The organism is Citrobacter sp. VF227 (assembly GCF_052950715.1).
The window spans coordinates 1-57,671 of the sequence record NZ_JBRFVF010000004.1 but is presented as its reverse complement, the minus strand read 5'-3'; the positions used below and the strand labels follow the sequence as shown (position 1 = coordinate 57,671).

The following is a 57,671-nucleotide window of genomic DNA, read 5'->3' as shown; positions in this document are numbered from 1 at the left end:
AGCCCCAGATAGCTTTCGGGCGCATTGGATCCATATCGATGGTTTCGCTCCCGTAGCACCAGCATGGGGTAACGGTAATTGTCACGCCCACGTTTTGACTGCTGAATTTTTCTTCACAAGCGGCAGATTCAGCCATCCCGGCGATGCAGGTGTCGGCAACCACACATTCAATTTGTGCACCACAGGCATGCCGAAGTTTTTCCGTGATCAGCGTGGCGGTGGCTTTAGCCATATTCATGGTTTGTTCTTCGAGGGACTCACGTACACCCATACGACGTCCGTCAATAACCGGGCGAATACCAATTTTTGGTAAGCTGATTTTTTTCATCACAGATTCCTCACGTTATTCGGATAAATATTTAGTTGGCTGCCGTTTGTGAGCGGAAGCGGGCAAAAATAAAGATGATGGCGAAGCAAAGTGCTGGGACCAGTTCTGCTGTAGGGATATTGCCAGCGGCGTCGCTGACAAAACCCATTACAGGCGTCACAATGCCGCCGCCAATAATGGTCATGACAATAAAAGACGAGCCGTATTTAGTGTCCTGTCCCAGGTTTTTGATCCCCAAAGAGAAAATGGTTGGATACTGAATCGACATAAATGCGCTGCATAACGTCAGAGCCAACAGGCCGATTTGACCACCGGTGAAGGCGGAAATCAGGCACAAGACCATGGCGAGCAGGGCATAAGCGGCCAGCACTTTATGCGGCGCGAAGCGGCTGATAAGCCATGTGCCGGAGAAACGACCGATAAAAAAGCACACCATGGTGCCGGTCAGATAGTTAGCGGCGAAACCTGGGGTCATGCCAGGGATCTCTTCGATAGCGTAACGGATCAGGTAGCTCCAGCAGGCAGTTTGCGCGCCGACGTAGCAGAATTGCGCCAGCACAGCCCAACGCCAGTGACGAATACGCACCAGACGGGAAAGGGATGCGGAGAATGAACTCTGAGCGTTGTCACTGTGGTCGTCACTTTGCAGGGTCGGAAATTTTGTAAACATAATCAGCAGGGCGACCAGTAAAACGACCGCGACGATGATCATATAAGGGGTTTGTACCGATAAAACCAGGCTGTGCTTGTAGGCACTCAGTTGTTCCGGAGCCATTTTATCGAGTACGTCCTGAGATTGATGCGGCACATTAGACAAAATAAGACTTTGCCCAAAAACGACCGCAATAATGGCACCAAATGAGTTAAAAGTTTGTGCCAGATTGAGTCGGAAGTGACCGCCGCTTTCCGGGCCCAGTACCGTTACAAACGGGTTGGCTGCAGTTTCAAGGCAACCTAAACCAGCAGCGATAATAAATAAACCAATCAGGAACAGGGTGTAATTCATTACCTCGGCTGCGGGCCAGAATAATGCCGCGCCGACGGCGTATAAAAATAGTCCGGTAATAATCCCTGCTTTGTAACTTAATTTTTTCATCAGGATCCCTGCCGGGATTGGAATGATGAAATAACCAAAATAAAAAGCAGATTGAATCAGGCCAGCTTGAAAGTTAGTCAGTGTAAAAGCTTGCTGAAACTGTGGTAATAAGATGTCATTAAGATTATTAGCAACAGCCCAAAGAAAAAACAGAGAGCAGAGTAACGCGAAGGGAATGACATAATTTTTTGTCTGCCCCCGGTCTACTGCACGAAAACTTTGCGTTTGTATTGATGTGTTTCCCATAGCATCCTCATCAGTTCATAAGCATGTTCAACAGCTTAAGAGTAAGGCGGGTGATTTCACCAACCTGCTAATCCAGGTGAGTTCCGGTAATCTGCCAGCCAGAATTGGCCTTCACAAATGAACTCATGAATTCATTTTCAAATAAAAAACGGCTATTAATATGATGACGGTCACACTTATGCTCAGGGCGTGAGTTTATGTGATTATCATCACTTTAATTTCTGTAAAATAATGACCGTTTGAGAAATAAGTTATTAAAACCCACAGAGTAAATGCCCGAATTAATTAGTTGGGAAGAAAACGGGCAGCTTTAACAAATTATTCGCAAATGACCGTTTTATAATGCTTTCATTAAGAACGGACATTTTTACAATATGATATTTATCCTGCTTTTTTTTATTTTGTGTTATTAGTTGATGAAGGTCACAAAATCCAGTGCTAAAAATTCCCTTCTCTTTATTCAGCATGATGATAGTTAGCAAATAGCCGCCTAATTCAACAGAGCGCCGAGGTATTAGCAATGTTCTGTTGTCGCATTTTGACTCACTGAGAGAGGTAAGTAATGGAACGAAATACGCTGGCACGGCAGATTATCGATACCTGCCTGGAAATGACCCGTCTGGGGTTGAATCAGGGGACTGCGGGTAACGTAAGCGTGCGCTTTCAGGACGGGATGTTAATTACCCCGACGGGCATTCCATATGAAAAACTCACTGAATCCCACATTGTCTATATCAATGCTGAGGGACAGCACGAAGAAGGGAAGTTACCTTCCAGCGAGTGGCGGTTCCATATGGCAGCCTATCAAACACGTCCGGATGCTCAGGCGGTGGTTCATAACCACGCCGTACATTGCACGGCTGTTTCTATTCTCAATCGTCCAATCCCGGCAATCCATTACATGATTGCGGCGGCGGGGGGAAACTCTATTCCGTGTGCGCCTTATGCGACGTTTGGTACACGAGAGCTGTCAGAGCACGTTGCGGTAGCGTTGAAAAACCGTAAAGCGACGCTGTTGCAACATCATGGTCTGATCGCTTGTGAAGAAAATCTGGAAAAAGCTCTGTGGTTAGCCCATGAAGTGGAAGTGCTGGCGCAGCTTTATCTCAGTACGCTGGCGATCACCGATCCGGTTCCAGTGCTGGACGACGAGGCTATTGCTATTGTGCTGGAAAAATTCAAAACATATGGATTGCGTATTGAAGAATAGGAGATAAATACGATGGCGAACAGAATGATTCTGAACGAAACGGCATGGTTTGGCCGGGGAGCTGTTGGCGCATTAACCGATGAAGTTATCCGTCGCGGTTATCGCAAAGCGTTGATTGTGACAGATAAAAATCTGCTGCAGTGCGGCGTTGTCGATAAGGTGACTTCCCGAATGGATGCTGCAGGTCTGGCATGGGAAATCTATGCTGGCGTTATTCCTAATCCAACCATTGCAGTGGTGCAGGAAGGATTGGGAGTTTTTCAGCGAAGTGGCGCAGACTATCTGATTGCCATCGGCGGAGGCTCCCCGCAGGATACCTGTAAGGCGATTGGCATTATCAATAATAACCCTGAGTTTGCCGATGTACGCAGCCTTGAAGGGTTATCACCGACGCGTAGCCCGAGTGTGCCGGTTATGGCTATCCCAACCACCGCGGGAACGGCGGCAGAAGTGACCATTAACTATGTGATCACTGACGAAGAAAATCGGCGTAAGTTTGTTTGTGTTGATCCACATGACATCCCACAGGTGGCGTTCATCGATGCTGACATGATGGACGGCATGCCTGCTGCGTTGAAAGCCGCGACCGGCGTGGATGCACTGACGCATGCTATTGAAGGATACATCACGCGGGCGGCGTGGGCGTTGACCGATGCGCTGCACATCAAAGCCATTGAAATTATTGCCGGGGCATTACGCGGTTCGGTTGCAGGTGAGAGCCAGGCAGGTGAAGCAATGGCGCTGGGCCAGTACGTAGCCGGGATGGGCTTTTCAAACGTCGGTCTGGGGCTAGTGCATGGCATGGCACATCCGTTAGGTGCGTTTTATAACACGCCGCATGGCGTAGCGAATGCTATTTTGCTGCCGCACGTGATGCACTACAACGCCGAATTCACCGGAGATAAATTCCGCGATATCGCCCGGGTGATGGGGGTTAAGGTTGAAGGATTAACGTTGACAGAAGCGCGGAAAGCAGCAGTGGATGCCGTCTTTGCGCTTAACCGCGATGTAGGGATCCCCCTGCACTTACGCGACGTTGGTGTACGTAAAGAGGATATACCTGCGCTGGCGCAAGCGGCATTAGACGATGTTTGTACCGGTGGAAACCCGCGTGAAGCGAGTCTTGGTGATATCGTCGAGCTGTACCATACTGCCTGGTAATCACCTGGCGTTTATCTGGCCTACAGGGGGACGATAAGTAGGCCGGATAAGCGCAGCGCCATCCGGCAATAAGACTACCGCGCTAGCCGTAGCTGTTGTAGGTTTCCATCGATATGTAAGTCCGTTTGCAGCCGTGCGATATCACGACACAGAAACGCCATCTCGTGGTGTATCTCCAGTTTCTTGCGCCACTTCTCCGGTACCTCATCAAGATGCGCGTAAATCCCTTCCAGATGCTGAAACTGAACGAGTAGCTGGGTCGCACTTTTCGGACCAATGCCCGCGACACCGGGCACTTTTGAGCTGCTTATTCCTGCCAGTCCCCAGTAGTCCGGCAATTGTTGCGGAAGCACTCCGAACTCTTTCTCAATGAATGGGGCATCCAGCCAGCGCTTCTGGAAGTAGTCGCGAATGCGCAGCGTAGGGGAGAGCAACTGGCAATAGCCTTTATCAGTGGAGACAATCGTGGCCTGGTGCCCGGCTTGAGTCACCTTTACCGCCAGTGTGGCGGCTAAATCATCGGCCTCATTACCGCTCGACACCCAGCAGCAGACGCCACGCTGTTCAAAAGCGGCCCGTAAGGCGGGCATTTCCTGGTGCAATTCATCAGGCATCGGCGGGCGGCCGGCTTTATAGTCAGGCAATCGTTGATGACGCCAGCCGCTGTTGCGCGCTTCGTCATCAAATACCGCCACGGCGTGGGTAGGCTGACTGTGCACAATCAGCTGATCGAGCGCGTGCTGACATGTCTCCACGCAGGGTGAACCCTGTACGGCGTGAATGCGGCGGATAAGATTCAGTGCATCGACAATGAGCAGGTGGACAGCCACAGTGTTCTCCCTAACAAATCAGTCTGTAGGGTAACATTCACGGCGGGTGGAGGCGAATAGTTGGCAGCAAAACAGGAAGAGGCCTCGCAAAAGAGACCTCTTCAGGGGACTTAATCGCAGGTGACAATCTTCATTGCCAGACCGCCGCGAGAGGTTTCGCGGTATTTGGCGTTCATGTCTTTACCGGTTTCGTACATGGTCTCGATAACTTTGTCGAGGCAGACGCGCGGCTCACTGGTACGGCGCAGCGCCATACGTGCGGCGTTAACCGCTTTCACGGACGCAATCGCGTTACGCTCAATGCACGGTACCTGTACCTGGCCGGCAACCGGATCGCAGGTCAGACCCAGGTTGTGTTCCATACCGATTTCCGCCGCGATGCACACCTGCATTGGGCTACCGCCAAGCAGTTCAGCCAGACCGGCCGCTGCCATGGAGCAGGCCACGCCGACTTCACCCTGACAGCCAACTTCGGCGCCAGAGATAGAGGCGTTCATCTTGTACAGTGAACCAATGGCGCTCGCGACCAGCATGTAGCGTGCCAGCGAGTTAGCGTTCACTTCGCGGATAAACTTGTCGTAGTAAGCCAGCACGGCAGGAACAATCCCGCATGCACCGTTAGTTGGCGCAGTGACTACGCGTCCACCGGCTGCGTTTTCTTCATTTACGGCCAGTGCGAACATGTTGATCCAGTCAACTACCGCCATCGGATCAGTGGTAGTTTTATCGCTACTAACCAGCATACGACGCAGCGCCGCCGCACGACGTGGAACGCGCAGTTTGCCCGGCAATACGCCTTCGGTGGTGATGCCGCGCTCAATGCCGCTGCGCATGACTTCCCAGACGTTGGCAAAGTGTTGTTCCAGCTCTTCTTTGCTGTGCAGCGCCAGTTCGTTTTGCATCATCAGACCGGAAAGCGACAGGCCGGTTTCCTGGCAATGACGTTGTAAATCAGCCGCAGATTTATACGGATACGGCACGTTTACCGGAGAGTTATTCGGTAAACCAAAATGTTCTTCATCAACGATGAACCCACCGCCAATGGAATAGTATGTCTGGCTGTAAATGGCTTTTTCGCCTGCCAGTGCGGTAATACGCATCCCGTTTTCGTGTAGAGACAAATTGTCCGTATGGAAGTTCATGCACTTGTCGACCGGGAATTCGACCTCATGTTGGCCGTCCGCCAGTAGCAAACGTCCATGAGTATTCACATCCTGGATAAAGGCCGGGATGGCATCAATATCGACGGTATCCGGCAGATTACCCGCCAGGCCCATAATAATCGCGATGTCGGTATGGTGACCTTTCCCCGTCAGAGACAAGGAGCCATAGACATCAACCACTACGCGGGTTACGTCAGTGAGAATTCCGCGTGCAATCAGGTCATCCGTGAATTGTTTGCCTGCTTTCATCGGGCCAACAGTATGGGAGCTGGAAGGGCCAATGCCGATTTTGAAAATATCGAATACGCTAATCATGAGGCGTCCATTGTGTATCGAGGTGCGCCGCCCCAAGGAGCGGCGCAGGGGAATTAACTGAACAGAGAGTAGAAAATAGCGGAGATAGCGATCAGGCCCATAATGACAACGAAGACGTTGCTGATATGGCCGCTGTACTTACGCATTGCCGGTACTTTCTGAATGGCATACATCGGCATCAGGAACAGAATCATCGCGATGATTGGGCCACCCAGGGTCTCAATCATACCGAGGATGCTCGGGTTCAGCGTTGCCACAATCCAGGTGGTGACCAGCATGAACAGCGCAGTGATTTTGTTCAGTTTGTTGATTTCGATGGATTTGCCTTTACCACGCAGAGACTTAATCACCATACCGTTGAAACCTTCACGCGCGCCCAGGTAGTGGCCGAGGAAGGATTTGGTGATAGCGATAATCGCGATGATCGGTGCCATCCAGGCAATGATCGGTGCGTTAAAGTGGTTCGCCAGGTAAGACAGGATAGAGATGTTCTGCTCTTTCGCCGCAGCCAGATCCGCCGGGGTCAGGCTGAATACGCAGCTGAAGACGAAGAACATAACGGTCAGTACCATCATGATGTGAGCGAATGCCAGAATCTTGGAGCATTTCTTCTCAGCTTCATCACCGTATTCTTCACGTTTCGCCACGGCGAAAGAGGAGATGATCGGTGAGTGGTTGAAGGAGAACACCATTACCGGAATTGCCAGCCACAGGGTCAACAGCAGACCGTTGCCGGTGGTTGCTGCAGAGTCAAAGGACAGGGTTTCCAGAACCGCGCCGCTCCACTGAGGGATCAGGTACAGCGCCAGCAGCATCAGGGCTGCAACGAACGGGAATACCAGGATGCTCATCGCCTTCACGATCATCTGCTCGCCGAAACGCACGATGGTCATCATGCCGACAATCAGGATCAGAGACAGAATTGCGCGCGGTGGCGGCGTAATGGCCAACTGGTGGGTCAGGAAGCTTTCCACGGTATTGGTGATTGCTACGCTGTAAACCAACAGAATCGGGTAGATAGCGAAGAAATAGAGCAGAGTAATCAGTTTACCCGCGCCAACACCGAAGTGTTCTTCTACTACTTCAGTGATGTCTTCACCCGGATTTTTACCGGACAGCACAAAGCGAGTCAGGCCGCGGTGTGCAAAGAAGGTCATCGGGAAAGCAAGGATCGCCATGATGATCAGCGGAATCATACCGCCTACGCCTGCGTTGATCGGCAGGAACAATACACCCGCGCCAATCGCCGTGCCGTAAAGGCCCAGCATCCACATGGTGTCTGTCTTGCGCCATGCGCTGCGGGTCTGGCCCGTAACGATAGTGCTGGTTTGAGTGTTTTCCATCTATTTCTCCTGGAGGAAGCTTAAAAAGTCGGGTTTTGGGTCAATCCAATGAAAAAGAACCCGACTGTAAATCAAAATTCGTTGAGCGATTTTTTATGTAATTTTTCGCCGTAATAATTTGCGGGCGGAAAGATACATTTAAGTAATGAATCTATCAGTGATCGCGATCTCAAATGCAATAATCCACCTTTTATGTGGATAAATTTGGACCATTAAGCTGTTAAAAAATAGTCAAAGCGAATTTACTGGCGCGAAGGCTAACATTAACGACATATATCATGAAAGCGAAGGTGCGGGGATACGAGGGTTACGCTACAAAAGATGTTGTTTTTAGAGGAATTTAGCGATTGATAATAATTTCCTAAGATAAATCACGGTTGGATTTTGTAGGCAATCGTTTGCCTTGCGTGTCATTTTTAAAGAAAAATCACTGATATCTATATAATGTTCCGAGCTATGTGACTGGTATCACTAAAAAAAGCCGGGTGGCTGATGCGCCAGCCCCGGCTTCGGTATGGACAAAATTGTCACCGCAAAAGCGACTGCTCGCGGATGTAGGTGGTCAGGCGCTAATCTCGTAGCAAGGGATATACGCAGAGCCTGGTAACTTCATGCGATGCTGTGCGACAAAGCCCTGCAGGAGATCGTCCATGCGGCGCATCATTTCGCGGTCGCCGTGGATTTTATACGGGCCAAACTCTTCAATGGCGCGGATCCCAACTTCCTTCACGTTACCCGCCACAATCCCCGAGAATGCACGGCGCAGGTCGGCCGCCAGTACTTCAACGGGCTGATCCGGGTACAGCTTCAGGTTAGCCATGTTTTCATGGGACGGCTCGAACGGCATCTGCAAATCAGGTGCAATACGAATCGACCAGTTAAAGCTATAGGCATCACCGGTGTCGCGGCGGTTCTCTTTCACCAGCGGCATCGCTTTTTTCATCAGGCGCGCCACTTCCGCAGCGTCGTCAATGATAATGCGATAGTGGCGACGCGCTTCTTCTCCCAGCGTGTGCACAATAAATTCGTCCAGCACGCGGAAGTAGTCGGCGCTCTCTTTTGGTCCGGTCAGGATCAGCGGCAACACCTGATCTTTGTTCGCCGGGTTCATCAGGATCCCCAGCAGATACAACAGCTCTTCGGCTGTCCCTACGCCGCCCGGGAAGATGATAATACCGTGGGCGATACGTACGAATGCTTCCAGACGTTTTTCAATGTCCGGCATGATGATCAGTTCGTTAACCAGCGGGTTAGGTGGCTCAGCGGCAATGATTGACGGTTCGGTCATACCAATAAAGCGGCTGTCTTTGTATCGCTGCTGGGCGTGACCGACCGCAGCGCCTTTCATTGGCGCTTCCATCGCCCCCGGACCGCAGCCGGTGCAGATGTTCAGTTCGCGCAGGCCTAACTGGGTGCCGACGCGACGAGCGTACAGGTACTCATTTTCGTTGATTGAGTGACCGCCCCAGCAGACGACCATATTAGGCGCTTCACCAACGTGTAGCGCGCGGGCATTACGCAGGATCGAGAATACCAGGTTGGTAATATGCACCGAGCTTTCGAGATCCAGATGCTGAAAACGGCCGGCGTTATGGATTTGGCCATTGACGAACAGAATGTCGCGCAGCACGGCGAACAGGTTGGCCTGCAGCGCGCGAATAATGCGTCCATCAACAAACGCATCTTCAGGCGGGTTGATCAGTTCCAGCTTCACGCCCCGTTCGCGGCGCAGCACGTTTATGTCGAAACTTTCAAAGCGTGACAGCAGCTCTTTGCTGTTGTCGGTCAAACTGCCGGAGTTCAGAACGGCAAGCGAACAGTTACGAAACAGTTGATACAGGTCGCTGCTGGCCGTGCGTTTAAGCAATTCGACTTCCAGCTGCGACAACATGTCCATTGAGCCAAGTGGGCTAATATGTGTAATCAAGTAAACTCCTTACGGGACGAGAGACATCATCCTCTATTGATTACAATAGCCCTGGCTTATGACCTTTCACAACCTTGCGCGCGGAATTCGACACGCAAAATTGAGAAAAAAGATTACTGACGTACCAGACGACCGGTTGCCGGAGTGAAATCGGTGTTAGTGCGCCATGGGTTAATGTCCAGGCCGCCACGTCGCGTGTAGCGCGCGTAGACGCTCAGTTTCTCCGGCTGGCAGAAGCGCAGAATGTCATTGAAAATGCGTTCCACGCACTGTTCATGAAACTCATTATGGTGGCGGAAGGAGACCAGGTAACGCAGCAGCTTCTCTCTGTCGATTTTACGTCCGCGATACTGAATTTGTATGGAGCCCCAGTCTGGCTGGTGGGTGATTAAACAGTTGGACTTCAGCAGATGGCTGACCAGCGTCTCTTCCACCGCTTTTTCACCGCTTACGGCATTTTCCAGATACTCAGTGCTGAACTGGTAGTTATCGATGACGATATCCTGATTGTCGATACAGGTGCCGTTAAAGTGGGCTATCGGCTGCCCTTCCATTTCGTCAAGGCGGAACAGCGCCACGCTGACATGGCCCTGAGCACAGGCGCGCAGGTCGTTTTCCAGCGTCTGGCGTACCGCTTCCCAGGAGTCAAAACGGGTCTGGTTAAAACTGTTCAGGTAAAGCTTAAAGCTTTTCGATTCAATCAGGTTGACGCTGGTGTAATCCAGTTCTACATGACCGACCGCGACCTGTGGTAAACCGTTGGCATTCAACCATGACAACTCATACAGCGTCCAGATATCGGCACCGTGAAAAGGCAGATTGTCAGCTTTTAAATCCAACGGATCGCGATTCAGGCTGCGTGGCACGCCCTGAAGCAGGCTGGCATCGTAATTATCCCGGTAATCTGTTGATTTACCGAGAGTCAGGCCGTCAAGCGCCTGATGATTTTCATAAGAGGACATGTTTCACCGTCATAAACCAGATACACTATGCGACAAGTGTATCCTGGCTTTTGTGAAGAGAGAAATCAGTGGACGAATTGACAGCGCAGGCGTTAACAGCCTTTACGACGCGTTATTGCGACGCGTGGCATGAGAAAAATGACAGCTGGCCGCTCAGCGAAGAGCTGTATGGCGTACCCTCTCCGTGTATCATTTCTTCCACAGGCGATGCGGTTTTCTGGCAACCACAGCCTTTTGTTGGCGAAGAAAACGTCAGTGCGGTTGAACGCGCTTTTGATATTGTGATACAACCTGCCATTCACGCTTTTTATACCACTCAGTTTGCCGGGGACATGCACGCACAATTTGCGGATGAGAAACTTACTCTTCTGCAAACCTGGTCTGAAGATGACTTCAGACGCGTACAGGAAAACCTGATCGGCCACTTGGTTACGCAAAAACGCCTTAAGCTCTCTCCTACGCTTTTTATTGCCACACAGGACAATGAGCTTGACGTCATTTCGGTGTGCAATCTGTCCGGTGAAGTGTGCAAAGAAACGCTGGGAACCCGTAAACGGACGGTACTTGCGGCCTCACTTGCGGAATTCCTCACTCAACTTAAGCCAGTTCTGTAATCCAGTTTACTCTGAACCTTGTGAGAGATCTCTTACAAACCCTGTAGGACATTGTCAGATAATGAGTGAAGACTTAACGAATGGGTAAAAATTTAATTCCTTATTATTCATGTTGTTAATGTTTTATTTTCCGCTTTCATACGAAAATAATCTTAAGGGTATGTCTATAAGCGTCTTGTAAGATAAGGCGAAACAGGCGATTCTATACCTGTCGACAAGGAGTCGTACAACGAAGAGAACATCAGGATGATGGCTTTTCGGCAGGACACACCAGGACGGTGTTGCAAGGACAGGCTTCAGGACGAAGCAAAGAGGAAAACGCTGGATGCGTTAAAGGACACCTCCAGGATGGAGAATGAGAGCCGGTCAGGATGTTCGGCGGGTCAGGATGGCCAGGACACTTCAGGATGAAGTTTTCATATCGGGGTGATGTGAGCAGGATGCAAAAGTTCAGGATGAACGCGGTCGCAAGACCACAGGAAAAGTTGTCACGGATGAGCAGGGAGCACTAAAAGTAGCTGGAATGCTGCGAAACGAACCGGGAGCACTGTTTTTACAGTGCTCCCTTTTTTTATTTCCCTTCACTAGTGCTATTCTTCGCGCCAGATTTTTTCATCATTGAGGTTAATTTCATGACGACTCATGACCGTGTGCGCCAGCAGTTACACACGCTTGAAGCGCTACTGCGTGAACATCATCACTGGCGGATGGATGAGCCCGCAGAGCATCTGTTTACCAGCACGCAGCCTTTTTGTATGGATACCATGGAGCCGGTTGAGTGGCTGCAATGGGTATTGATTCCGCGCATGCATATGCTGCTCGATAACGCGCAGCCGCTTCCGCAGGCTTTTGCTGTCGCACCGTATTACGAAATGGCGTTGGCTGCCGATCACCCACAACGCGAAATTCTCCTGGCGGCATTGCAGGAGCTGGATGCGCTGTTTACCAGTGATAACGCCTGATGCTGGAGATTCTCTATCAGGACGAATGGCTGGTTGCAGTCAATAAACCATCTGGCTGGTTGGTTCACCGCAGTTGGCTCGACCGGGATGAAAAAGTGGTGGTGATGCAAACGGTGCGCGACCAGATTGGTCAGCACGTTTTTACCGCCCATCGACTCGACAGACCAACCTCCGGCGTACTTCTGATGGGGCTATCCAGCGAAGCCGGACGGTTGCTGTCCCAGCAGTTTGAAGAGCATAAAATTCACAAGCGCTATCATGCGATTGTGCGTGGCTGGTTGATGGATGAGGCCGTGCTGGATTACCCGTTGGTAGAAGAGCTGGATAAGATCGCCGATAAGTTTGCCCGTGATGATAAAGGCCCGCAGCCTGCCGTCACTCATTATCGCGGCCTGGCAACGGTAGAAATGCCGGTGGCGACCGGACGTTATCCGACCACCCGTTATGGACTGGTGGAGCTGGATCCTAAAACCGGTCGAAAACACCAGCTCAGACGCCATCTGGCGCACTTGCGCCATCCGATTATTGGCGACAGCAAGCACGGTGATTTACGGCAAAACCGCAGCGCCGCGGAGCATTTCGGTTGTCAGCGATTAATGCTGCATGCCAGCCAGCTTGCGCTGACCCATCCTTTCACCGGCGAACCGCTGGTTATTCGCGCCGGGCTGGATGACGTCTGGATGCAGGCATTGTCACAATTTGGCTGGCGTGGACTTCTCCCTGAGAATGAAAGGGTTGAGTTCGTCGAGCGGTCAGGTCAGGATGAGCAGATAGATTCTTAAGTCCCAGGAGATTACGGTTATGGCGGAAATTGGAATTTTTGTCGGCACGATGTACGGAAACGCACTGCTGGTTGCTGAAGAGGCCGAGGCAATTTTGACGGCACAGGGTCATAAAGCCACGGTGTTTGAAGATCCGGAGCTCAGCGACTGGCAGGTATATCAGGATAAATATGTGCTGGTGGTGACCTCAACGACCGGGCAGGGCGATCTGCCCGATAGCATCGTGCCGCTGTTTCAGGGGATCAAAGATAATCTCGGTTTCCAGCCAAATCTGCATTACGGAGTCATTGCGCTGGGCGACAGCAGCTACGTTAATTTCTGCAATGGTGGCAAACAGTTTGATGCGCTGTTACAGGAGCAAAGCGCACAGCGCGTGGGTGAAATGTTGCTGATTGACGCCAGCGAACATCCTGAACCAGAAAGCGAATCCAACCCCTGGGTAGAAAACTGGGGAACCTTGCTCAAATAATCTCTCGCCCGTACGGGCATACAACCCCCATTTGAACCGTAGGCCGGGTCAGGCGAAGCCGCCACCCGGCAATAAAACCCCAATTACGTGAACTAACTTCCACTGCTTTGGGCTTATGCCCCAAACAAATTCTTACTGCCTCTCTAATGTTGTGTTCATGCACGGTGAGGGTAAGAGCCACTCCTTCATATACTTTTCCCGTCAGTTCCCGGAAAGGCAGCGAGTCAGAATAAAACGGCCCTGAGCTGTACCAAAACTGCCACACACTAACCTCTCATTCTGATCACCCTACAGGTGCTGTACAGAATGAACTGGCGACAGCCAAGATTCAGGAGTGCAACAATGAGTTCATTAAGTCAGGCGGCGAGCAGCGCGGAAAAACGCACTAACGCTCGCTACTGGATAGTGGTGATGTTGTTTATCGTCACATCCTTTAACTACGGCGATCGCGCCACTTTATCTATTGCCGGTTCGGAGATGGCCAAAGACATTGGCCTGGATGCCGTCGGGATGGGGTACGTCTTCTCCGCATTCTCATGGGCCTATGTTATCGGTCAGATCCCTGGCGGCTGGTTGCTCGACCGCTTCGGTTCAAAACGTGTTTATTTCTGGTCCATCTTTATCTGGTCCATGTTTACCCTGCTGCAGGGCTTCGTCGATATCTTTAGCGGCTTCGGCATTATCGTTGCGCTGTTTACGTTGCGATTCCTTGTCGGTTTAGCTGAAGCACCTTCCTTCCCTGGCAATAGTCGGATAGTTGCGGCATGGTTCCCGGCACAGGAGAGGGGCACGGCAGTCGCAATCTTTAACTCTGCGCAGTACTTTGCCACCGTTATTTTTGCGCCAATCATGGGGTGGCTGACCCACGAAGTGGGCTGGTCGCATGTGTTCTTCTTTATGGGCGGCCTCGGGATTGTTATCAGCTTTATCTGGCTGAAGGTGATTCATGAACCAAACCAGCACCCGGGCGTAAACCAAAAAGAGCTGGAGTACATTGCTGAAGGCGGGGCGCTGATCAACATGGATCAGGCGGCCGCCAAAGCTAAAGTGCCGTTCAGCGTGAAGTGGGGGCAAATCAAACAGCTGCTGGGCTCACGGATGATGATCGGTATTTACATCGGGCAATACTGCATTAACGCGCTGACCTACTTCTTTATCACCTGGTTCCCGGTTTATCTGGTGCAGGCTCGCGGTATGTCGATTTTGAAAGCCGGTTTTGTCGCTTCGGTTCCGGCCATTTGCGGATTTGCAGGCGGCGTGCTCGGGGGCATTATTTCCGACTGGCTGATGCGTCGTACCGGTTCGCTGAATATCGCCCGTAAAACGCCAATCGTACTCGGCATGCTGCTGTCGATGGTGATGGTGTTCTGTAACTACGTCAACGTGGAGTGGATGATCATCGGCTTTATGGCGCTGGCCTTCTTCGGCAAAGGTATCGGTGCCCTGGGCTGGGCGGTGATGGCTGATACTGCACCTAAAGAGATCAGCGGTCTGAGCGGCGGTTTGTTCAACATGTTTGGCAACATCTCCGGCATCGTCACGCCAATTGCTATCGGCTACATCGTAGGGACCACCGGCTCGTTTAACGGCGCGTTGATTTACGTCGGGGTGCATGCGCTGATTGCGGTGGTGAGCTATCTGGTGCTGGTGGGTGATATTAAACGTATCGAACTGAAACCTGTCGCAGGACAATGATGATGACAACACAATCAAGCCCCGTTATTACCGATATGAAGGTCATCCCGGTGGCCGGTCATGACAGCATGCTGCTAAATATTGGCGGTGCGCACAATGCATATTTCACCCGCAATATTGTGGTTCTTACCGATAACGCCGGCAATACCGGCGTCGGTGAAGCGCCGGGCGGCGAAGTGATTTATCAGACGCTGGTTGACGCTATTCCGATGGTTTTGGGTCAGGAAGTCGCGCGCCTGAATAAGGTGGTTCAGCAGGTGCACAAAGGTAATCAGGCCGCTGATTTTGACACCTTTGGCAAAGGCGCCTGGACGTTTGAGCTACGGGTAAACGCGGTGGCAGCGCTGGAAGCGGCGCTGCTCGACCTGTTGGGCAAGGCGCTCAACGTACCGGTCTGTGAACTTTTAGGGCCGGGCAAGCAGCGCGATGCGGTCACCGTGCTCGGCTATCTGTTCTATGTGGGCGATCGCACAAAGACCGATTTACCGTATCTGGAAAGCACGCCGGGAAACCATGAGTGGTATCACCTGCGTCACCAGCACGCAATGAATAGCGAAGCCGTGGTACGTCTGGCCCAGGCTTCTCAGGATCGCTACGGTTTTAAAGACTTCAAACTCAAAGGCGGTGTACTGCCTGGCGAGCAGGAAATCGACACCGCTCGTGCGCTGAAAAAATGCTTCCCGGATGCGCGTATTACGGTTGATCCCAACGGTGCCTGGTTGCTGGATGAGGCCATCTCCCTGTGTAAAGGCCTGAACGATGTGCTGACCTACGCCGAAGATCCGTGCGGCGCTGAACAGGGCTTTTCCGGGCGCGAAGTGATGGCCGAGTTCCGCCGTGCAACTGGTTTACCGGTAGCAACGAACATGATAGCCACCAACTGGCGTGAGATGGGCCATGCGGTGATGCTGAACTCAGTCGATATTCCGCTGGCCGATCCGCACTTCTGGACCCTTTCCGGCGCGGTACGCGTGGCACAGTTATGCGATGACTGGGGACTGACCTGGGGCTGCCACTCTAACAATCATTTTGATATTTCGCTGGCGATGTTCACCCACGTTGGCGCCGCTGCGCCGGGCACCCCGACGGCTATCGATACCCACTGGATCTGGCAGGAGGGCGATTGCCGTCTGACCAAAAATCCGCTGGAGATTAAGAACGGGAAAATTGCTGTTCCTGACGCGCCTGGACTGGGCGTAGAGCTGGACTGGGATCAGGTTAACAAGGCTCATGAAGCCTACAAGAGACTGCCCGGCGGCGCGCGTAATGACGCGGGTCCAATGCAGTATCTGATCCCCGGATGGACTTTTGACCGTAAACGTCCCGTTTTCGGCCGCCACTAATTTTGAATAAGGACTTAATGATGAGCGCACAATTTACTACCCCAGTCGTGACCGCGATGCAGGTGATCCCGGTTGCGGGTCATGACAGTATGCTGATGAACCTGAGCGGCGCACATGCTCCATTCTTCACGCGTAATATTGTGATTATCAAAGATAACTCCGGCCACACCGGCGTGGGTGAAATTCCCGGCGGAGAAAAAATCCGCAAAACGCTGGAAGATGCGATCCCGCTGGTGGTAGGCAAAACGTTAGGTGAATACAAAAACGTGCTGAATGCGGTACGCAATACTTTTGCCGATCGTGATGCGGGCGGTCGCGGTTTGCAGACCTTTGATTTACGTACCACTATTCATGTGGTTACCGGGATCGAAGCGGCCATGTTGGATCTGCTGGGTCAGCATTTGGGTGTTAACGTCGCCTCTCTGCTGGGTGACGGACAACAGCGTAGCGAAGTTGAAATGCTGGGTTATCTGTTCTTTGTCGGCAACCGTAAAGCGACGCCGCTGCCGTACCAGAGTCAGCCGGATGAGAAGTGCGACTGGTATCGCCTGCGTCATGAAGAGGCGATGACTCCGGATGCGGTAGTGCGCTTGGCGGAAGCTGCGTATGAGAAGTATGGTTTCAACGACTTTAAACTGAAAGGCGGCGTGCTGGCCGGGGAAGAGGAAGCGGAATCTATCGTTGCGCTGGCGAAGCGTTTCCCGCAGGCCCGCGTGACGCTGGATCCAAACGGCGCGTGGTCGCTAAATGAAGCGATTAAAATTGGTAAGTACCTGAAAGGATCGCTGGCGTATGCGGAAGATCCTTGTGGCGCCGAGCAGGGCTTCTCCGGTCGTGAAGTCATGGCGGAATTCCGTCGTGCCACTGGCCTGCCGACCGCCACCAATATGATCGCCACCGACTGGCGTCAGATGGGGCATACCCTGTCATTGCAGTCAGTGGACATCCCGCTGGCGGACCCGCATTTCTGGACGATGCAGGGTTCTGTCCGCGTGGCGCAGATGTGCCATGAATTCGGGTTAACCTGGGGCTCGCACTCTAACAACCACTTTGATATTTCACTGGCGATGTTTACGCATGTTGCGGCGGCGGCTCCGGGCAAAATTACCGCGATCGATACCCACTGGATCTGGCAGGAAGGTAACCAACGCCTGACCAAAGAGCCGTTTGAGATTAAAGGCGGCATGGTGCAGGTACCGGCAAAACCGGGTCTGGGTGTGGAGCTGGATATGGATCAGGTGATGAAAGCCCACGAGCTGTATCAGCAACATGGGCTGGGGGCGCGTGATGATGCGATGGGCATGCAGTATCTGATCCCTAACTGGACGTTTGATAATAAGCGTCCGTGCATGGTACGCTAAGTGAGCTGGGACCGCTCCCAATCGGTGGGCGGTTTTTCTCCTGGTGTATGCTTAACACAGTCAACATGCGTAAGGATGCTTTATGAAAATAGTAATCGCACCGGATTCCTATAAGGAAAGTTTGAGTGCGCTTGAAGTGGCAACGGCTATTGAGATGGGATTTCGTGAGATCTGGCCTGACGCGGATTACGTGAAGCTCCCGGTCGCCGACGGCGGTGAGGGAACGGTCGAAGCGATGGTTGCCGCAACACAAGGTCACCTTGTGCATGTTGATGTTACCGGCCCTTTGGGCAACACGATTCGGGCATTTTACGGTTTATCTGGTGATGAGCGTTCGGCGTTTATCGAAATGGCTGCCGCCAGTGGGCTGGAGCAAGTTCCCGTGGGGTTACGCGATCCGCTGAAAACCACTTCCTGGGGAACCGGGGAGTTAATCCGTCATGCGCTGGACGCTGGCGTTGAGCATATCATTATCGGGATTGGCGGCAGCGCCACCAATGATGGCGGCGCGGGGATGGTACAAGCGCTGGGAGCAAAATTGCTGAATGCGCAAGATAACGATATTGGCCATGGCGGTGCTGGCCTCGAATCGCTCTCGCGGATTGATATATCTCAGTTAGACCAGCGCCTTGCCGCGTGTCGTATTGAAGTGGCTTGCGATGTCACCAACCCGTTGACCGGTGAAGAGGGCGCTTCTGCGGTTTTTGGCCCGCAAAAGGGGGCGACGCCGGAGATGATTACCCGCCTCGATCGGGCGCTTTCGCACTATGCGCAGCTGATCGCTCGCGATCTGGACGTCAACGTGCTGGATCTGGCCGGCGGTGGTGCTGCTGGTGGTATGGGGGCGGCGCTGTATGCCTTCTGTGGCGCACAGCTACGCTGCGGTATTGAGATAGTGACGGATGCGTTACATCTTGACGCCTGCGTTGCGGATGCGGACTTAGTGGTTACTGGTGAAGGACGCATCGACAGCCAGACCATTCACGGTAAGGTTCCGGTTGGCGTGGCAAAAGTTGCAAAGCGTTATAACAAACCGGTGATTGGTATTGCTGGTAGCCTGACGGCCGATGTCGGTGTTGTGCATGAGCATGGGCTGGATGCAGTTTTCAGCGTTATCTATACCATTTGTACGCTGGATGAGGCGTTGAAGAACGCGAGTGAGAATGTCCGAATGACAGCGCGAAACGTGGCTGCGACGCTCAAAGCAGGGCAGCAATTACGTTGAATTTTCAGGCCGGATGCGGTGCTCATTCCGCATCCGGCGATTTTTACCCTAATAAGCGCTTTGCTTCACGGGCAACGTTATCCATTTCATCCAGAAGCTCTAAAAACTCAGGTTCCAGCTCTTCTTCTTTGGTCCCGCTACGTAATTGCTGCTCAATAAGCTGACACAGGTTTTTCATGCGGGGAACGCCGCTATAACCGCAGCTACCGTGCAGCTTATGGATCATATCCACCAGCCCTTCAGGGTTTTCACCGACCAGCTGTTCTTCAATTTTATTACGTACCTCGGGCAGAAAATCGAGCAGCATTTGCAGCATATCCCGCGCCAGATCGTTTTTACCTGCGGCTTGTCTTAATGCCAACTGCCAGTCGAGCGTGGTATTCGGATTGACGATCGGCTCAACGGGGTCAACGGCGAGCGCCCTAAGCGCTGCGCTTGCGCCGGGTTTATAGCGTAACAGCAGATTATGTAGCTTATCTTCCTCGATAGGCTTAGCCAGGTAATCGTTCATCCCGGCGCTGAGCAACTTCTCTTTCTGCCCGGCCATAGCATGCGCGGTGACCGCAATGACCGGCGTCTGTTGTTGATGAGGAAGCTGGTGGATCAGCTCGCAGGCGCGAATACCGTCCATGTCTGGCATCTGAATATCCATCAGGATCAGATCAAACTGCATCTGTTTGGCGCGATCCACTGCCTGGTGCCCGCTGTCGCAGAGCACAACTTGCTGCACTTTATCCTCCAGCAGTGCGCCAATAAGCTTGAGGTTCGCCGGGTTGTCGTCCACTGCCATGACGGTCATCGCGATTTTGCTCTCGTCTGACAACAGCGGATCTATGTTGTGGTTCAGTTGACAATACTCTGTCAATGCAGGCAGTAAACGGGTTGAGGTGAGCGGTTTCAACAGGCACGCCGCCGCGCCGCCCTGTTTCAATTTCTCGGCGTTAATTTGCGCATGGCAAGGCAAGGCCAGTAACAAAAAGTCGGTCATCGCCGCTGCGCTTGCCAGGCGCTCATGCTGCATGGTGAGCGGTTCGCGTAACGTGACCGGTACGCCAAGCAACAGAATATCGTAGTGATCCTTCGGCAGCCCAGAGAATGAAGGGCTGTAAATCACCTCCAGCGGCGTTTCACTCAAGATATCTAATGTGCATTGTGCTGCAGTGGCGTTAGGTTCGACGTAAGCCAGTCGCTTACCGGCCAGACAAAGCGTGGTTGAGCGATCAATGAGAACGTTAGGGTTGAGATCGAGGCTGATATGGAACCAGAACGTGGATCCCCGGTTCGGCTGACTGTGGAAGGAGATATCTCCGCCCATTTCATTGACCAGTTTTTGCGTAATGACCAGGCCCAGTCCGGTACCGCCGTGGCGGCGGGAAATACTGGCATCCGCCTGGCGGAAGGCCTGGAACAGGCGTGACTGATCGCGCTCGGGGATACCAATTCCGGTATCGCGGATTTGCACTTCAATTTGTACTTTTGTATTACTGAGCGCGCGTTTCTCGACCAATATATCGATATTACCGCCTTCGGTAAATTTGATGGCATTGCCGACCAGATTAGTGATCACCTGCTGTAAGCGCAGCGGATCGCCGATGACGTTGTCCGGTACGTCATTCTTAATATTCAGCGTCAGCTCAAGCCCTTTATCGTGGGATGAGTGCGCTAACAGCGTGACGACGTCATCGAGTGTGCTGCGCAGCGGGAATGGGATACTTTCCAGAATCAGCTTGCCCGCCTCAAGTTTGGAGAAGTCGAGCACATCATTGATGATGGCCAGCAGATTGTTGGCCGAGCGTTCAATCGTATTCAGGTGATCGCGCTGCGTGGAGTTGAGCTCGGTTTTTAGTGTCAGACGGGTGAAACCAATCACGCCATTGAGCGGGGTTCGCAGCTCGTGCGACATGTTAGCCAGAAACTCAGACTTAATACGCGCCGCTTCCTGGGCCCGCTTTTTAGCCAGATCCAGTTCGACGTTCTGGATTTCCATCTGTTCCAACGTTTCGCGCAGATCAGAGGTGGCCTGATCGATGTTGTGCTGCATCTCTTCATGGTAGGCCGCAAGTGACATCGCCATCGAGTTAATACCATTTTTGAGCATATCCAGCTCGCCCAGCATGAAACCCTCCACGCGGCTATCGAGCTGTCCTCGTCGTATTCGGTCAACGGTATTCACCATATTGCGAATCGGGCCGGTCACGTCGCGCATCAGGCGCCAGCCAAAAATTAACGCAATCCCGATACAAAACAGCATCATTACGCTGGAGATAAAAATCTCTTTATACTGCTGCAATCTTACTGACTTAAGGTCTAACTCCAGCGCCACGTATCCCAACATATTTTTGTCATTTTTCGCGTCGCTTAAGGCAGATTCATCCGGCGAATACCTTTCCGAGATAATCGGGGTGCGCAGGATCATGATATCTCCGAGTCGCGTGACGCTCAGCTTACGGGGAAACGGTGACCCGGTAGCCAGCTGCATTTCAGACGGATCGAGATGAAAATTGGATGTGACAAACAGTCGGTTATTTTCGTCATAGACAGAAATTGCCCGCACGATATCGGAATGGCGACGATGCAGTACGCTGATCAGTTGGCCGATGGATTCCCTGTTTTGCAGGTTCATGCCATATTCGCTTGAGACCGCGAGTGGCTCAATGATGCTGGCGCCAGCATCTTCCAGTTGACGCTGCAAGTCGTTATAGCGATGCACAACAAAAAAGATACTGAGCAGCAAACCAATCAGGACGGTCGGGGCCAGGATCAGAATCATCATGCGTGCACGCAGGCTGTAGTTGGTCATGGAGTTCCGTTATGGGACAATTAGGGTCACACTGTTAAAAAGAGACATATCTCGTCGATGGCGCAATTCTACTCTGCAAAACGACGCGTGACGACGCGTCAGATCATAACCGTTACCGTCAATGACCTCGATCCTTTTGGTCAGGGTGTTGCTCGCCATAACGGAAAGGCGTTGTTTATACCGGAATTGCTACCTCAGGAAAGCGCCGAGGTGGTGATTACCGAAGATAAAAAACAGTTCGCCCGCGCGCAAGTAAAACGACGTTTGAACAACAGCCCTGAGCGTGAAGTGCCTCGTTGCCCGCATTTTGGCGTGTGCGGTGGCTGCCAGCAACAGCATGCCAGCATCTCGTTACAGCAGCGTAGTAAAAGCGCGGCGTTGTCGCATTTAATGAAATGTGAAGTGTCGGATGTTATAGCTGATACGCCGTGGGGCTATCGTCGCCGTGCACGTTTGAGCCTGAGCTATCGGCCAAAAGAGCAAAAATTGCAGATGGGTTTTCGCAAATCCGGCTCTAACGACATTATCGATGTCAAACAATGCCCTGTTTTGGTGCCCCAGCTTGAGGCGCTATTGCCCCACATCAGGGCGTGCCTGGAAAGTCTACAAGGGTTACGCCATCTTGGGCATGTCGAACTGGTGCAGGCAGGGAGCGGAACCCTGATGATTTTGCGCCACACGGCGCCATTAAGTGCTGTGGATAAAGAAAAACTGGAATGCTTTTCGCATTCTCAGGGGCTGTCTTTGTTTCTGGCCCCGCAAAGCGAGATACTGGAATCAATATCAGAAGAATCGCCCTGGTATGATTCAAATGGACTACGGTTAACCTTCAGCCCGCGTGATTTTATTCAGGTCAATGAAGGGGTAAACCAGCAAATGGTGGCCCGAGCGTTGGAATGGCTCGATGTTCAACCAGGAGAGCGTGTGCTCGATCTGTTCTGCGGAATGGGCAATTTTACTCTGCCGCTGGCGACCCGAGCTGCAAGCGTGGTCGGCGTGGAAGGGGTACCGGCGCTGGTGGAAAAAGGCCGGGAAAATGCGCTGAATAACGGATTACACAATGTGACATTCTTTCATGAAAACCTTGAGGAAGATGTTACCCGGCAGCCTTGGGCTAAAAACGGATTCGACAAAGTTTTGCTCGATCCTGCGCGTGCGGGTGCTGCTGGTGTGATGCAACATATTATAAAATTAGAACCTATACGCGTTGTTTATGTATCCTGTAACCCGGCAACGCTGGCTCGTGACAGCGATGCTTTGCTCAATGCGGGATATGCCATCCGGCGGCTGGCGATGCTCGATATGTTCCCGCACACAGGACACCTGGAATCAATGGTCCTGTTTGAGCGTTTGTAATGAACTTAATACCCATTGGATTTCGGGTTGTAATGCTGTGTGAAAAACAATGGGTTCGGCTTGTCGACTTCGACAGGCCATGCCCCTTAAGGAGAGGACGATGGTTGCGGTAAGAAGTGCACATTTAAATAAAGCTGGTGAGTTTGATCCAAAGAAATGGATCGCGAGTCTGGGGATCTCCAGCCAGCAGTCGTGTGAACGCTTAGCCGAAACCTGGGCGTACTGCCTGCAGCAAACACAGGGGCATCCGGATGCAGAGCTGCTGCTGTGGCGTGGCGTGGAGATGGTAGAAATCCTCTCTATGTTGAGCATGGATATCGACACGTTGCGCGCAGCAATGCTTTTCCCTCTGGCTGATGCCAACGTCGTCAGTGAAGACATCCTGCGCGAGAGCGTGGGCAAATCCATTGTTCATCTTATCCACGGCGTGCGTGACATGGCGGCGATACGCCAGCTTAAAGCCACGCATACCGATTCAGTCTCTTCCGAGCAGGTCGATAACGTCCGCCGCATGCTGCTGGCTATGGTGGATGATTTCCGCTGTGTGGTCATCAAGCTGGCGGAGCGCATTGCTCATCTGCGTGAAGTGAAAGACGCACCGGAAGATGAACGCGTTCTGGCAGCAAAAGAGTGCACCAATATCTATGCCCCGCTGGCTAACCGGTTGGGTATTGGGCAGTTAAAATGGGAGCTGGAAGATTACTGCTTCCGTTATCTGCACCCGGCTGAATACAAACGTATTGCCAAGCTGCTGCATGAACGTCGTATCGATCGCGAACACTACATTGATGAATTCGTCGGTCATTTGCGCTCAGAGATGAAAACGGAAGGCGTCAAAGCCGAAGTTTACGGACGTCCGAAGCACATCTACAGCATCTGGCGCAAAATGCAGAAAAAACAGTTAGCCTTTGATGAACTGTTCGATGTGCGCGCGGTGCGTATCGTGGCGGAGCGTTTACAGGATTGCTACGCCGCGCTCGGAATAGTACATACTCACTATCGCCATCTGCCGGATGAGTTCGATGACTACGTCGCGAACCCGAAACCCAACGGCTACCAGTCAATCCATACGGTTGTGCTGGGGCCGGGCGGGAAAACCATTGAAATTCAGATCCGCACCAAACAGATGCACGAAGATGCCGAACTGGGCGTTGCTGCGCACTGGAAATACAAAGAGGGCACAGCCTCAGGCGCGGCACGCTCCGGTCATGAAGATCGTATCGCATGGCTGCGTAAACTGATCGCCTGGCAGGAAGAGATGGCTGATTCCGGCGAAATGCTGGATGAAGTCCGTAGCCAGGTCTTTGATGACCGGGTTTACGTCTTTACGCCGAAAGGCGACGTTGTAGATCTGCCTGCAGGCTCCACGCCGCTCGATTTTGCTTATCACATCCACAGCGATGTGGGCCATCGTTGCATTGGCGCGAAAATTGGCGGGCGCATCGTACCGTTTACTTACCAACTGCAGATGGGCGATCAAATTGAAATTATCACCCAGAAACAGCCAAACCCAAGCCGCGACTGGTTGAATCCTAACCTCGGCTACGTGACCACCAGTCGTGGGCGTTCGAAGATCCACGCCTGGTTCCGTAAACAGGATCGCGATAAAAATATCCTGGCGGGTCGCCAGATCCTCGACGATGAGCTGGCGCATTTAGGTATTAGCCTGAAAGAAGCGGAAAAGCACCTGCTGCCGCGCTACAGCTTCAATGAACTGGATGAGCTTCTGGCGGCGATTGGTGGAGGCGACATCCGCCTTAACCAGATGGTGAACTTCCTGCAGGCGCAGTTTAATAAGCCAAGCGCTGCAGAGCAGGATGCCGCCGCGCTGAAACAGCTTCAGCAGAAAACGCAAGCGCCGCAGAGCCGCCGTAAAGACGATGGTCGCGTGGTGGTTGAAGGGGTGGGTAATCTGATGCACCACATCGCTCGCTGTTGCCAGCCGATTCCAGGTGATGAAATTGTCGGGTTTATCACTCAAGGACGTGGTATTTCGGTCCACCGGGCGGATTGCGAACAGCTGAATGAACTGCGCTCGCATGCGCCGGAACGTATTGTTGACGCGGTTTGGGGCGAAAGCTACTCGGCAGGATATTCGCTGGTGGTTCGCGTCCAGGCTAACGATCGCAGCGGCTTGTTGCGTGATATCACCACTATTCTTGCCAACGAGAAGGTGAACGTGCTGGGCGTTGCCAGCCGGAGTGACACCAAACAACAGCTTGCCACCATCGATATGACCATCGAAATCTACAACCTGCAGGTGCTCGGACGCGTGCTCGGCAAGCTTAACCAGGTGCCGGATGTGATCGACGCACGCCGTCTGCACGGTAATTAATACGAACGTAGGCCGGATGGCGGCATAAATGCCTTATCCGGCCTACAGTTACTCAAATCTCCAGGATTGTCACATGAACCAAATCGATCGGCTGCTCGGTATAATGCAGCGCCTGCGTGATCCGGAAAACGGCTGTCCGTGGGACAAAGAGCAGACATTCGCCACTATTGCCCCTTACACTCTCGAAGAAACCTATGAAGTGCTGGACGCGATTGCGCGTGAAGACTTCGATGACCTGCGTGGAGAACTGGGTGACCTGCTGTTTCAGGTGGTATTTTATGCCCAGATGGCGCAGGAAGAAGGGCGCTTCAACTTTGATGATATCTGTGCAGCGATAAGCGATAAGCTTGAACGTCGCCACCCGCATGTTTTTGCTGATGTTTCTGCCAGTAACAGCACCGAGGTGCTAACCCGTTGGGAGCAAATCAAAACCGAAGAGCGCGCTGAGAAGGCACAGCATTCCGCACTCGACGATATTCCCCGTAGTTTACCGGCGTTAATGCGTGCACAAAAAATCCAGAAACGCTGCTCAAATGTTGGCTTCGACTGGAAAACATTAGGACCGGTTGTCGACAAGGTTTACGAAGAGATCGATGAAGTCATGTTTGAGGCGAGGCAGGCTGTTGTCGACCAGGCTAAACTGGAGGAGGAAATGGGCGATCTGCTGTTTGCCACGGTCAATATGGCGCGCCATTTAGGCACTAAAGCAGAGACCGCATTGCAAAAAGCGAACGAGAAATTTGAGCGACGTTTTCGTGAGGTTGAACGAATTGTGGCGGCTCGGGGTCTGGAAATGACTGGTGTTGATCTGGAAACTATGGAAGAAGTCTGGCAACAGGTAAAACGGCAGGAAATTGATCTCTAAGGGATTTCGTCGGTCAAGGGCGATTTGTGTGATTTTTTAAATAACAAGCGCTTGATTTACGTCAAAAACATTTACCCCAAAGGGGCTATTTTCTCACTCCCGATGTTAATGTGAGCCTGGTGAAGAGGAGGAATAATGAAAGTTTGTGGCGCTCGTCATGTTCGGGTATACTACTTTCCCGTCTTGGTAATTCCATCGTTTCACCCTAACTTCTCAGGTCCAGCATGACAACGAACTATATTTTTGTGACCGGCGGGGTCGTATCCTCTCTGGGAAAAGGCATTGCCGCAGCCTCCCTGGCAGCCATTCTTGAAGCCCGTGGCCTCAATGTGACCATGATGAAACTGGATCCGTACATCAACGTTGATCCAGGTACTATGAGCCCAATCCAACACGGGGAAGTGTTCGTTACCGAAGACGGCGCTGAAACCGACCTGGACCTGGGTCACTACGAGCGTTTCATTCGTACTAAAATGAGTCGCCGCAACAACTTCACCACGGGTCGTATTTACTCCGACGTTCTGCGTAAAGAACGCCGTGGCGACTACCTGGGCGCTACCGTTCAGGTTATCCCGCACATCACGAATGCCATTAAAGAACGCGTTCTGGAAGGCGGTGAAGGTCATGATGTTGTTCTGGTTGAAATCGGCGGAACCGTTGGGGATATCGAATCTCTGCCGTTCCTTGAAGCGATTCGCCAGATGGCCGTAGAAATTGGCCGCGAGCACACGCTGTTTATGCATCTGACGCTGGTTCCGTACATGGCGGCGGCAGGTGAAGTCAAAACTAAACCGACTCAGCACTCGGTAAAAGAGTTGCTTTCTATCGGTATTCAGCCAGATATCCTGATTTGTCGCTCCGATCGCGCAGTTCCGGCTAATGAACGTGCAAAAATTGCATTATTCTGTAACGTTCCGGAAAAAGCGGTGATTTCTCTGAAAGATGTCGATTCCATCTATAAAATTCCGGGCCTGTTGAAATCCCAGGGCCTTGACGATTATATTTGTAAACGATTCAGCTTGAACTGTCCGGAAGCTAATCTGTCAGAATGGGAACAGGTTATCTACGAAGAAGCGAATCCGGCAGGCGAAGTGACTATCGGTATGGTCGGCAAGTACATTGAACTGCCGGATGCCTATAAGTCAGTTATCGAGGCACTGAAGCACGGTGGTCTGAAGAATCGTGTCACCGTCAACATCAAGCTGATCGATTCGCAAGATGTCGAAACGCGCGGCGTTGAGATCCTGAAAGGTCTTGATGCAATCCTGATCCCAGGCGGCTTCGGCTACCGTGGTGTTGAAGGTAAAATCGCGACAGCGCGCTTTGCGCGTGAGAACAATATTCCTTATCTGGGCATTTGCCTGGGTATGCAGGTTGCGTTGATTGAGTTTGCACGTAACGTAGTGGGTATGGACAACGCCAACTCCACGGAATTTGTGCCAGACTGTAAGTATCCGGTGGTAGCTCTGATTACCGAATGGCGCGATGAAGACGGTAACGTCGAAGTCCGTACCGAGAAGAGCGATCTGGGCGGCACAATGCGCCTTGGCGCGCAGCAGTGTCAGTTGAGCGACGATAGCTTGGTTCGTCAACTGTACGGCGCGCCGACAATTGTTGAACGCCATCGCCACCGCTACGAAGTCAACAATATGCTGTTGAAACAGATTGAAGCTGCGGGTCTGCGTATTGCAGGCCGTTCCGGTGATGATCAGTTGGTCGAGATCATTGAGGTACCGAATCATCCGTGGTTCGTGGCCTGTCAGTTCCACCCGGAATTTACTTCCACGCCACGTGATGGACACCCGCTGTTTGCCGGCTTTGTGAAAGCCGCCAGTGAACATCAGAAGCGTCAGGCGAAGTAAGAAGTAAATAAGTTAGAACGGCAATGCACCCTTCAGGGTGCATTGTTTGTCTGGAGTTTTAGTTTAACTTGTACTGAGGAAAATCTAATGTCCAAAATCGTTAAAATCATCGGTCGTGAAATCATCGACTCCCGTGGTAACCCGACTGTTGAAGCCGAAGTACACCTGGAAGGTGGTTTCGTTGGTATGGCAGCAGCTCCGTCAGGTGCTTCTACTGGTTCCCGCGAAGCACTGGAACTGCGCGATGGCGACAAATCCCGTTTCATGGGTAAAGGCGTACTGAAAGCTGTTGCAGCTGTGAATGGCCCGATTGCTCAGGCTCTGCTGGGTAAAGATGCTAAAGATCAGGCTGGCATCGACAAGATCATGATCGATCTGGACGGTACTGAAAACAAATCCAACTTCGGTGCAAACGCCATCCTGGCTGTTTCTCTGGCTGCTGCTAAAGCTGCTGCCGCCGCTAAAGGCCTGCCGCTGTATGCTCACATCGCTGAACTGAACGGCACTCCGGGCAAATACTCCATGCCGGTTCCGATGATGAACATCATCAACGGTGGTGAGCACGCTGACAACAACGTCGACATCCAGGAATTCATGATTCAGCCTGTTGGCGCTAAAACCCTGAAAGAAGCTGTACGTATGGGTTCTGAAGTGTTCCACAACCTGGCTAAAGTTCTGAAAGCCAAAGGTATGAACACTGCAGTGGGTGACGAAGGCGGCTATGCGCCGAACCTGGGTTCCAACGCTGAAGCTCTGTCCGTAATCGCTGAAGCGGTTAAAGCAGCTGGCTACGAGCTGGGCAAAGACATTACTCTGGCGATGGACTGTGCAGCGTCTGAATTCTACAAAGACGGTAAATACGTTCTGGCTGGCGAAGGCAACAAAGCATTCACCTCTGAAGAATTCACTCACTTCCTGGAAGAACTGACCAAACAGTACCCGATCGTGTCCATCGAAGATGGTCTGGACGAGTCTGACTGGGATGGTTTTGCATACCAGACTAAAGTACTGGGCGACAAAATCCAGCTGGTTGGTGACGACCTGTTCGTAACCAACACCAAGATCCTGAAAGAAGGCATCGAAAAAGGCATCGTTAACTCCATTCTGATCAAATTCAACCAGATCGGTTCCCTGACCGAAACTCTGGCTGCGATCAAAATGGCGAAAGACGCTGGCTATACCGCTGTCATCTCTCACCGTTCTGGCGAAACTGAAGACGCTACCATCGCTGACCTGGCTGTTGGTACCGCTGCAGGCCAGATCAAAACCGGTTCTATGAGCCGTTCTGACCGCGTTGCTAAGTACAACCAGCTGATTCGTATCGAAGAAGCTCTGGGTGAACAAGCACCGTACAACGGTCGTAAAGAGATCAAAGGTCAGGCTTAATCCTGTTCTTTAGCTCTTAACGTAAAAACCCGCTGCGGCGGGTTTTTTTATGTCTTTAAAGCAGTAGCGGTAAGGTCGCGCTGGCGGTTTGCTGGCTCACATCACTGTACTTTTCATCCAGCGCAATCAGCGATGTGGTGAGCAGTTCTACCAACAGCATTACTCCCACTTTGGCGTTTAGCGCGCCAGCACTCAATGGACCTTCTGGTTTGGCTGCGACCAGTTGAATATCGCTCAGCGAGGCCAGCGGACTGCGTGGCGTATTACTCAGTGCCAGCACGCGCACGCCTTGCTTACGCGCCAGTTTTACGACGTGCAGCAGATCGCGGGTAGAGCCAGAACTGGATATCGCTACCACGAGCGTGTTTTTGCTAAGCGTAGTGGCATTCATGGCTGCGCGGTGCATGTCGCTGAACAGTTGCGCGGGTTTGCCCAGACGCAGGAGCTTGTAATGTAAATACTCCCCCAGAATGGCGCTGGCAGCCACGCCATAAATCTGTACCGACTGAGCCTGATGTAGCGCCAGAGCGGCAGCTTCCAGTAATGTCCTGTCGAGTAATTTTGCTGTGTCCTGCAGCGCTTGTACGGATTCATTGACTACATTGTCAATTTCATCACCGCTGTGCTCTACCGGCTGTTCTTGCTGGAGATCGAGCGCGAGCGCCATCTTAAATTCGTTGTAACCCTTACACCCCAGCGTACGGCACAGGCGTGTAACGCTTGCCTCGCTGGTATCGCTTTCGCGCGCCAGTTCGGTAATCGTCAGGTAGACAACTTTTGCCGGATCGCTGAGCACGAACTCACCCAGCTTTTGCTGTGTTCGGCTATATCCATCAACGCTCTGGCGCAATCTTAGCAGCAGGTTTTCATTTTCTGACATGCAAAATCCTTAATGCGTTTCTCTGCTGATAGTGTGGCGGAAAGCAGGGGAGAGATGCCAGTCATTTTAAAAAAGTATGATCGGCTTCCTGGTTTTTGATGATAATTTTCATTTTTAAAAATAAATATGGTAAAAATTTTCATCATTAATCGGGAGAGATGAAAAAATGATGCAAATGTTTAGCGGCGCCTCATCAGGGGCATGGTTTGAAAAAGCGCAACGGTTTGGCAAATCGTTCATGCTGCCGATTGCGGTATTGCCCGCTGCCGGATTGTTGTTAGGGATTGGTGGTGCGCTGTCGAATCCAAATACATTAACGGCTTATCCGTTTTTGGATGTCGACTGGTTGCAGGCAATCTTCACAATCATGACCAGTGCCGGTTCCATTGTGTTTGCCAATCTGTCGGTGCTCTTTGCGGTGGGTGTCGCGGTGGGGCTGGCGAAGACAGATAAAGGCACTGCCGGGCTCGCGGCGTTGCTGGCATTTCTGGTGATGAATGCCACCATCAACGCCTTATTGACGCTTAACGGAACGCTGGCACACGAGAATCCAGGTGCCGTAGGCCAGGGGATGACGTTGGGTATTCAGACGCTGGAAACGGGCGTATTTGGTGGGGTGGTGATTGGGCTTGTCACCTGCGCGCTGCATAGCCGTTTCAATAAAGTCTCGCTGCCTCAGTTTCTTGGTTTCTTCAGCGGCTCACGCTTTGTACCGATTATTAGCTCCCTTGCTGCGATAGTCGTGGGCGCCATCATGACGGTGGTCTGGCCGCATTTCCAGAAACTCATTTTTGGACTGGGTGGTCTGGTGGATGCGACCGGTTATCTGGGCACATTACTTTACGGCTTCATCTTGCGTATGCTTGGCCCACTGGGGTTACACCATATCTTTTATTTGCCGTTCTGGACTACAGCGCTTGGCGGGAGTGAAATCGTCAACGGCCAGTTGGTTGAAGGTACGCAGCGAATTTTCTTTGCCCAACTTGCCGATCCGAATACGCAGCAGTTCTATGCGGGTACCTCGCGCTTTATGTCCGGGCGCTTTATCACAATGATGTTCGGCCTGCTTGGCGCATGTCTTGCGATGTACCATACTGCAAAACCAGAGAATAGAAAGCTTGTCGCTGGACTATTGCTGTCAGCGGCGCTGACCTCTTTCCTGACAGGGATCACTGAGCCTATCGAGTTCTCCTTCCTGTTTGTCGCCCCCGTGTTATACGTCATTCACGCCTTTTTCGATGGTCTGGCGTTTATGATGGCGCATATTTTACATATCACCATCGGGCAAACCTTTTCGGGGGGACTTATCGATTTCCTACTTTTTGGCGTACTACAGGGGGAAGCTAAAACCAACTGGATGTACGTCCCCTTGGTGGGGATCCCGTGGTTCTTCCTTTACTACTTCACCTTCCGCTATTTGATTAACCGCTTTAACTGGCTGACGCCTGGCCGTGAAAACGTAACCCCGATTGAATCCGGTCTGCCGCAAACTGAACGCGCAGCGGCAGTCATCGCCGGGCTGGGAGGCAAAGAGAATCTGGAAGAGGTGGACTGTTGCGCCACGCGCTTACGTGTGACGGTGAAAGAGAGCAGCAAGGTAGATGAAGCTGCGCTGAAAGCGACCGGAGCGTGTGGTGTAATTATTCGCGGCAACGGTGTTCAGGTGATTTATGGCCCGCATGTCACCATCATTAAAAACGAAGTCGAAGAGATCTTATCGTAATGAAAACTGTACTGGATTCCCTGAAAGGTAAATTAATCGTCTCCTGCCAGGCGCTGGAAAATGAGCCCCTGCACAGTCCGTTTATTATGTCGCGTATGGCGCTGGCGGCAGCGCAGGGCGGCGCGGTAGGTATTCGTGCGAACAGCGTGGTGGATATTCGCGCGATCAAAGAGAGCGTCTCCCTGCCGGTGATTGGGATTATCAAGCGCGATTATCCGGGCAGTGATGTGTTTATCACGGCCACGCTCCAGGAAGTGGACGAGCTGATGACCGTTGAGCCGGAGATTATTGCTCTGGATGCGACAGCGCGCCTGCGCCCTGGTGGACAAACGCTGGAAGAATTAGTTATGCAAATCCGCGCTCGCTACCCGTCTGTGCTGCTGATGGCGGATATCGCCACAATAGACGAGGCTGCGACAGCCGAACGTTTGGGTTTTGACTGCGTCGGCACCACGCTCTATGGCTATACCGCAGACACTGCCGGACATGTGCTGGCGGAAAACGACTGCGGTTTTTTGCGTGAGGTATTGGCGGCGGTCAGCGTGCCTGTTGTGGCAGAAGGAAACGTCGATACTCCGGAACGTGCCGCACGATGCCTGGCATTAGGCGCCCATACCGTAGTGGTTGGGGGGGCTATCACGCGTCCGCAGCAGATAACGGCGCGCTTTGTCGCGGCGATCGCCTCGTAAAGCATCGATGGGGCATGATACTTTGGCGGGGATCTGCGATAATTATCGTTTATCCCCATATTGAGAGCGCTATGCAGTACCCGATTAACGAGATGTTCCAGATCCTGCAAGGTGAGGGTTACTTTACCGGCGTCCCCGCCATTTTTATTCGTTTACAGGGATGCCCGGTTGGCTGTGCCTGGTGCGATACCAAACACACCTGGGATAAGCTTGAGGATCGGGAAGTTTCCCTGTACAGCATCCTGGCTAAGACCAAAGAGAGCGATAAATGGGGGGCGGCGAGCAGTGAAGATCTGCTGGCGGTCATTCAGCGCCAGGGCTATACCGCCCGTCATGTGGTGATAACCGGTGGTGAGCCCTGCATTCATGACCTGATGCCGCTGACTGATCTGCTGGAAAAGAACGGCTTTAGTTGCCAGATTGAAACCAGCGGTACCCACGAAGTGCGCTGTACGCCGAATTCCTGGGTGACTGTATCACCGAAGGTAAATATGCGTGGCGGCTATGATGTGCTGTCACAGGCGCTGGAGCGCGCGAATGAAATCAAACATCCGGTTGGTCGCGTTCGCGATATTGAAGCGCTGGATGAACTGTTGGCAACGTTGAGCGACGACAAACCGCGCATCATTGCCTTGCAGCCAATCAGTCAGAAAGAAGATGCGACGCGTTTATGTATTGAAACCTGTATTGCGCGCAACTGGCGTCTGTCGATGCAGACTCATAAGTATCTGAATATAGCCTGATAATTCTGCCGGGGGATTTCACTTACCCGGCCACAGTTTGCTGGTCATTACAGACCGGATAAGACCGCGATGCGTCCCTATCCGGTAATACTACAATCACTCGCTGCGATACACGCAGCCCGCTGTGCAGGTCTCTTTCACCATTACGGCACTCAGCAGAGGGACAATCGGTTTAACCTGATCCCAAATCCATTTTGCCAGCACTTCACTGGTTGGGTTTTCTAGGCCAGGAATATCGTTCAGATAATAGTGATCGAGTCTGTCGTAGGTCGGCTTAAACGCCGCTTTTAACTCAGAAAAATCCATGATCCAACCGGTATGCGGATCGACTTCACCGGTAATTTCAAGACGCACCATAAATGAGTGACCATGCAGGCGACCACATTTATGCCCTTCTGGTACATGTGGCAGGCGATGAGCGGCTTCGAAGGTGAAATCTTTAAACAAGGTGGTGGACATTTTTTACTCTCAAGAATGCGAAAAACCGCCGTAGGGTACCGTAAAGTACAATTTTTATCATTAGTTAAAAGGGCGCTAAGCATCAGAACGCTATATTTACGCTGTTAATGTTTAATAACTTTTTAAATATCATATAGTTATTAAATCGTTTTTGTCGTTAATGACTATAACTAAAACAGGTTAGTCCATTTGGTTATTTGTTATTTCTATCCCTTCTTTAATTGTTACTATCCCCGCCGTTAACCTTATCTTCAGTTTGGGTTTTATTGCTGAAATCCGCTTTGCTTACTGGAACATGACAACGCATGACGACACAGGCCCCACCTTCCGCTTTGCTACCGCTAAACCCGGAGCAACTGGCACGCCTTCAGGCAGCCACGACTGACTTCACTCCCGCACAGCTCGCGTGGGTTTCTGGCTATTTCTGGGGCGTGCTGAATCAGCAGCCAGGCAGCAATGCGGTGGCACCAGCGCCTGCCGCTCAAATGCCTGGTATTACGCTTATCTCCGCCTCGCAAACCGGTAATGCGCGTCGAGTGGCGGAAGCCCTGCGTGATGATCTTATCGCTGCGAAGCTCAATGTCACTCTGATCAACGCTGGCGACTATAAATTCAAACAAATCGCCAATGAAAAACTGCTGATCGTGGTGGCATCGACGCAAGGGGAAGGTGAACCGGCGGAAGAAGCCGTGGCGTTGCATAAATATCTGTTCTCGAAAAAAGCGCCGAAGCTTGAGAACACTGCTTTTGCCGTGTTTGGTTTGGGCGATACCTCCTATGAATTCTTCTGCCAGGCCGGTAAAGATTTCGACAGTAAACTGGCTGAACTGGGCGGTGAGCGTCTGCTGGATCGGGTGGATGCTGATGTCGAATACCTGGTCGCTGCCGCGCAGTGGCGCGAGCGTCTGGTTGAGGTTCTGAAAGCGCGTGCGCCGGCTGTACCGTCTGTGCAAGTTGCGGCGAGCGGTGCGGTAAACGAAGTTCACACCAGCCCATATACCAAAGAAGCGCCGCTGGCGGCGTCACTTGCGGTGAATCAGAAAATCACCGGTCGCGACTCACTAAAAGATGTGCGCCATATCGAAATCGATCTCGGCGATTCCGGTCTGCGCTATCAGCCCGGCGACGCGCTGGGCGTGTGGTATCAGAACGATCCCGCGCTGGTCAAAGAGCTGGTTGAATTGCTGTGGCTGAAGGGCGATGAACCGGTAACGGTTAATGGCAAAACGCTGCCTCTGGCCGAAGCGCTGCAGTGGCATTTCGAGCTGACGGTCAACACTGCAAATATCGTGGAAAACTACGCCACGCTGACGCGCAGTGAGTCGCTGCTGCCGCTGGTGGGCGATAAAACGCAATTGCAGCATTACGCCGCGACCACGCCAATCGTTGATATGATGCGTTTCTCCCCGGCACAACTGGACGCTCAGACGTTAGTTGATCTTTTGCGCCCGCTGACCCCGCGTTTGTACTCCATTGCTTCCTCCCAGGCGGAAGTCGAAAGTGAAGTGCATGTGACTGTCGGCGTAGTGCGTTACGACATTGAGGGGCGCGCCCGCGCTGGCGGTGCCTCCAGCTTCCTCGCCGACCGCGTGGAAGAAGAAGGTGAAGTTCGCGTGTTCATTGAACACAACGACAACTTCCGTTTGCCGGCAAACCCGCAGACACCGGTGATTATGATTGGCCCGGGTACGGGAATTGCACCGTTCCGCGCCTTTATGCAGCAACGTGCGGCCGATGGCGCGGAAGGTAAAAACTGGTTGTTCTTCGGCAACCCGCATTTCACCGAAGATTTCCTCTACCAGGTTGAATGGCAGCGCTACGTCAAAGAGGGCGTGTTGAGCCGGATCGATCTCGCCTGGTCTCGCGATCAAAAAGAAAAAATCTACGTACAAGACAAACTGCGCGAACAGGGCGCGGAACTGTGGCGCTGGATTAACGACGGTGCCCACATTTATGTCTGCGGCGACGCCAATCGCATGGCGAAAGACGTTGAGCAGGCGTTGCTGGAAGTGATTGCTGAATTCGGTGCAATGGATATCGAAGCGGCGGATGAATTTTTAAGTGAGCTGCGCATTGAGCGCCGTTATCAGCGAGATGTCTACTAATGAGCGAAAAACACCCAGGGCCTTTGGTGGTCGAAGGCAAACTGACTGACGCCGAGCGCATGAAGCGTGAAAGTAATTTCCTGCGCGGCACCATCGCGGAAGATCTCAACGACGGTCTCACCGGCGGTTTCCACGGCGATAACTTCCTGCTGATCCGTTTCCACGGTATGTACCAGCAGGACGACCGCGATATTCGTGCCGAACGTGCCGAGCAGAAGCTGGAGCCGCGCCACGCGATGCTACTGCGCTGCCGTTTGCCGGGCGGGGTGATCACTCCAACCCAGTGGAAGGCCATCGACAAATTTGCCGCGGATAACACCATTTACGGCAGCATCCGTCTGACTAACCGTCAGACCTTCCAGTTTCACGGCATTCTGAAGAAGAACGTCAAGCCGGTGCATCAGATGCTGCATTCGGTCGGGCTGGACGCACTGGCGACCGCCAACGACATGAACCGTAACGTGCTGTGCACCTCTAACCCATATGAGTCGCAGCTGCATGCGGAAGCCTACGAGTGGGCGAAGAAAATTTCTGAACATCTGCTGCCGCGCACGCGCGCCTATGCGGAGATCTGGCTCGATCAGGAAAAAGTTGCTACTACCGATGAAGAACCGATCCTCGGGGCGACCTATCTGCCGCGTAAGTTTAAAACCACGGTGGTGATCCCGCCGCAGAACGATATCGATCTGCACGCCAACGACATGAACTTCGTGGCGATTGCCGAAAACGGCAAGCTGGTAGGCTTTAACCTGCTGGTCGGCGGCGGTCTCTCAATCGAGCACGGCAACAAGAAAACCTATGCCCGCACCGCGAGCGAATTCGGCTTCCTGCCGCTGGAGCACACCCTGGCGGTGGCAGAAGCGGTGGTCACGACTCAGCGCGATTGGGGTAACCGTACCGACCGTAAAAACGCTAAAACCAAATACACCCTTGAGCGCGTCGGCGTCGATACCTTCAAGGAAGAAGTTGAGCGTCGCGCGGGGATCAAATTTGAGCCGATCCGCCCGTACGAGTTCACTGGCCGCGGCGATCGCATCGGTTGGGTGAAAGGGATCGACAATAACTGGCACCTGACGTTGTTTATTGAAAATGGCCGTATTCTGGATTATCCAGGCCGTCCGCTGAAAACGGGGCTGCTGGAGATCGCGAAGATCCACAAAGGCGATTTCCGCATCACTGCCAACCAGAACTTGATCATCGCTGGCGTACCGGAAAGCCAGAAGACGAAGGTAGAGAAGCTGGCGCGCGATCATGGACTGATGAATGCGGTAAAACCGCAGCGTGAAAACTCGATGGCCTGCGTGTCGTTCCCGACTTGTCCGCTGGCGATGGCCGAAGCCGAACGCTTCCTGCCATCGTTCACGGATAAAGTGGAAGCGATTCTGGAAAAACACGGCATTCCCGACGAGCATATCGTGATGCGCGTTACCGGTTGTCCGAACGGCTGCGGCCGCGCGATGCTGGCGGAACTGGGGCTGGTGGGGAAAGCGCCGGGTCGCTATAACCTGCATCTGGGCGGCAACCGTATCGGCACACGTATTCCGCGTATGTTCCGCGAGAACATCACCGAGCCGGAAATTCTTGATTCCATCGATGAGCTTGTCGGGCGCTGGGCGAAAGAGCGCGAAGCGGGTGAAGGCTTCGGTGACTTTACGGTGCGTGCGGGCATTATTCGCCCGGTGCTCGATCCAGCGCGGGATTTCTGGGAATAATGTGAATTGCCGGATGGCGCGCTTATCAGACCTACAGACCTGCTACGCGCGCCATTTGGCAAGGCAAACAGCGAGGAACTTATGTCCAAACTCGATCTCAACGCGTTGAACGACCTGCCAAAAGTCGAGCGCGTGCTGGCGCTGGCCGAAACCAACGCCGAACTGGAAAAACTGAGTGCCGAGGATCGCGTGGCGTGGGCGCTGGAAAACCTGCCAGGTGAATATGTGCTGTCATCAAGCTTCGGTATTCAGGCAGCAGTGAGTCTGCATCTGGTGAATCAGATCCGCCCGGATATCCCGGTGATCCTGACCGATACCGGCTACCTGTTCCCTGAAACCTACCAGTTTATTGACGAGTTAATGGACAAACTCAAGCTGAATCTCCAGGTTTATCGCGCGAAAGAGAGCGCCGCCTGGCAGGAAGCACGTTACGGTAAGCTGTGGGAACAGGGCGTTGAAGGCATTGAAAAATACAATGACATCAACAAAGTCGAGCCGATGAACCGGGCGCTACAGGAACTCGACGCGCAAACCTGGTTTGCTGGTTTGCGTCGCGAACAGTCCGGCAGTCGTGCGCATTTGCCGGTGTTGGCTATTCAGCGTGGCGTGTTTAAAGTGCTGCCGATTATCGACTGGGACAACCGTACGGTTTACCAGTATCTGCAAAAGCACGGCCTGAAATACCATCCGCTGTGGGACCAGGGCTATCTGTCAGTCGGCGATACGCATACCACCCGCAAATGGGAGCCGGGAATGGCGGAAGAAGATACGCGGTTCTTTGGGCTCAAGCGCGAGTGCGGGCTGCACGAAGGATGACAGCTAGCAGCTCGGTAACGTTTACATATTACCGGGCTGCTTCTTCAGGATTTATCTGCTTTCGCCAGTTCTTTTACCAGCGGCAGCATAATGCGTACCACGTCGCGGCTACGGCGCTCTATCCGGCCCGGTAAGGCTTTATCGATATGCTGCTGGTTATCCAGTCGCACATCATGCCAGCTGTTGCCAGCCGGGAACGAGGCGCTTTTGGCGCGCTGTTGATAGCCATCTTTCTTGCCCAGGCTCCAGTTGGTCGCTTCAACGGAGAGCACGGCAATACCCGCGTCGTCGAAGACTTCCGAATCGTTACAACATCCTGTTCCCTTCGGATAGTCTTTGTTCAGGCCCGGATTGGTACTGGCTACAATCCCGCGACTATGCGCGATAGCCAGCGCCCGGTCGCGCGTCAGTTTTCGAACTGCTTCCGGGGTTTTCTTACCGCTGTTGAAATAGAGTTTATCCCCGACGATCAGGTTATCGAGGTTAATCACCAGCAGCGTGTTTTTCTTCTCGGCGGCACTCATTCGTTTCAGAATGTTTTCTGCGCCGAGTTTGCCTTCTTCCTCGCCGCTGGTGGCAATAAATCGGATGCCGTACTGCGTCGGCACGTCTTTGAGTTTTTCCGCCAGTTCCAGCATTACGCCAACGCCTGCAGCGTTGTCGTCGATACCTTGCAGGGTTAACCCACCCAGATTGGCATCTGAATCGGCGTCGCTTTGTGCAGCGTAGGTGTCTAGATGCGCCATGATAATAATCTGCTGCGGCGCTTTACCTTCATGTGCTGCAATAACGGTGCTTCCCGTTACGTTATGCCAGTTTTTACGGTTATTTTTGGCGGTATAAACATAACGGCTATTAAACGTACGAATATCACTGCTGTAGCCCATCTGCTGAAATTGCTGACGTATATAATCAGCAGATAACATTTCAGCCGGAGATCCCGTCACGCGGCCCGGGAAAAACGTTGCAATATATCGAGCCTGGGTATTTGCGATATCTCCAGGTTTGGAGGATGTTGCCTGTGCTGGAAGGATAAAACACGCGCCGAGCGCCATGGCAGCAATAAGGTGGCGCGTTGCGGAAAACATAATGAGTCCTTAAATACCAAGCAGAAATTTTCAGCCGCTAGTATGAAACTGTGATCGAGGTAAAACAATTTCATTTGCTCCTAAATGCCCGAAATCCGGTAGCTTAAGCACTTTTTGATATTTGCTTTTCCGGATCGTTATTCCTTTGAGGAACTACTCATTCCAATTCGTAATTTCATTCGCCCTCTTGCCCTCCCTATAGTCAGGTTATCTGAGCATCGTTAGCAAAATAACGGCATTACATAGGAACGGTTATGGATCAAAAACGACTTACCCACCTGCGGCAACTGGAAGCGGAAAGCATCCATATCATTCGTGAGGTGGCCGCCGAGTTTTCTAATCCGGTGATGATGTATTCCATCGGCAAAGATTCCAGCGTAATGCTGCATCTGGCGCGTAAAGCGTTTTATCCTGGCACGCTGCCGTTTCCTCTGCTGCACGTTGATACCGGCTGGAAATTCAGCGAGATGTACGAATTTCGTGACCGTACGGCGAAAGCCTATGGCTGCGAACTGCTGGTGCATAAAAACCCGGAAGGGGTGGCGATGGGCATCAACCCGTTTGTCCACGGTAGCGCCAAACATACCGACATTATGAAAACCGAGGGGTTGAAGCAGGCGCTGAACAAATACGGTTTTGACGCCGCGTTCGGTGGCGCTCGCCGTGACGAAGAGAAATCGCGCGCTAAAGAACGCATCTATTCTTTCCGCGATCGTTTTCATCGCTGGGACCCGAAAAACCAGCGTCCGGAACTGTGGCACAACTACAACGGACAAATTAATAAAGGTGAAAGTATTCGCGTATTCCCGCTCTCCAACTGGACCGAACAGGATATCTGGCAGTACATCTGGCTGGAAAACATCGACATCGTACCGCTGTACCTGGCGGCGGAGCGTCCGGTGCTGGAACGCGACGGCATGTTGATGATGATTGATGACGACAGAATCGATCTGCAACCTGGGGAAGTGATTAAAAAACGCATGGTACGTTTTCGCACGCTCGGCTGCTGGCCGCTGACGGGGGCGGTGGAGTCGCATGCGCAGACGCTGCCGGAAATTATCGAAGAGATGCTGGTCTCAACCACCAGTGAACGTCAGGGCCGCGTGATTGACCGCGACCAGGCGGGCTCCATGGAGCTGAAGAAACGTCAGGGGTATTTCTAAGGAGCCGCCATGAATACGACACTTGTACAACAAATTGCTAATGAAGGCGGCGTTGAAGCCTGGATGGTTGCCCAGCAACACAAAAGTCTGCTGCGCTTTTTAACCTGCGGTAGCGTGGATGACGGGAAAAGTACCCTGATTGGTCGCCTGCTGCATGACACGCGTCAAATTTACGAAGATCAGCTTTCATCGCTGCACAACGACAGCAAACGTCACGGCACCCAGGGCGAAAAGCTCGATCTGGCGTTATTGGTTGACGGCTTACAGGCCGAGCGTGAGCAGGGCATCACCATCGACGTGGCTTACCGTTATTTCTCTACCGAGAAGCGTAAATTTATCATTGCGGATACCCCGGGTCATGAGCAGTACACCCGTAACATGGCCACCGGTGCGTCGACCTGCGACCTGGCGATCCTGCTGATCGATGCGCGTAAAGGCGTGCTGGATCAGACTCGTCGTCATAGCTTTATCTCCACGCTGCTTGGGATCAAACACCTGGTGGTGGCGATCAACAAAATGGATCTGGTGGACTTTAGCGAAGAGACATTTAACCGCATTCGCGAAGACTATCTTACTTTTGCTGAACAGTTGCCGGGCAACCTGGATATCCGGTTTGTGCCGCTCTCTGCGCTGGAAGGCGACAACGTGGCTTCGCAAAGCGACAGCATGCTGTGGTACAGCGGTCCGACGCTGCTGGAAGTGCTTGAAACCGTTGAGATTCAACGTAGTGTTGATACGCAACCGATGCGTTTCCCGGTGCAGTATGTGAACCGACCGAATCTGGATTTTCGTGGTTATGCCGGAACGCTGGCCTCCGGTAGCGTGAAGGTCGGGCAGCGCGTCAAAGTGCTGCCGTCCGGCGTTGAGTCCAGCGTAGCGCGGATCGTCACGTTTGATGGCGACTTGCAGGAAGCGCATGCGGGAGAAGCGATAACCCTGGTATTGAAAGATGAGATCGACATCAGCCGGGGCGATCTGCTGCTTGATGCCGGCGAGGCTTTGCCGGCGGTACAAAGCGCTGCCATTGATGTGGTTTGGATGGCGGAACAACCACTGTCGCCTGGACAGAGTTACGACATCAAAGTTGCAGGCAAGAAGACCCGCGCACGCGTTGATAGCGTGCAGTACCAGGTCGATATTAATAACCTTACCCAACGTGACGTTGAAGCGCTACCGCTAAACGGCATCGGTCTGGTTAATCTCACCTTTGATGAGCCGCTGGTGCTGGATACCTATCAACAGAACCCGGTAACGGGCGGGCTGATTATTATTGACCGCCTGACCAACGTTACCGTTGGCGCGGGGTTAGTACGTGAGCCAATCATTCAGGAGCACGCGGCGGCTTCTCAGTTCAGCGCGTTTGAGCTGGAGTTTAATGCGCTGGTGCGTCGCCACTTCCCACACTGGGACGCGCGCGATCTGCTGGGAGGACAATAATGGCGCTGCATGACGAAAACGTCGTCTGGCATGCCCATCCTGTTACACCGCAACAGCGGGAACAACGCCACGGTCATCGTGGTGTTGTGCTGTGGTTTACCGGGCTGTCAGGTTCCGGTAAATCCACGGTAGCAGGGGCGCTGGAAGAAGCGTTGCATAAGCTGGGGGTGAGTACTTATCTTTTGGATGGCGATAACGTGCGTCACGGTCTGTGCAGCGATCTTGGATTTAGTGATGCCGATCGTAAGGAGAATATTCGTCGGGTTGGTGAAGTGGCTAACCTGATGGTGGATGCGGGTCTTGTGGTGTTGACCGCCTTTATCTCGCCGCATCGCGCCGAGCGCAAAATGGTCCGCGAGCGGGTTGGCGAAGGGCGTTTTATTGAGGTTTTTGTCGATACGCCATTAGCAACGTGTGAAGCACGCGATCCAAAAGGGCTGTATAAAAAAGCGCGGGCGGGTGAGTTGCGCAATTTCACCGGAATTGATTCAGTATACGAAGCGCCTGAATCGCCAGAGATTCATCTTAATGGTGAACAATTGGTAACAAATTTGGTACCCCAATTATTAGACCTGCTGAGGCAGGAAGATATTATCAGATCCTGAGACACCCGAGCTCACATGCCCGGTCAGTCACGGTCACAGGATTAGATATGCGTAACAGCCATAACATTACTATTACAGAGTCGGATACCTTCGCCGCCGACGACGAAACCACCTGGTCACTACCGGGGGCCGTGGTCGGTTTTATCGCGTGGTTGTTGGCGCTGGGATTCCCGTGTCTGATGTATGGCCCTAATACACTGTTTTTCTTCATTTATACCTGGCCCTTTTTCCTCGCATTGCTGCCCGTGGCGATTGTCGCGGGTATTGCTTTGCACTCGCTATTGAAGGGACGGTTGCTGCTGAGCATTATCTGCACCCTGTTGGTGGTTGGGGCGATGTTTGGCGCACTATTTCTATGGTTGCTGGGTTAGGTAAACGCCCTTTTTTAACAATCGCCACGTTGTTCACTCTCTGGTCATAATTCAAACCGTAACCAACAATGAGATTATGTTCTCCTTACACGGGGTATACGTAACAATGGGCAAATGTGGTACATTTGCCCGCGTTGTCGCGGCATTCCCGACCGTTGATGTAAAGTTGTCTGCGGAAATTATGGGATGTTAATGCCGTTTTTCAGGGGGCAGGATGGGTAAACTAACGCTGCTGTTGCTGGCTTTATTAGTCTGGCTGCAGTATTCGCTGTGGTTCGGTAAGAACGGCATACATGACTATAGTCGCGTCAACGATGATGTTGCTGCGCAGCAAGCTACAAACGCGAAACTTAAAGCGCGTAACGATCAGCTTTTTGCCGAAATTGACGATCTCAATGGCGGACAAGAGGCTATTGAGGAGCGTGCGCGCAACGAACTTAGTATGACTAAGCCGGGCGAAACCTTTTATCGTCTGGTGCCTGACGCGTCTAAACGCGCTCAGACTGTAGGGCAAAACAATCGATAAACCGTCCAGGGATTTAACATGGCAGCCACTTTATTGGACGTTTGCGCCGTGGTGCCGGCTGCCGGGTTTGGCCGCCGAATGCAAACAGAGTGTCCTAAGCAGTACCTCTCTATAGGCAATAAAACCATTCTCGAACACTCGGTTGATGCGCTGCTGGCGCATCCCCGGGTGACGCGAGTCGTCATCGCTATCAGCCCAGGCGACAGCCGCTTTGCCCAACTTCCACTTGCTGCGCACCCGCAAATTACCGTGGTGGATGGCGGCAACGAGCGTGCCGATTCTGTCCTTGCCGGTTTGCAAGCCGCAGGGGGGGCCCGTTGGGTGCTGGTGCATGATGCCGCGCGTCCGTGTCTGCACCAGGATGATCTGGCCCGTTTGCTGGCAATCAGCGAGTCCAGCCGTACCGGTGGGATCCTTGCCGCACCGGTACGCGACACAATGAAGCGCGCGGAGCCGGGGCGAACAGACATAGCGCATACGGTCGATCGCAACGATTTATGGCATGCGTTGACGCCGCAGTTTTTCCCACGCGAGCTGTTGCACGACTGCCTGACGCGTGCGCTCAATGAAGGCGCAACCATTACGGACGAAGCCTCGGCGCTGGAATATTGCGGCTTTCATCCACAGCTGGTTGAAGGACGTGCTGACAACATCAAAGTCACCCGCCCGGAAGACCTGGCGCTGGCGGAATTTTATCTGACCCGAACTATCTAGACACTTTATCCTTCACGCTGCAACGAGGCAGCTTGAAGGATGATGTGTATACCAGGAGAAGACATAATGCGAATTGGACACGGTTTCGACGTACACGCTTTTGGCGGCGTTGGCCCAATTATCATTGGTGGTGTGCGCATTCCGTATGAAAAAGGATTGCTGGCGCATTCTGATGGCGATGTGGCGTTACATGCGCTAACCGATGCTCTGCTTGGCGCGGCCGCGCTGGGGGATATCGGTAAACTCTTCCCGGATACCGACCCGGCCTTTAAAGGTGCAGATAGTCGTGAATTATTGCGTGAAGCCTGGCGGCGTATTCAGGCCAAAGGCTATACGCTTGGTAATGTGGATGTGACGATTATTGCTCAGGCGCCGAAGATGCTGCCTCACATTCCGCAAATGCGTGTGTTTATTGCCGAAGACCTCGGCTGCCATATGGAAGATGTTAACGTGAAAGCGACCACCACGGAAAAACTCGGTTTTACCGGGCGTGGGGAAGGGATTGCCTGCGAAGCGGTGGCGTTACTCATTAAGGCAACGAAATGACTGCGTTTGAAGATCTGACGTATCTCCATGGCAAACCACTGGGCCATGGCGTCCTGAAAGCAAACCCGGAAGACTTTGTCGTCGTCGAAGATTTAGGCTTTGAACCGGATGGCGAAGGCGAGCATGTTTTGGTGCGTATCCTGAAAAACGGCTGTAACACCCGTTTTGTCGCTGACGCATTGGCGAAGTTCCTGAAAATTCACGCCCGTGAAGTCAGCTTTGCCGGGCAGAAAGATAAGCATGCGGTCACGGAACAGTGGCTGTGCGCGCGCGTGCCGGGCAATGCGATGCCTGATTTAAGCAAATTTGAGCTTGAAGGTTGTAAAGTGCTGGAGTACGCGCGCCACAAGCGTAAGCTGCGTTTAGGGGCGCTGAAAGGCAACGAATTTACGCTGGTGCTGCGTGAGGTGAGTGAGCGAAATGATGTTGAAGCGCGTTTGCAGGCGATTAGCGAGCGCGGCGTACCGAACTATTTTGGCACTCAACGTTTTGGTATCGGCGGCAGCAACCTGCAAGGAGCGTTGCGTTGGGCGCAAAGCGATGCGCCGGTGCGCGATCGCAATAAACGCAGTTTTTGGTTGTCGGCGGCCCGTAGCGCGTTGTTTAATCAGATAGCCAGTGAACGCCTGAAAAAAACAGACTTTAATCAAGTTGTTGACGGCGATGCGCTACAATTATCGGGGCGCGGAAGCTGGTTTGTCGCCACACAGGAAGAACAAACTGAATTACAGCGTCGCGTCGATGAGAAAGAATTGATGATAACAGCGGCATTGCCGGGCTGCGGTGAGTGGGGAACTCAACGCGACGCACTGGCGTTTGAAGAAGCCGCTGTTGCTGATGAAACCGCGCTGCAGTCTCTGTTATTGCGCGAGAAAGTCGACGCGTCGCGTCGCGCTATGTTGCTGTATCCACAACAATTAAGCTGGAACTGGTGGGATGACGTAACCGTTGAGTTACGTTTCTGGCTACCGGCAGGTAGCTTCGCCACCAGTGTTGTAAGGGAACTTATTAACACAATGGGTGATTATGCGTATATTGCTGAGTAACGATGATGGGGTCCACGCACCCGGTATACAAACGCTGGCGAAAGCGCTGCGTGAGTTTGCTGATGTACAAGTGGTTGCCCCGGATCGTAACCGCAGTGGCGCGTCTAACTCGCTGACGCTGGAGTCCTCACTTCGCACGTTTACCTATGATAACGGCGATATTGCCGTACAAATGGGTACGCCTACCGACTGCGTCTATCTGGGTGTGAACGCATTAATGCGTCCGCGTCCGGACATTGTCGTTTCTGGTATTAACGCGGGTCCAAATCTGGGTGATGATGTCATCTATTCCGGTACCGTTGCGGCGGCGATGGAAGGTCGTCACCTCGGGTTCCCTGCGCTGGCTGTTTCACTTGATGGTCATAAACACTACGATACCGCTGCGGCGGTCACCTGCCGTATCTTACGGGCGCTGAGTCGTGAACCGCTGCGCACCGGACGCATTTTAAATATCAACGTGCCGGATTTACCGCTGGATGAGATTAAAGGGATCCGCGTCACCCGCTGCGGCAGTCGTCATCCGGCGGATCTGGTTATTCCACAGCAGGACCCGCGCGGCAATACGCTGTACTGGATCGGGCCACCGGGAGAAAAATGCGACGCCGGGCCGGATACGGATTTTGCCGCGGTCGATGAAGGCTATGTTTCCATCACGCCGCTGCATGTCGATTTAACCGCATACGGCGCACATGAAGTGGTTTCTGACTGGTTAGACAGCGTGGGAGTCGACACGCAATGGTAAGCAGACGCGTACACACTCTTCTTGAACAATTACGTGCGCAGGGCATCAGAGATGAGCTTGTTCTCGATGCGCTCGCCGCCGTGCCGCGTGAAAAATTCATTGATGAGGCGTTTGAACATAAGGCCTGGGACAATATTGCCCTGCCGATTGGTCAGGGGCAGACGATTTCGCAGCCTTATATGGTAGCGCGGATGACCGAACTGCTGGAGTTAACGCCGCAGTCTCGGGTGCTGGAAATTGGAACTGGCTCTGGCTACCAGACGGCGATTCTGGCGCATCTGGTGCATCATGTGTGTTCCGTTGAACGCATTAAAAGTTTGCAGTGGCAGGCGCGTCGTCGCCTGAAGCAGCTTGATTTACATAATGTTTCGACCCGTCATGGTGATGGATGGCAAGGCTGGCACGCGCGAGCCCCGTTTGACGCTATCATTGTAACGGCTGCGCCGCCTGAGATCCCAACCGCATTGATGATGCAGTTGGATGAGGGCGGCATTCTCGTCTTACCCGTGGGCGATGAGCACCAGTTTTTGAAACGGGTGCGTCGTCGGGGAGGCGAATTTATTATCGATACCGTGGAGGCCGTACGTTTCGTTCCCTTAGTAAAAGGGGAGCTTGCGTAGATATCGGCTGTGAATACCTGGAGTTTTCCTGGATATTCTGGAACAGGTAAGCGTATTGTGACGATGCCTTGCACGGTGATTACGTCATGGGTTTTAACCAATTTTTTTCCTGGGGGATAAATGAGCGCGGGAAGCCACAAATTTACCGTTAGCCGTATTGCGGCATTGTCACTGGTTTCATTATGGCTGGCAGGTTGTTCAAATACCTCGAATCCACCAGCACCGGTCAGCTCGGTTAACGGCGCTGCATCAACGAATACCAGCTCCGGCATGCTGATTACGCCTCCACCAAAAATGGGCTCGACGTCGACGGTACAGCAGACGCCACAGATCCAGCCGGTGCAGCGGCCAACCACACAGCCAACACAAATTCAGCCTGTAGCAGAGCAACCTGTACAGATGGAAAACGGTCGTATTGTATACAATCGTAAGTATGGGAATATTCCGAAAGGTAGCTATACGGGCGGCAGTACTTATACTGTTAAGAAAGGCGATACCCTTTTCTATATTGCCTGGATCACCGGGAACGATTTCCGTGACCTCGCACAACGCAATAACGTTCCGGCCCCGTATGGCCTGAATGTCGGTCAAACTCTGCAAGTGGGCAACGCGTCTGGCGCACCGATTACTGGTGGTAATGCCATCACCCAGGCGGATGCAGCACAGCAAGGAGTTGTGACCAACCCTGCACAAAATTCCACCGTTGCTGTTGCTTCGAAACCAACAATTACGTATTCTGAGGATTCAGGTGAACAAAGTGCTAATAAAATGTTGCCGAACAACAAGCCTGCTGGGACTGTAGTCACAGCGCCTGTAACGGCTCCGGCAGTTAGCGCAACCGAATCAACTGCAAACTCAACGTCAACCAGTTCGCCAATCTCTACCTGGCGCTGGCCGACTGACGGCAAAGTGATCGAAAACTTTGCGGCTACCGAAGGTGGCAATAAAGGAATCGACATTGCAGGCAGCAAAGGACAGGCTATTGTCGCGACCGCAGATGGACGCGTCGTCTATGCCGGTAACGCGCTGCGTGGTTACGGTAATCTTATTATCATCAAACATAACGATGATTACCTGAGTGCCTACGCCCATAACGATACAATGCTGGTCCGGGAACAACAAGAAATCAAGGCGGGGCAGAAAATAGCTACCATGGGTAGTACCGGAACCAGTTCAACACGCTTGCATTTTGAAATTCGTTACAAGGGGAAATCCGTAAACCCGCTGCGCTATTTACCGCAGCGATAATTCGGCGGAACCAGGCTTTCACGTGCTAGTTCCGTTAGGGATCACGGGTAGGAGCCACCTTTATGAGTCAGAATACGCTGAAAGTTCATGATTTAAATGAAGATGCGGAATTTGATGAGAACGGAGTAGAGGCTTTTGATGAAAAAGCCTTGAGTGAAGAGGAACCCAGTGATAACGACCTGGCTGAAGAAGAGCTGTTATCGCAGGGGGCCACACAGCGTGTGTTGGACGCGACTCAGCTTTACCTTGGTGAGATTGGTTATTCACCACTGTTAACAGCCGAAGAAGAAGTTTATTTTGCGCGTCGTGCACTGCGTGGAGATGTCGCATCTCGCCGTCGCATGATTGAAAGTAACCTGCGTCTGGTGGTGAAGATTGCTCGTCGTTATGGCAATCGTGGTCTGGCATTGCTGGACCTGATTGAAGAGGGCAATCTGGGGCTTATCCGTGCAGTCGAGAAGTTTGACCCGGAACGCGGGTTCCGCTTCTCAACATACGCAACCTGGTGGATCCGCCAGACGATCGAACGGGCAATTATGAACCAAACCCGTACGATCCGACTGCCCATTCACATTGTAAAAGAGCTGAACGTCTATCTGCGTACCGCGCGTGAGTTGTCGCATAAACTGGACCACGAACCGAGCGCAGAAGAGATTGCTGAACAACTGGACAAACCGGTTGATGACGTCAGCCGTATGCTCCGACTCAACGAGCGTATTACCTCGGTAGACACCCCGCTGGGTGGCGATTCCGAAAAAGCGTTGCTGGATATTCTGGCCGATGAAAAGGAAAACGGTCCGGAAGACACCACGCAAGACGATGATATGAAACAGAGCATCGTCAAATGGCTGTTCGAACTGAACGCCAAACAGCGTGAGGTGCTGGCACGTCGCTTTGGTCTGCTGGGGTACGAAGCTGCGACACTGGAAGATGTGGGTCGTGAAATTGGCCTCACTCGTGAACGTGTTCGCCAGATTCAGGTTGAAGGTCTGCGTCGTCTGCGTGAAATTCTGCAGACTCAGGGGCTGAATATCGAAGCGCTGTTCCGCGAGTAAGCACTAGTTCTATCAAGAAAGGCCAGTCTCATTGGGACTGGCCTTTTTCTTTGACGATGTGTCCAGGCCGGGTAAGGAATAGCCGCAATCCGATAAATTACCCCATCATCTTACGCACCAGACGTGTGAACTGCTCACGCTCTTCATCAGATAACCGCCCCAAAAACTCATCATCTACGTCATTTCCCAGTGGGGTTGCGCTGGCCAGTAACGCTTCTCCTTGCGCGGTCAAATAAACAAACCGCCGACGCTTATCTGCCGGGTCGTGCTCACGCCTGACCAGATCGCGTTTTTCCATTCGGCTCAGCATTTCCGCAAGCGTCGCCTTGGTACAGACTGCTGCCTCGGTCAGGGTAACCTGTTCAATTCCAGGCTGTTCGGCAATGGCGCGCATCACCGCATACTGCGGTTTGGTCAGATCCGGTAATTCATGTTGCCAGCGAGCCGTATGCTGCTGAAAAAGCTGACGTAAAAGGTGGAAGGCTGTGTTTCTTAACGGCATGAGAGCTCCGGAATATCTGTCAGTCTCTATCTTAACGGGTAACGCGTCATAGTTTAACCATTGCTGCTTTAGCAATCTGTGCGAGGTGCTCTTGTCCGGAATGCATCGAGGGAGTATTTTAATAAAATGTTCGTACACGAACAAAATTGAGGGCGAAATGAGACTGATTGTAGGAATGACCGGGGCGACCGGCGCACCGCTTGGTGTGTCGCTACTGCAGGCGCTGCGGGCAATGCCGGGGGTAGAAACCCATCTGGTGCTGTCAAAGTGGGCCAAAACCACCATTGAACTGGAAACACCATACAGCGTCCGTGATGTGTCAGCGTTAGCCGATTATTGCCACAACCCGGCGGACCAGGCGGCGACCATCTCCTCCGGATCGTTTCGTACTGACGGCATGATCATTATCCCCTGCAGTATGAAAACCCTTGCCGGTATTCGTGCTGGCTATGCGGAAGGACTGGTGGGGCGCGCCGCTGATGTGGTGCTGAAAGAAGGGCGCCAGCTGGTACTGGTTCCGCGTGAAATGCCGCTTAGCACTATTCATCTGGAAAACATGCTCGCGCTTTCGCGCATGGGCGTCGCGATGGTCCCGCCGATGCCTGCGTTTTATAACCACCCGCAAACGGTTGATGACATCACGCAGCACATTGTGGCTCGCGTGCTCGATCAGTTTGGTCTGGAACACCCCAACGCCCGTCGCTGGCAGGGATTACGACAGGCGCAGAATTTTGCACAGGAGAATGAATAATGGCATTTGATGACTTGCGCAGCTTTTTACAGGCGCTGGACGACCAGGGACAATTGCTGAAAATCAGTGAAGAGGTCAACGCTGAGCCGGATCTGGCTGCGGCGGCTAACGCGACCGGGCGTATTGGCGACGGTGCGCCAGCGCTGTGGTTTGACAATATTCGTGGTTTTACCGACGCCCGCGTGGCGATGAATACCATCGGCTCGTGGCAGAATCATGCCATTTCATTAGGCCTGCCGCCCAATACGCCGGTGAAAAAACAAATTGATGAGTTTATCCGTCGTTGGGATAAATTTCCGGTTACGCCGGAGCGTCGTGCCAATCCGGCTTGGGCTGAAAACAGTGTTGATGGTGAGGAGATCAACCTGTTTGATATTCTGCCGCTGTTTCGCCTGAATGATGGCGATGGGGGATTCTATCTCGATAAAGCCTGCGTGGTGTCGCGCGATCCGCTGGATCCGGATAACTTCGGAAAGCAGAACGTCGGCATTTATCGTATGGAAGTGAAAGGGAAACGCAAACTTGGCTTGCAACCGGTGCCGATGCACGATATTGCGTTGCATCTGCATAAAGCTGAAGAGCGTGGTGAAGATCTGCCGATTGCCATCACGCTGGGTAACGATCCGATTATTACCCTGATGGGGGCTACGCCGCTGAAGTACGATCAGTCGGAATACGAAATGGCGGGGGCGCTGCGCGAAAGCCCGTATCCGATCGCCACCGCACCGCTCACTGGCTTTGACGTGCCATGGGGTTCAGAAGTGATCCTCGAAGGGGTCATTGAAAGCCGTAAACGTGAAATCGAAGGTCCTTTTGGTGAGTTTACCGGCCACTATTCTGGTGGTCGTAACATGACCGTGGTGCGTATCGATAAAGTCTCTTATCGCAGTAAACCGATTTTTGAATCGCTGTATCTCGGGATGCCGTGGACGGAAATCGACTATCTGATGGGGCCAGCAACCTGCGTACCGCTTTATCAACAGCTGAAAGCTGAATTCCCGGAAGTACAGGCGGTGAACGCCATGTACACCCACGGTTTGCTGGCGATTATCTCCACCAAAAAACGCTACGGTGGCTTTGCCCGTGCAGTCGGGCTGCGGGCAATGACCACGCCGCATGGTCTGGGTTACGTGAAAATGGTGATTATGGTTGATGAGGATGTTGATCCGTTCAATCTGCCGCAGGTGATGTGGGCGCTGTCTTCGAAAGTTAATCCGGCGGGGGATCTGGTGCAATTGCCGAATATGTCGGTGCTGGAACTTGATCCGGGCTCCAGTCCGGCGGGGATTACCGACAAGTTAATCATAGATGCCACCACGCCGGTTGCGCCGGATAACCGTGGGCACTACAGCCAGCCGGTATGTGATTTACCGGAAACGAAAGCCTGGGCTGAAAAGCTGACCGCCATGCTGGCTAACCGTAAATAAGGAGTTGCAGATGATTTGTCCCCGTTGTGCCGATGAACATATTGAAGTGATGGCGAACTCGCCGGTGAAAGATGTCTGGACGGTATATCAGTGCCAGCATTGTCTGTACACCTGGCGTAATACCGAACCGCTTCGCCGCACCAGCCGGGAGCACTATCCGGAGGCGTTTCGGATGACGCAAAAAGATATCGATGACGCACCAATGGTGCCGAGTATTCCGCCGCTGCTGGCGGAAGGTAAGCGCTAATACTGAAGGCCCGGGATTCCGGGTCTTTTTTTGCGCGCAGACTCGTAACGTATTGATAAATTGATTTGTTACAGCGGTATCGGGAATAGAATAGCGGCGGGTGCTTGAGGCTTTCTGAGCTTTGAGCATTGGCAAGGTCCCGGAAAGACAAAAGCCCCAGGAGATAGTTCTATCAACCTGAGGCTAGCGTACAAACCTGAACAATTTGGATGTTAGTCTCTTCTTTGCAGGGAGGCAAGACATGCTGACAAAATATGCCCTTGTGGCAATTGTAGTGCTGTGTTTTACGGCGCTGGGATTCACGTTAATGGTGCGAGATTCGTTGTGCGAGTTAAGTATTAAAGAACGTGGTATGGAGTTTAAAGCTGTTCTCGCTTACGAACCGAAGAAGTAGCTACAACGCGGGGGAAACCCCGCGTCTTGATGGTCCGGTACTGTCCTCTCGCACCCATTCCCGTGTAGCCCAATGCCCGATAAGCAAAGCGCCGTCGGGCACTGCATTTTTACACCAGGCTCTTCAACCGATAGATCCACTCCAGCGCCTGACGCGGCGTTAGTGAATCCGGGTCGAGGTTTTCCAGCGCTTCAACGGCGGGGGAGGTTTCTTCAGGCACTGAAAGCAGCGACATCTGCGTACCATCGACCTTGGTCGCGGCAACGTTCGGCGCAATGCTTTCCAGTTCGCGCAGTTTTTGCCGCGCGCGTTTAATAACTTCTTTCGGCACCCCTGCAAGGGCAGCTACTGCCAGACCATAGCTCTTGCTCGCCGCACCATCCTGAACGCTGTGCATGAAGGCGATGGTATCGCCGTGCTCTAACGCATCCAGATGCACATTAGCGACGCCTTCCATCTTCTCCGGTAACTGAGTCAGTTCGAAGTAGTGGGTCGCAAACAAGGTTAATGCTTTGATTTTATTAGCCAGGTTTTCCGCGCACGCCCATGCCAGCGACAGACCGTCGTAGGTGGAGGTTCCACGGCCAATCTCATCCATCAGCACCAGGCTGTTCTCGGTGGCGTTATGCAGAATGTTGGCAGTTTCGGTCATTTCTACCATGAAGGTGGAACGACCCGATGCCAAATCATCCGCTGCCCCCACGCGGGTAAAGATACGATCGATAGGCCCTATCTCGACTTTTTGTGCCGGAACATAGCTGCCGATGTAGGCCAGTAGCGCAATCAATGCAGTCTGGCGCATATAGGTACTTTTACCGCCCATATTCGGCCCGGTGATGATCAGCATCCGTCGTTGGGGCGAGAGGTTGAGCGGGTTGGCGATAAACGGCTCGGTCAGCACCTGCTCGACCACCGGATGACGCCCCTCGGTAATACGAATGCCGGGTTTATCGGTGAAGGTCGGACAGGTGTAATTCAGCGTATAAGCACGTTCCGCCAGGTTGACCAGTACGTCCAGCTCCGCCAGCGCGCTGGCGCTTTGCTGCAAATCCGCCAGGTGCGGGAGCAGCATGTCGAACAGCTCGTCATACAGCTGTTTTTCCAGCGCCAGCGCTTTGCCTTTTGACGTCAGAACTTTGTCTTCGTACTCTTTCAGTTCCGGAATAATGTAGCGTTCGGCGTTTTTCAACGTCTGGCGACGCACGTAGTTAATCGGAGCCAGATGACTCTGTCCACGGCTGATCTGAATGTAGTAGCCGTGTACGGCATTGAACCCGACCTTAAGCGTATCCAGGCCGGTGCGTTCGCGTTCGCGGATTTCCAGTCTGTCGAGGTAGTCGGTTGCGCCATCGGCCAGCGCTCGCCACTCGTCCAGCTCTTCATTGTAACCCGTGGCAATGACGCCACCGTCGCGAACCAGCACGGGTGGCGCTTCGACGACGGCGCGTTCAAGCAGTTCACGCAGTTTGGTAAATTCGCCCATTTTATCGCGCAGCATTTGCACGGGGGCACTGTCTACGCTTTCCAGTTGTGCACGCAGTTCCGGTAATTGCTGGAAGGCATGACGCATGCGGGCCAGATCGCGCGGACGCGCGGTACGTAAGGCCAGACGCGCCAGGATACGCTCCAGGTCGCCCACCTGTCGCAGCACGGGTTGCAATTCGCTGGTGGTATCCTGCAGCGCGCCGATGGTTTGTTGGCGCTCGGTGAGGATTTTAGTGTCGCGCACAGGCATATGCAGCCAGCGCTTGAGCATACGGCTGCCCATCGGCGTCACGGTGCAGTCGAGTACTGACGCCAGCGTGTTATCAAAGCCACCTGCCAGGTTCTGCGTGATCTCCAGATTACGGCGCGTGGCGGCATCCATGATGATGCTGTCTTGCTGACGTTCCATGGTGATGGAACGAATATGTGGCAGCGAGGTACGTTGAGTATCTTTTACGTATTGCAGCAGACATCCGGCGGCGCATAATCCGCGTGGGGCATTTTCCACGCCAAAACCAATCAGATCTCGCGTGCCAAACTGTAGGTTTAACTGCTGGCGGGCGGTATCAATTTCAAATTCCCACAGCGGGCGACGACGCAGCCCGCGACGCCCCTCAATCAGCGAAGTTTCAGCGAAATCCTCGGCATACAACAATTCAGCAGGGTTGGTGCGCTGAAGCTCTGCGGCCATGGTTTCGCGGTCGGCGGGTTCACTGACGCGAAAACGCCCTGAGCTGATATCCAGCGTAGCGTAACCGTAACCTTTACTGTCCTGCCAGATGGCGGCCAACAGGTTGTCCTGACGTTCCTGCAACAGCGCTTCATCACTGATGGTACCCGGCGTGACAATGCGTACCACTTTGCGCTCAACCGGACCTTTACTGGTTGCCGGATCGCCAATCTGCTCACAAATAGCGACAGATTCACCCTGATTGACCAGTTTGGCGAGGTAGTTTTCTACCGCATGGTGAGGAATGCCCGCCATCGGGATTGGCTCGCCCGCAGATGCGCCACGTTTGGTCAGGGAGATATCTAGCAGCTGAGACGCGCGTTTAGCGTCGTCATAAAACAGTTCGTAAAAGTCGCCCATGCGGTAAAACAGCAGTATTTCCGGATGCTGAGCCTTCAGCTTGAGATACTGCTGCATCATCGGCGTGTGGTTAGAGAAGTCCTTATCAAGTGACTCTTTCATATCTTCTTTGCTCTTTTTTTAATCTTTTTGGGTACCTGGGTAGTCTCATGCAAGCCCCTGGAAACTTGCATAAACCCACAAATTTGTCATTCGAAAGCCGCCTGACGGGCAGTAACGACGAGCTTTGGCTCGGCCAGAATAGTCTATCTTATCACCGACAACGACTGAGATTCACCCGTAGGTTTTGCCGCTACAAAAAATGACATTAAATACGCCTGGTATTTGTGGGAAGGAGTGGAGTTGTAAGAAAGTTTTACAGCGGCATAATTTATTATATCTGTAAATCTTTTTATTTATTTAATTTAAGGTGGCTCACCCTCCCAGTTGCATGTTTACTATTCATTACATAACTAATGATTAATTTAAATATTAACGAGATGGTTTTATTTAAAGGGCAAACTCTAATACGTCACATTTTTTAAAATTTCTGGAATGTACACGCCACAGAAATGATTTAAATCACTTTATTTATTCCTTGCGTATCCAAAATGATGCGGTGATTCTCTACATCAATAAGGAAATGGATATGAGTTTACCCTCTCAGGATAATAAGGTAGGGCCGGGAGCTTATTTTGCTCTGGCATTCGCTGCAGTATTTTTCTCCGGACTACTCGGCGGCAAAGAATGGTATGGCGTATTTGATTTCACCACCCTGAACGGTGCTTTCGGTAAAGTCGTCAGTAAAGCGAGTCTCGAGGGGGATACGCTGACGACAACGACCAGTGCGTTTCGTGGTACCGGCGGTCACGGTGCCATGGATGGTTTTCTCTTTGCACTGGGATTAATTCCTGCTGTCATGTTTGCCCTTGGCATGATCAACGTGCTTGAACACTATGGCGCTTTGCGTGCGGCACGTCGTTTATTAACTCCTCTGCTGCGTCCTCTGATGGGGATCCCCGGAAATACCGGCCTGGCGCTGATCGGCAGCCTGCAGAGCACCGACGTTGGCGCATCGTTAACGCGAAATCTGGCCGACGAAGGCGAAATTACGCAAAACGAAAAAGATATTTTCGCCATGTTCCAGTTCTCTGCTGGGGCAATGATCACCAACTTCTTTTCCTCCGGTGCCATTCTGTTCACGCTGATGGCGGTGGACGGTACTCCAGTCGTGCCAGCGTCTATTGGCGCGTGCGTGGCTGTGATGTTCATTATGAAAATTGTTGGCGCCAATGTAATGCGTCTGATCCTGACTTTTACCAGTAAGAAAACCCAGTCAACTGCTCCAGGAGAAGCATCATGAGCGCACCAACCTCTAATCCGGTTATTACTGATGTTTTTGTCGAAGGGGCCCGTAAAGGCTGGAATATTGCGACAACCAGCACTCTGCCAAACGTGGTGATGGCGTTTATCATCATCAAAGCGCTGGAGATTACCGGCGCGCTGAAAGGGCTTGGTATGGTGTTCGCACCGCTAATGGGTCTTTTTGGTCTTCCCGGCGAAGCCGCAGCGGTATTGATTGGCGGCTGGATGTCGATGGGCGGTGGGATTGGGGTAGCGATTGGTCTGTTTGATAAAGGCATTCTGACCGGCGAACATCTGGCTATTCTGGCACCGGCAATCTATCTGATGGGGTCGCAGGTACAGTATTTGGGCCGCATTCTCGGCGTTATTGGCACCAGCGCTAAACGTATTCCCCTGATGATAATTATCTCCGTTCTGAACGCTTTTTTAGCGATGCTGCTGATGCGCATTATTCTCTGATAAGGAATGACCATGGATTTGGAAAAATACATTAATGAACTGCAAACG

52 protein-coding genes (1 of these 52 running past the window's edge) are annotated in these 57,671 nt (G+C 52.6%); 39 read left to right on the top strand and 13 right to left on the bottom strand.

Annotated features, from left to right (window positions below; genetic code table 11):
- Nucleotides 1-328: the start of an L-fucose isomerase gene (gene fucI / locus ACU8YC_RS14830; RefSeq protein ID WP_151218267.1), read on the bottom strand. Its footprint begins 1,448 nt before the window's first position; only the first 328 of its 1,776 coding nucleotides appear in the window; the start codon lies at nt 326-328; the stop codon falls past the left edge of the window.
- A gap of 31 nt (nt 329-359) precedes the next feature.
- The gene (gene fucP / locus ACU8YC_RS14825) at nt 360-1,670 is read right to left on the bottom strand and encodes an L-fucose:H+ symporter permease (RefSeq protein WP_151218266.1); all 1,311 of its coding nucleotides are present in this window, start codon (nt 1,668-1,670) and stop codon (nt 360-362) included.
- A gap of 562 nt (nt 1,671-2,232) precedes the next feature.
- On the opposite strand from fucP, the gene fucA reads away from it, so the two are divergent.
- Both fucA and fucO read left to right on the top strand, forming a co-directional pair.
- The gene (gene fucA / locus ACU8YC_RS14820) at nt 2,233-2,880 is read left to right on the top strand and encodes an L-fuculose-phosphate aldolase (RefSeq protein ID WP_151218264.1); all 648 of its coding nucleotides are present in this window, start codon (nt 2,233-2,235) and stop codon (nt 2,878-2,880) included.
- Nucleotides 2,881-2,892: 12 nt separating this feature from the next.
- Entirely contained in the window at nt 2,893-4,041 is a 1,149-nt protein-coding gene (fucO, locus tag ACU8YC_RS14815) for a lactaldehyde reductase (RefSeq protein WP_151224279.1), read from the top strand.
- Nucleotides 4,042-4,115: 74 nt separating this feature from the next.
- Here the strand turns inward: fucO and xni are convergent, their stop codons facing one another.
- From xni to queF, 5 genes are all read right to left on the bottom strand, one after another.
- The gene (gene xni, locus ACU8YC_RS14810; protein WP_187253131.1) at nt 4,116-4,871 is read right to left on the bottom strand and encodes a flap endonuclease Xni; all 756 of its coding nucleotides are present in this window, start codon (nt 4,869-4,871) and stop codon (nt 4,116-4,118) included.
- Nucleotides 4,872-4,981: 110 nt separating this feature from the next.
- The gene (locus tag ACU8YC_RS14805) at nt 4,982-6,349 is read right to left on the bottom strand and encodes an L-serine ammonia-lyase (RefSeq protein ID WP_151218261.1); all 1,368 of its coding nucleotides are present in this window, start codon (nt 6,347-6,349) and stop codon (nt 4,982-4,984) included.
- A 53-nt stretch (nt 6,350-6,402) separates the two neighbouring features.
- Entirely contained in the window at nt 6,403-7,692 is a 1,290-nt protein-coding gene (locus ACU8YC_RS14800) for an HAAAP family serine/threonine permease (RefSeq protein WP_151218260.1), read from the bottom strand.
- Between the two features lie 562 nt (nt 7,693-8,254).
- Nucleotides 8,255-9,619 (bottom strand): nucleotide 5'-monophosphate nucleosidase PpnN, encoded by a 1,365-nt coding sequence (gene ppnN / locus ACU8YC_RS14795; RefSeq protein ID WP_446895487.1) that lies wholly within the window; start codon nt 9,617-9,619, stop codon nt 8,255-8,257.
- Between the two features lie 113 nt (nt 9,620-9,732).
- A complete protein-coding gene (queF, locus tag ACU8YC_RS14790; RefSeq protein ID WP_151218259.1) occupies nt 9,733-10,581 on the bottom strand; it encodes an NADPH-dependent 7-cyano-7-deazaguanine reductase QueF in 849 nt (282 codons plus the stop codon).
- A 68-nt stretch (nt 10,582-10,649) separates the two neighbouring features.
- On the opposite strand from queF, the gene syd reads away from it, so the two are divergent.
- The 8 genes from syd to ACU8YC_RS14750 all read left to right on the top strand — a co-directional run bounded on the left by syd (nt 10,650) and on the right by ACU8YC_RS14750 (nt 19,032).
- Nucleotides 10,650-11,195, top strand: a complete 546-nt coding sequence (syd, locus tag ACU8YC_RS14785; RefSeq protein WP_151218258.1) for a SecY-interacting protein — start codon at nt 10,650-10,652, stop codon at nt 11,193-11,195.
- A gap of 632 nt (nt 11,196-11,827) precedes the next feature.
- Nucleotides 11,828-12,157: a YqcC family protein gene (locus ACU8YC_RS14780; RefSeq protein WP_151218257.1), complete on the top strand. Its 330-nt coding sequence runs from the start codon at nt 11,828-11,830 to the stop codon at nt 12,155-12,157.
- Nucleotides 12,157-12,939, top strand: coding sequence for a tRNA pseudouridine(65) synthase TruC (gene truC, locus ACU8YC_RS14775; protein ID WP_151218256.1), 783 nt, complete (start codon nt 12,157-12,159; stop codon nt 12,937-12,939). Before ACU8YC_RS14780 ends, truC begins: the two co-directional genes overlap by 1 nt.
- A 19-nt stretch (nt 12,940-12,958) precedes the next feature.
- Nucleotides 12,959-13,408, top strand: coding sequence for a flavodoxin (locus ACU8YC_RS14770; protein WP_003846536.1), 450 nt, complete (start codon nt 12,959-12,961; stop codon nt 13,406-13,408).
- 342 nt (nt 13,409-13,750) lie between these two features.
- The gene (gudP, locus tag ACU8YC_RS14765) at nt 13,751-15,103 is read left to right on the top strand and encodes a galactarate/glucarate/glycerate transporter GudP (protein WP_003034105.1); all 1,353 of its coding nucleotides are present in this window, start codon (nt 13,751-13,753) and stop codon (nt 15,101-15,103) included.
- 2 nt (nt 15,104-15,105) lie between these two features.
- Nucleotides 15,106-16,446 (top strand): enolase C-terminal domain-like protein, encoded by a 1,341-nt coding sequence (locus ACU8YC_RS14760; protein WP_151218255.1) that lies wholly within the window; start codon nt 15,106-15,108, stop codon nt 16,444-16,446.
- A 20-nt stretch (nt 16,447-16,466) separates the two neighbouring features.
- Entirely contained in the window at nt 16,467-17,807 is a 1,341-nt protein-coding gene (gudD, locus tag ACU8YC_RS14755; RefSeq protein ID WP_151218254.1) for a glucarate dehydratase, read from the top strand.
- Nucleotides 17,808-17,889: 82 nt separating this feature from the next.
- Nucleotides 17,890-19,032 carry a glycerate kinase gene (locus ACU8YC_RS14750; protein WP_151224275.1) on the top strand — a complete coding sequence of 381 codons (1,143 nt, stop codon included), beginning with the start codon at nt 17,890-17,892 and terminating at the stop codon, nt 19,030-19,032.
- A 43-nt stretch (nt 19,033-19,075) separates the two neighbouring features.
- Here ACU8YC_RS14750 and barA read toward each other — a convergent pair whose 3' ends face one another.
- Nucleotides 19,076-21,832: a two-component sensor histidine kinase BarA gene (barA, locus tag ACU8YC_RS14745; RefSeq protein WP_210905322.1), complete on the bottom strand. Its 2,757-nt coding sequence runs from the start codon at nt 21,830-21,832 to the stop codon at nt 19,076-19,078.
- A gap of 57 nt (nt 21,833-21,889) precedes the next feature.
- Between barA and rlmD the strand changes: the two genes are divergently transcribed.
- The 5 genes from rlmD (at nt 21,890) to eno (ending at nt 29,636) form a co-directional block, all read left to right on the top strand.
- The gene (gene rlmD / locus ACU8YC_RS14740) at nt 21,890-23,188 is read left to right on the top strand and encodes a 23S rRNA (uracil(1939)-C(5))-methyltransferase RlmD (protein ID WP_210905321.1); all 1,299 of its coding nucleotides are present in this window, start codon (nt 21,890-21,892) and stop codon (nt 23,186-23,188) included.
- Nucleotides 23,189-23,288: 100 nt separating this feature from the next.
- Nucleotides 23,289-25,523: a GTP diphosphokinase gene (relA, locus tag ACU8YC_RS14735; protein WP_151218250.1), complete on the top strand. Its 2,235-nt coding sequence runs from the start codon at nt 23,289-23,291 to the stop codon at nt 25,521-25,523.
- 73 nt (nt 25,524-25,596) lie between these two features.
- Entirely contained in the window at nt 25,597-26,388 is a 792-nt protein-coding gene (gene mazG, locus ACU8YC_RS14730; RefSeq protein ID WP_151218249.1) for a nucleoside triphosphate pyrophosphohydrolase, read from the top strand.
- Nucleotides 26,389-26,612: 224 nt separating this feature from the next.
- Nucleotides 26,613-28,250: a glutamine hydrolyzing CTP synthase gene (pyrG, locus tag ACU8YC_RS14725; RefSeq protein WP_003034127.1), complete on the top strand. Its 1,638-nt coding sequence runs from the start codon at nt 26,613-26,615 to the stop codon at nt 28,248-28,250.
- Between the two features lie 87 nt (nt 28,251-28,337).
- Nucleotides 28,338-29,636: a phosphopyruvate hydratase gene (gene eno / locus ACU8YC_RS14720; RefSeq protein ID WP_151218248.1), complete on the top strand. Its 1,299-nt coding sequence runs from the start codon at nt 28,338-28,340 to the stop codon at nt 29,634-29,636.
- A gap of 55 nt (nt 29,637-29,691) precedes the next feature.
- Here the strand turns inward: eno and ACU8YC_RS14715 are convergent, their stop codons facing one another.
- On the bottom strand, nt 29,692-30,516 hold the full coding sequence (locus ACU8YC_RS14715) for a MurR/RpiR family transcriptional regulator (protein WP_151218247.1): 825 nt from the start codon (nt 30,514-30,516) through the stop codon (nt 29,692-29,694).
- Nucleotides 30,517-30,682: 166 nt separating this feature from the next.
- Here ACU8YC_RS14715 and ACU8YC_RS14710 point away from each other — a divergent pair, with 166 nt between their 5' ends.
- From ACU8YC_RS14710 to queE, 3 genes are all read left to right on the top strand, one after another.
- Nucleotides 30,683-32,239 carry a maltose/glucose-specific PTS transporter subunit IIC gene (locus ACU8YC_RS14710; RefSeq protein WP_446895486.1) on the top strand — a complete coding sequence of 519 codons (1,557 nt, stop codon included), beginning with the start codon at nt 30,683-30,685 and terminating at the stop codon, nt 32,237-32,239.
- Entirely contained in the window at nt 32,239-32,928 is a 690-nt protein-coding gene (locus ACU8YC_RS14705) for an N-acetylmannosamine-6-phosphate 2-epimerase (RefSeq protein ID WP_210905319.1), read from the top strand. The genes ACU8YC_RS14710 and ACU8YC_RS14705 overlap by 1 nt, the downstream gene beginning before the upstream one ends.
- A gap of 71 nt (nt 32,929-32,999) precedes the next feature.
- Nucleotides 33,000-33,671: a 7-carboxy-7-deazaguanine synthase QueE gene (gene queE, locus ACU8YC_RS14700; protein WP_446895485.1), complete on the top strand. Its 672-nt coding sequence runs from the start codon at nt 33,000-33,002 to the stop codon at nt 33,669-33,671.
- Nucleotides 33,672-33,767: 96 nt separating this feature from the next.
- On the opposite strand, the gene queD is transcribed toward queE, so the two are convergent.
- Nucleotides 33,768-34,130, bottom strand: a complete 363-nt coding sequence (queD, locus tag ACU8YC_RS14695) for a 6-carboxytetrahydropterin synthase QueD (RefSeq protein ID WP_446895484.1) — start codon at nt 34,128-34,130, stop codon at nt 33,768-33,770.
- 305 nt (nt 34,131-34,435) lie between these two features.
- Here queD and cysJ point away from each other — a divergent pair, with 305 nt between their 5' ends.
- The 3 genes from cysJ (at nt 34,436) to cysH (ending at nt 38,763) form a co-directional block, all read left to right on the top strand.
- On the top strand, nt 34,436-36,235 hold the full coding sequence (gene cysJ / locus ACU8YC_RS14690) for an NADPH-dependent assimilatory sulfite reductase flavoprotein subunit (protein WP_446895483.1): 1,800 nt from the start codon (nt 34,436-34,438) through the stop codon (nt 36,233-36,235).
- Entirely contained in the window at nt 36,235-37,947 is a 1,713-nt protein-coding gene (gene cysI / locus ACU8YC_RS14685; protein WP_151218234.1) for an assimilatory sulfite reductase (NADPH) hemoprotein subunit, read from the top strand. The genes cysJ and cysI overlap by 1 nt, the downstream gene beginning before the upstream one ends.
- 81 nt (nt 37,948-38,028) lie before the next feature.
- A complete protein-coding gene (gene cysH / locus ACU8YC_RS14680; RefSeq protein WP_446895482.1) occupies nt 38,029-38,763 on the top strand; it encodes a phosphoadenosine phosphosulfate reductase in 735 nt (244 codons plus the stop codon).
- Between the two features lie 44 nt (nt 38,764-38,807).
- Here cysH and ACU8YC_RS14675 read toward each other — a convergent pair whose 3' ends face one another.
- Nucleotides 38,808-39,851, bottom strand: a complete 1,044-nt coding sequence (locus ACU8YC_RS14675) for an aminopeptidase (RefSeq protein ID WP_151218232.1) — start codon at nt 39,849-39,851, stop codon at nt 38,808-38,810.
- A 254-nt stretch (nt 39,852-40,105) separates the two neighbouring features.
- Here ACU8YC_RS14675 and cysD point away from each other — a divergent pair, with 254 nt between their 5' ends.
- From cysD to rpoS, 12 genes are all read left to right on the top strand, one after another.
- Nucleotides 40,106-41,014 carry a sulfate adenylyltransferase subunit CysD gene (cysD, locus tag ACU8YC_RS14670; protein ID WP_151218231.1) on the top strand — a complete coding sequence of 303 codons (909 nt, stop codon included), beginning with the start codon at nt 40,106-40,108 and terminating at the stop codon, nt 41,012-41,014.
- A gap of 9 nt (nt 41,015-41,023) precedes the next feature.
- On the top strand, nt 41,024-42,451 hold the full coding sequence (cysN, locus tag ACU8YC_RS14665) for a sulfate adenylyltransferase subunit CysN (RefSeq protein WP_446895481.1): 1,428 nt from the start codon (nt 41,024-41,026) through the stop codon (nt 42,449-42,451).
- Nucleotides 42,451-43,056 (top strand): adenylyl-sulfate kinase, encoded by a 606-nt coding sequence (gene cysC / locus ACU8YC_RS14660; RefSeq protein WP_187253121.1) that lies wholly within the window; start codon nt 42,451-42,453, stop codon nt 43,054-43,056. The genes cysN and cysC overlap by 1 nt, the downstream gene beginning before the upstream one ends.
- A 47-nt stretch (nt 43,057-43,103) precedes the next feature.
- On the top strand, nt 43,104-43,427 hold the full coding sequence (locus ACU8YC_RS14655) for a DUF3561 family protein (protein WP_151218229.1): 324 nt from the start codon (nt 43,104-43,106) through the stop codon (nt 43,425-43,427).
- A 214-nt stretch (nt 43,428-43,641) separates the two neighbouring features.
- On the top strand, nt 43,642-43,953 hold the full coding sequence (gene ftsB, locus ACU8YC_RS14650) for a cell division protein FtsB (protein WP_151218228.1): 312 nt from the start codon (nt 43,642-43,644) through the stop codon (nt 43,951-43,953).
- A gap of 18 nt (nt 43,954-43,971) precedes the next feature.
- Complete coding sequence (gene ispD / locus ACU8YC_RS14645) at nt 43,972-44,667, top strand: 2-C-methyl-D-erythritol 4-phosphate cytidylyltransferase (RefSeq protein ID WP_151218227.1); 696 nt, start codon at nt 43,972-43,974, stop codon at nt 44,665-44,667.
- Nucleotides 44,668-44,733: 66 nt separating this feature from the next.
- Complete coding sequence (gene ispF / locus ACU8YC_RS14640) at nt 44,734-45,213, top strand: 2-C-methyl-D-erythritol 2,4-cyclodiphosphate synthase (protein WP_151224260.1); 480 nt, start codon at nt 44,734-44,736, stop codon at nt 45,211-45,213.
- Entirely contained in the window at nt 45,210-46,259 is a 1,050-nt protein-coding gene (gene truD, locus ACU8YC_RS14635) for a tRNA pseudouridine(13) synthase TruD (protein ID WP_151224259.1), read from the top strand. Before ispF ends, truD begins: the two co-directional genes overlap by 4 nt.
- A complete protein-coding gene (gene surE, locus ACU8YC_RS14630) occupies nt 46,240-47,001 on the top strand; it encodes a 5'/3'-nucleotidase SurE (protein ID WP_151218225.1) in 762 nt (253 codons plus the stop codon). Before truD ends, surE begins: the two co-directional genes overlap by 20 nt.
- On the top strand, nt 46,995-47,621 hold the full coding sequence (locus tag ACU8YC_RS14625; RefSeq protein ID WP_286543804.1) for a protein-L-isoaspartate(D-aspartate) O-methyltransferase: 627 nt from the start codon (nt 46,995-46,997) through the stop codon (nt 47,619-47,621). The genes surE and ACU8YC_RS14625 overlap by 7 nt, the downstream gene beginning before the upstream one ends.
- A 120-nt stretch (nt 47,622-47,741) precedes the next feature.
- On the top strand, nt 47,742-48,869 hold the full coding sequence (gene nlpD, locus ACU8YC_RS14620; RefSeq protein WP_446895480.1) for a murein hydrolase activator NlpD: 1,128 nt from the start codon (nt 47,742-47,744) through the stop codon (nt 48,867-48,869).
- 62 nt (nt 48,870-48,931) lie between these two features.
- A complete protein-coding gene (gene rpoS, locus ACU8YC_RS14615; protein ID WP_000081498.1) occupies nt 48,932-49,924 on the top strand; it encodes an RNA polymerase sigma factor RpoS in 993 nt (330 codons plus the stop codon).
- Between the two features lie 97 nt (nt 49,925-50,021).
- Here the strand turns inward: rpoS and ACU8YC_RS14610 are convergent, their stop codons facing one another.
- Nucleotides 50,022-50,426: a MarR family winged helix-turn-helix transcriptional regulator gene (locus ACU8YC_RS14610; protein WP_151224257.1), complete on the bottom strand. Its 405-nt coding sequence runs from the start codon at nt 50,424-50,426 to the stop codon at nt 50,022-50,024.
- A gap of 157 nt (nt 50,427-50,583) precedes the next feature.
- Between ACU8YC_RS14610 and ACU8YC_RS14605 the strand changes: the two genes are divergently transcribed.
- From ACU8YC_RS14605 to ACU8YC_RS14590, 4 genes are all read left to right on the top strand, one after another.
- Nucleotides 50,584-51,177, top strand: coding sequence for a non-oxidative hydroxyarylic acid decarboxylases subunit B (locus tag ACU8YC_RS14605; RefSeq protein ID WP_151224256.1), 594 nt, complete (start codon nt 50,584-50,586; stop codon nt 51,175-51,177).
- Nucleotides 51,177-52,604 (top strand): non-oxidative hydroxyarylic acid decarboxylases subunit C, encoded by a 1,428-nt coding sequence (locus tag ACU8YC_RS14600; protein ID WP_187258912.1) that lies wholly within the window; start codon nt 51,177-51,179, stop codon nt 52,602-52,604. Before ACU8YC_RS14605 ends, ACU8YC_RS14600 begins: the two co-directional genes overlap by 1 nt.
- Before the next feature lie 10 nt (nt 52,605-52,614).
- Nucleotides 52,615-52,851 carry a non-oxidative hydroxyarylic acid decarboxylases subunit D gene (locus ACU8YC_RS14595; protein WP_151218219.1) on the top strand — a complete coding sequence of 79 codons (237 nt, stop codon included), beginning with the start codon at nt 52,615-52,617 and terminating at the stop codon, nt 52,849-52,851.
- Between the two features lie 241 nt (nt 52,852-53,092).
- On the top strand, nt 53,093-53,245 hold the full coding sequence (locus ACU8YC_RS14590; RefSeq protein ID WP_003034202.1) for a Hok/Gef family protein: 153 nt from the start codon (nt 53,093-53,095) through the stop codon (nt 53,243-53,245).
- A 109-nt stretch (nt 53,246-53,354) separates the two neighbouring features.
- Here the strand turns inward: ACU8YC_RS14590 and mutS are convergent, their stop codons facing one another.
- Nucleotides 53,355-55,922, bottom strand: a complete 2,568-nt coding sequence (gene mutS, locus ACU8YC_RS14585; protein WP_446895479.1) for a DNA mismatch repair protein MutS — start codon at nt 55,920-55,922, stop codon at nt 53,355-53,357.
- Between the two features lie 520 nt (nt 55,923-56,442).
- Between mutS and ACU8YC_RS14580 the strand changes: the two genes are divergently transcribed.
- Together ACU8YC_RS14580 and ACU8YC_RS14575 are read left to right on the top strand one after the other, a co-directional pair.
- A complete protein-coding gene (locus tag ACU8YC_RS14580) occupies nt 56,443-57,162 on the top strand; it encodes a nucleoside recognition domain-containing protein (protein WP_446895478.1) in 720 nt (239 codons plus the stop codon).
- The gene (locus tag ACU8YC_RS14575; protein WP_151218217.1) at nt 57,159-57,623 is read left to right on the top strand and encodes a YjiG family protein; all 465 of its coding nucleotides are present in this window, start codon (nt 57,159-57,161) and stop codon (nt 57,621-57,623) included. The genes ACU8YC_RS14580 and ACU8YC_RS14575 overlap by 4 nt, the downstream gene beginning before the upstream one ends.
- The last annotated feature ends 48 nt before the right edge of the window (nt 57,624-57,671 follow it).

Bases quoted from the DNA above. Each gene is read 5' to 3' on its own strand.
- fucP (WP_151218266.1), bottom strand. From the start codon at position 1,670: ATGGGAAACACATCAATACAAACGCAAAGTTTTCGTGCAGTAGACCGG.
- fucA (WP_151218264.1), top strand. From the start codon at position 2,233: ATGGAACGAAATACGCTGGCACGGCAGATTATCGATACCTGCCTGGAA.
- fucO (WP_151224279.1), top strand. From the start codon at position 2,893: ATGGCGAACAGAATGATTCTGAACGAAACGGCATGGTTTGGCCGGGGA.
- ACU8YC_RS14805 (WP_151218261.1), bottom strand. From the start codon at position 6,349: ATGATTAGCGTATTCGATATTTTCAAAATCGGCATTGGCCCTTCCAGC.
- ACU8YC_RS14800 (WP_151218260.1), bottom strand. From the start codon at position 7,692: ATGGAAAACACTCAAACCAGCACTATCGTTACGGGCCAGACCCGCAGC.
- queF (WP_151218259.1), bottom strand. From the start codon at position 10,581: ATGTCCTCTTATGAAAATCATCAGGCGCTTGACGGCCTGACTCTCGGT.
- ACU8YC_RS14780 (WP_151218257.1), top strand. From the start codon at position 11,828: ATGACGACTCATGACCGTGTGCGCCAGCAGTTACACACGCTTGAAGCG.
- truC (WP_151218256.1), top strand. From the start codon at position 12,157: ATGCTGGAGATTCTCTATCAGGACGAATGGCTGGTTGCAGTCAATAAA.
- ACU8YC_RS14770 (WP_003846536.1), top strand. From the start codon at position 12,959: ATGGCGGAAATTGGAATTTTTGTCGGCACGATGTACGGAAACGCACTG.
- gudP (WP_003034105.1), top strand. From the start codon at position 13,751: ATGAGTTCATTAAGTCAGGCGGCGAGCAGCGCGGAAAAACGCACTAAC.
- ACU8YC_RS14760 (WP_151218255.1), top strand. From the start codon at position 15,106: ATGACAACACAATCAAGCCCCGTTATTACCGATATGAAGGTCATCCCG.
- gudD (WP_151218254.1), top strand. From the start codon at position 16,467: ATGAGCGCACAATTTACTACCCCAGTCGTGACCGCGATGCAGGTGATC.
- ACU8YC_RS14750 (WP_151224275.1), top strand. From the start codon at position 17,890: ATGAAAATAGTAATCGCACCGGATTCCTATAAGGAAAGTTTGAGTGCG.
- barA (WP_210905322.1), bottom strand. From the start codon at position 21,832: ATGACCAACTACAGCCTGCGTGCACGCATGATGATTCTGATCCTGGCC.
- rlmD (WP_210905321.1), top strand. From the start codon at position 21,890: ATGGCGCAATTCTACTCTGCAAAACGACGCGTGACGACGCGTCAGATC.
- relA (WP_151218250.1), top strand. From the start codon at position 23,289: ATGGTTGCGGTAAGAAGTGCACATTTAAATAAAGCTGGTGAGTTTGAT.
- mazG (WP_151218249.1), top strand. From the start codon at position 25,597: ATGAACCAAATCGATCGGCTGCTCGGTATAATGCAGCGCCTGCGTGAT.
- pyrG (WP_003034127.1), top strand. From the start codon at position 26,613: ATGACAACGAACTATATTTTTGTGACCGGCGGGGTCGTATCCTCTCTG.
- eno (WP_151218248.1), top strand. From the start codon at position 28,338: ATGTCCAAAATCGTTAAAATCATCGGTCGTGAAATCATCGACTCCCGT.
- ACU8YC_RS14715 (WP_151218247.1), bottom strand. From the start codon at position 30,516: ATGTCAGAAAATGAAAACCTGCTGCTAAGATTGCGCCAGAGCGTTGAT.
- ACU8YC_RS14710 (WP_446895486.1), top strand. From the start codon at position 30,683: ATGATGCAAATGTTTAGCGGCGCCTCATCAGGGGCATGGTTTGAAAAA.
- ACU8YC_RS14705 (WP_210905319.1), top strand. From the start codon at position 32,239: ATGAAAACTGTACTGGATTCCCTGAAAGGTAAATTAATCGTCTCCTGC.
- queE (WP_446895485.1), top strand. From the start codon at position 33,000: ATGCAGTACCCGATTAACGAGATGTTCCAGATCCTGCAAGGTGAGGGT.
- queD (WP_446895484.1), bottom strand. From the start codon at position 34,130: ATGTCCACCACCTTGTTTAAAGATTTCACCTTCGAAGCCGCTCATCGC.
- cysJ (WP_446895483.1), top strand. From the start codon at position 34,436: ATGACGACACAGGCCCCACCTTCCGCTTTGCTACCGCTAAACCCGGAG.
- cysI (WP_151218234.1), top strand. From the start codon at position 36,235: ATGAGCGAAAAACACCCAGGGCCTTTGGTGGTCGAAGGCAAACTGACT.
- cysH (WP_446895482.1), top strand. From the start codon at position 38,029: ATGTCCAAACTCGATCTCAACGCGTTGAACGACCTGCCAAAAGTCGAG.
- ACU8YC_RS14675 (WP_151218232.1), bottom strand. From the start codon at position 39,851: ATGTTTTCCGCAACGCGCCACCTTATTGCTGCCATGGCGCTCGGCGCG.
- cysD (WP_151218231.1), top strand. From the start codon at position 40,106: ATGGATCAAAAACGACTTACCCACCTGCGGCAACTGGAAGCGGAAAGC.
- cysN (WP_446895481.1), top strand. From the start codon at position 41,024: ATGAATACGACACTTGTACAACAAATTGCTAATGAAGGCGGCGTTGAA.
- cysC (WP_187253121.1), top strand. From the start codon at position 42,451: ATGGCGCTGCATGACGAAAACGTCGTCTGGCATGCCCATCCTGTTACA.
- ACU8YC_RS14655 (WP_151218229.1), top strand. From the start codon at position 43,104: ATGCGTAACAGCCATAACATTACTATTACAGAGTCGGATACCTTCGCC.
- ftsB (WP_151218228.1), top strand. From the start codon at position 43,642: ATGGGTAAACTAACGCTGCTGTTGCTGGCTTTATTAGTCTGGCTGCAG.
- ispD (WP_151218227.1), top strand. From the start codon at position 43,972: ATGGCAGCCACTTTATTGGACGTTTGCGCCGTGGTGCCGGCTGCCGGG.
- ispF (WP_151224260.1), top strand. From the start codon at position 44,734: ATGCGAATTGGACACGGTTTCGACGTACACGCTTTTGGCGGCGTTGGC.
- truD (WP_151224259.1), top strand. From the start codon at position 45,210: ATGACTGCGTTTGAAGATCTGACGTATCTCCATGGCAAACCACTGGGC.
- surE (WP_151218225.1), top strand. From the start codon at position 46,240: ATGCGTATATTGCTGAGTAACGATGATGGGGTCCACGCACCCGGTATA.
- ACU8YC_RS14625 (WP_286543804.1), top strand. From the start codon at position 46,995: ATGGTAAGCAGACGCGTACACACTCTTCTTGAACAATTACGTGCGCAG.
- nlpD (WP_446895480.1), top strand. From the start codon at position 47,742: ATGAGCGCGGGAAGCCACAAATTTACCGTTAGCCGTATTGCGGCATTG.
- rpoS (WP_000081498.1), top strand. From the start codon at position 48,932: ATGAGTCAGAATACGCTGAAAGTTCATGATTTAAATGAAGATGCGGAA.
- ACU8YC_RS14610 (WP_151224257.1), bottom strand. From the start codon at position 50,426: ATGCCGTTAAGAAACACAGCCTTCCACCTTTTACGTCAGCTTTTTCAG.
- ACU8YC_RS14605 (WP_151224256.1), top strand. From the start codon at position 50,584: ATGAGACTGATTGTAGGAATGACCGGGGCGACCGGCGCACCGCTTGGT.
- ACU8YC_RS14600 (WP_187258912.1), top strand. From the start codon at position 51,177: ATGGCATTTGATGACTTGCGCAGCTTTTTACAGGCGCTGGACGACCAG.
- ACU8YC_RS14595 (WP_151218219.1), top strand. From the start codon at position 52,615: ATGATTTGTCCCCGTTGTGCCGATGAACATATTGAAGTGATGGCGAAC.
- ACU8YC_RS14590 (WP_003034202.1), top strand. From the start codon at position 53,093: ATGCTGACAAAATATGCCCTTGTGGCAATTGTAGTGCTGTGTTTTACG.
- mutS (WP_446895479.1), bottom strand. From the start codon at position 55,922: ATGAAAGAGTCACTTGATAAGGACTTCTCTAACCACACGCCGATGATG.
- ACU8YC_RS14580 (WP_446895478.1), top strand. From the start codon at position 56,443: ATGGATATGAGTTTACCCTCTCAGGATAATAAGGTAGGGCCGGGAGCT.
- ACU8YC_RS14575 (WP_151218217.1), top strand. From the start codon at position 57,159: ATGAGCGCACCAACCTCTAATCCGGTTATTACTGATGTTTTTGTCGAA.